Raw genomic sequence first — 55,994 nt, forward strand, 5'->3', positions numbered from 1 at the left:
GAGCGTAGACATCGGACGGGTCGGCGAGATCACCGCCATCGACACCGGCGCGATCGAAGCGCTGCTGGCGGACGGCCGGATCCCGGTCATCTCCTCCATCGCGCGCAGCGCTGACGACCACCACGTGTACAACGTGAACGCCGATACGGCCGCCGCGGCGCTCGCCGCCGCGCTCGGCGCCGAGACGCTGATGGTCCTCACCGACGTGGAGGGCCTCTACGCGGACTGGCCCAACAGCGACGAGGTCATCAGCCGGCTCACCGTGAGCCAGCTGGAGAAGCTGCTGCCCGAGCTGTCCAGCGGCATGGTCCCCAAGATGGAGGGCTGCCTGCACGCCGTCCGCAACGGGGTGACCACCGCCAGGGTGATCGACGGGCGGGTCCAGCACTCGATCCTGCTGGAGATCTTCACGGACGAGGGAATCGGCACGATGGTCGTGCTCGACGACCAGGGACTCAACACTCAGGGAGGGGACCCCGCATGACCGGCGACCAGGCCACCGGCAACCAGCACTTCGCCGCCCGCTGGCAGGGCGCGCTGACCAACAACTACGGCACCCCCGCGCTGGCGCTCGTACGCGGCGAGGGCGCGCAGGTCTGGGACGCGGACGGCAAGCAGTACACCGACTTCGTCGGCGGTATCGCGGTCAACGCCCTCGGCCACGCGCACCCGGCCATCGTCACCGCCGTGACCGAGCAGATCTCCACCCTGGGCCACGTCTCCAACCTCTACGCCTCCGAGCCGGTCCTCGCGCTCGGCGAGCGGCTGCTCCAGCTCTTCGGCCGCCCCGGCAAGGTCTTCTTCTGCAACTCCGGCGCCGAGGCCGTCGAGGCCGCCTTCAAGATCGGCCGGCTGACCGGGCGGACCCACATGGTCGCCACCGACGGCGGCTTCCACGGCCGCACCATGGGCGCCCTGGCGCTCACCGGCCAGCCCAAGAAGCAGGCTCCGTTCCTGCCGCTGCCCGGAGACGTCACCCACGTTCCGTACGGCGATGTGGAGGCCCTGCGGGCCGCCGTCACCGAAGAGACCGCGCTCGTGATCATCGAGCCGATCCAGGGCGAGAACGGCGTGGTCGTCCCGCCGGCCGGCTACCTGACGGCCGCCCGTGAGATCACCCGGGCCACCGGCACCCTGCTGGTCCTCGACGAGGTGCAGACCGGCATCGGCCGCTGCGGCCAGTGGTTCGAGCACCAGGCGCACGAGGGCGTCGAGCCCGACGTCGTCACCCTCGCGAAGGGCCTCGGCGGCGGCCTGCCGATCGGCGCCGTCGCGGCCTTCGGACCCGTGGCCGACCTGCTCCAGCCCGGTCAGCACGGCACCACCTTCGGCGGCAACCCGATCGCGTGCGCCGCCGGCCTCGCCGTGATCGACACCATCGCCGCCGACGGGCTCCTCGACCAGGTCAAGGAGCGCGGCGAGCGTCTGCGGGGCGGAATCGAGGGATTCGCACACCCGCTCGTCTCGCACGTCCGCGGTGCGGGCCTTCTGCTGGGTATCGTGCTGACCGAGCCGCTCGCACCGCAGGTGCAGCGCGCGGCTCAGGACGCCGGCTTCCTGGTCAACGCGCCCGCCCCCGACGTCGTACGGCTCATGCCTCCGTACGTGCTGTCCGAGGCCGAGGTGGACGCGTTCCTCCAGGCCCTGCCCGGCGTGCTGGACGCGGCGAAGTCCGCCGCGGACGTGGACGGATGATCAATCGGGGAATGGGACGACGATGAGTCAGGCGCAGGAACACGAGTCGAACGGCCAGTCCGTTCCGCAGACCCGCACCGCGCGCCACCGGCGGATCGTGGACATCCTCAACCGGCAGCCGGTCCGCTCCCAGAGCCAACTGGCCAAGCTGCTCGCCGACGACGGGCTGAGCGTCACCCAGGCGACGCTCAGCCGCGACCTCGACGAGCTCGGCGCGGTGAAGATCCGCAACACCGGCGGCGAGCTGATCTACGCGGTCCCCAGCGAGGGCGGCTTCCGCACCCCGCAGGCGCCGCTCGGCGAGTCGGCGAAGGAGGAGCGCATGCGGCGCCTCTCCGGCGAACTGCTGATCTCCGCGGAGGCCTCCGCGAACCTCGTGGTCCTGCGCACCCCGCCGGGTGCGGCCCAGTTCCTCGCCTCGGCGATCGACCAGGCCGAACTCCAGGCCATCCTCGGCACGATCGCGGGTGACGACACCCTGATGCTGATCAGCCGCGACCCGGCGGGCGGCCAGGCCCTCGCCGACCACCTGCTGAGGCTGGCCCAGAAGGAAGGCTGACCCGGATGGTGGGCTGACCCGGAAGGCAGGCTGACGCCGCCTCAGTACCGGGTGACGGCCAGCTCGCCGGACTCCGTGCCGATCACGATGTGCGGCTGCCTGTGCGGGTCCGCCCAGCGCAGCACCGCGCGCATCGCGCCCTCGGGGACCGATACGCAGCCGGCCGTCGCGCCCTTGCCGTTCACGTGCAGGAAGATGCCCGCGCCCCGGCCCCGTACCGGATGCTCGTAGTTGAAGTCGATGACCAGGGCGTGCGCGTACTGCTTCGCGTACGCGGTCAGGTGCTCCGCCTCGCCGGGCGCACAGTCCGCGGGCAGCGGCTCCACCCAGCGGTTGTAGCTCGCCGAGGCATTGTCCTGGCACCACCAGGAGTCGCTGGTCACCCGTCGGTAGCGGTACGCCGTACCGGCCGGCGCGTGCGCGATGCCGAAGGCGTAGGGGAGCGCGTAGAGCCCCGCCGGGGTGGTGTTCGTGCCCTGGGTCCGGGTCGCCCCCTCGGTCAGCCCGTTCGCGCCGAACCGGGCGGGCGCGCTGCCCGCCGCGTACCAGCGCCCCGCCCGCCGGTCCCACCAGGTCAGGCGCCCGGTCGTGGAGCCGGGGGCCGGAGCCACGGCGGTGATCAGCTGGCTGCCGCCGCCGGTGTCGGCGAGCCGGGCGGGCAGCGGGGGGTCACCGTGGGGGCCCTGTGGCAGCAGGCTGGTGACGATCAGTGAGGTGGCGAGGAGCGCGGTACGCAGCACATGTCAGACGGTACGGGGCGGAAGGGGCAGCGGCAGCGCAGGCAGGCCGTCGACGCTCACCCCGATGAACTCCTTCTTCTCGCAGTAGGCGTTGAACTCCTCGTCCGTCTTGCGGCCGAAGTACTCCGCGTGGAGCGTGCGCTCGCCCTGGTACTCCATGAAGGGGATGGCGTACCCGCACACGTCCGCGATCCGGCGGGCCGTGACCAGGATGACCGCGCGCGCCGCGGGCCCGTCGGCATCGCCGAACAGCTCGACGAGCCCGTCCCAGCGCGGGTCGTCGCGGAAGACCGCCTCGCCGTCGCCGTGGATGCGCACGATGTTCGGCGGCCCGCTGAAGGCGCACCACATCAGCGTGATGCGGCCGTTCTCGCGGACGTGCGCGATGGTCTCGGCGCCGCTGCCGCCGAAGTCCAGGTAGGCGAGGGTCGTCTCGTCGATGACGACGAGCGTCCCGGCGCGGCCCTTGGGGGAGAGGTTGATGTGGCCGTCGCCGGACAGCGGGGCGGTGGCCGTGAAGAAGATCGGCTGTTCTTCGATGAAGGTGCGGAGCCTGCCGTCAATACGATCGTAGAGCTTTCCCATGGCCGGATTATCTCCCCCGACTTCCGGGCCCTGTCACGGAATTTCAGTCGGTGAGACCGAGCCGGGAGCGGCGCAGTCCCAGCTCGTACGCGTCGAAGAGGTGCGCGGACCGCCCGAGCAACGCGGCCAGCTCGGCCCGGTCCGCTTCTGCGAAGTGGAGGGTGACATGCCATTTCCAGCCGCGTACGAGCGCCCGCGCCTGTGTACGCAGCCCCGGGTCGGGGTCGGCCGTCAGGGCCACCGCGGCCCGCAGCTCGTGGATCCCGCCCCGCGCGCGGAGCAGCCGGAAGGCGGCCCGGCGGACGTGCGCGGGCCGCTCGGGCCCGATCCGTTCGGTCAGGTGGGCGTGGTCCAGCCTGCCGGCCACCGGGAGCAGGCTGAGCGCGGCCTCCCGGGCGACGCCGGGCCACGGGTCGTCCAGCAGCGGGATCAGGAACGCGTCCTCGGGGGAGGCCTCCAGCCGGCGCAGCCCGGCCACGGCGGCGGCCCGCACCGCCCCGTCGGGGTGGCCGAGCAGGCTCCGCAGCAGCGGTGCGTCCGCCCGCTTCGCGCACTCGGAGAAGCCGGTCACCGCGTACGGGGAGAGCTGCCCGGGAGCCGTGACCAGGGCGAGGCAGGACGCGTAGGGGTCGCCGCCGTCCTGCGCGAGGAGCCAGCGCGCGCAGGCCCGTACGAGCCCGGAGCGGTCGGTGAGGTGCCGCGCGGCCTCGGCCGCCCGGCCGGCCCCGCGCAGGGCGGTGACCCCGGCGGCCCGGACCGTCGGGAGGCGGCCGCCCAACAGGGCGTCGACCGCCGCGTCGTCCGGCCCGCCGGTGGCCAGGGCGAGCAGCGCGGCGTCGGTCCACAGCCGAGCCGTGGCCGGATCCGGTTCGCGGGCGGCCCGCCGCGCGAGGTCCCGTACGCGGGTCTCCCCGGCGGCGACGGTCAGCCGGGCGGCGAACCGCCGGGTCGGCGGGTCGGCCCGGTCGGCCAGGCGGGCGAGGGCCTCGGCGCACTGTTCCCCGGTCAGGGCCTTCCAGCTCCACGCGGCCGGGGGCCGGCCGGGGTGCCATCCCGCGGTGACGGGGGAGCGCCGGCCGCTCAGGGCGGTCTCCAGCTGCTCCACCGCCCAGGCGCCGTGTTCGCGCCGGCCCAGCCGCACGATGAGCGGGCTGAGATCGACCAGGGCGGCGACCGGGTCGCGGGCCACGACCCCGGCGAGCACCCGCCGGGCGCGCTCGCGCACTTGCGGGGCCCAGTCGGCGCACCTGATCAGGACGAGCTGCGGCGAGAGGTCCCGTTCTTCGCACAGCGCGGCCTCGCGGACCCGCCCGTCGCGGTCGCAGAGCCGGGCTTCGATCCGGCTGCCTCGGGGCGGCCGCCAGGAGAACGCGGTGAGGTCGCGCACCTCCTCGTCGAAGGCGGTCCAGGCCTCCGGCCCGGTACCGGCGAGCCGGGCGGAGACCGGGATCCCGGCCCCGGCCAGGAGCGCCGCCGCGGCGGCGCGCCCCCGCTCCGCGTCCTGCCGCGCCCTGGTTCCCATGGGTCCTCCCCTTGTCGTCCACCGATGGTAGGCGGGGCTCAGGGAACGGGCCTCTCTTATATGCGCAGGTCAGTGGAGGTGGCCCCGGACTCGATTGACGAAACATGCAGAGCAGTGCATAGTTATGCCTACCGCTGTTGGACGTGACGGCGGATGCACCGTGTAAGGAGAACCCCGTGGCCGAGCGCGTCGTACTCGCCTATTCAGGCGGTCTGGACACGTCCGTCGCCATCGGCTGGATCGCCGAGGAGACGGGCGCCGAGGTCATCGCCGTCGCGGTGGACGTCGGCCAGGGCGGCGAGGACCTGGACGTCATCCGCAAGCGGGCGCTCGCCTGCGGTGCGGTCGAGGCCGAGGTGGCCGACGCCCGGGACGAGTTCGCCGACGAGTACTGCCTCCCGGCGATCAAGGCGAACGCCCTCTACATGGACCGCTACCCGCTGGTCTCCGCCCTCTCGCGGCCGGCCATCGTCAAGCACCTCGTGGCCGCCGCCCGCAAGCACGGCGCCACCACCGTCGCCCACGGCTGCACCGGCAAGGGCAACGACCAGGTCCGCTTCGAGGCCGGCATCGCCGCCCTGGGCCCCGACCTCAGGTGCATCGCCCCGGTCCGCGACTACGCGATGACCCGCGACAAGGCCATCGCCTTCGCCGAGAAGGCGGACCTGCCGATCGCGACCACCAAGAAGTCCCCGTACTCCATCGACCAGAACGTCTTCGGACGCGCCGTCGAGACGGGCTTCCTGGAGGACATCTGGAACGCGCCGATCGAGGACATCTACGAGTACACCGCCGACCCGGCCCTGACGCGCGAGGCCGACGAGGTCGTCATCTCCTTCAAGGAGGGCGTCCCGGTCGCCATCGACGGCAAGCCCGTCACCGTGCTCCAGGCCATCCAGCAGCTCAACGAGCGCGCCGGGGCCCAGGGCATCGGCCGGATCGACATCGTCGAGGACCGGCTCGTGGGCATCAAGTCCCGCGAGGTGTACGAGGCGCCGGGCGCGATCGCGCTGATCACCGCGCACCAGGAGCTGGAGAACGTCACCGTCGAACGCGAGCTCGCCCGCTACAAGCGGCAGGTCGAGCAGCGCTGGGGCGAGATGGTCTACGACGGCCTGTGGTTCTCCCCGCTGAAGCGGGCGCTGGACGGTTTCGTCAACGAGGCCAACCAGCACGTCAGCGGCGACATCCGGATGACCCTGCACGGCGGCCGCGCCGTCGTCACCGGCCGGAAGTCGGACGAGTCGCTGTACGACTTCAACCTCGCGACCTACGACTCGGGCGACACCTTCGACCAGTCGAAGGCCCAGGGCTTCATCGAGATCTTCGGCCTCTCCTCGAAGATCGCGGCCCGCCGCGACCTCGCCTGATCCACACCGTTCGTACCCTCGTTACCCGGGTACCCGCAGTACGAACCGCTTCCCCGTTACCTCCGCGGCGGGGAGGCGGTTGCACATCCGAAGCCATGCACGTTCTTGAGGAGCAGTAGCTGTGAGCAGCAACAACGGTGGTGACGTCCGGCTCTGGGGCGCCCGGTTCGCCGACGGTCCCGCCGAGGCCCTCGCGAAGCTGTCCGCGTCGGTCCACTTCGACTGGCGCCTGGCCCCGTACGACATCGCGGGCTCCAAGGCCCACGCCCGCGTGCTCGCCAAGGCGGGCCTGCTCACGGCCGACGAGCTCGGCCGCATGCTCGACGGCCTGGACCAGCTCGCGGTCGACGTCCAGAGCGGCTCCTTCACCGGCACCATCGCCGACGAGGACGTCCACACCGCACTGGAGCGGGGCCTGCTGGAGCGGCTCGGCGCCGACCTCGGCGGCAAGCTGCGCGCCGGCCGGTCGCGCAACGACCAGATCGCCACGCTCTTCCGCATGTACCTGCGCGACCACGCCCGGATCATCGGCGGCCTCGTCGCCGACCTCCAGGACGCGCTGATCGGCCTCGCCGAGGCGCACGCCGACGTGGCCATGCCGGGCCGGACCCACCTGCAGCACGCGCAGCCGGTGCTCTTCGCCCACCACGTACTGGCCCACGTGCAGGCCCTGACGCGAGACGCGGAGCGGCTGCGCCAGTGGGACACCCGGACCGCGGTGTCCCCGTACGGCTCGGGCGCCCTGGCGGGCTCCTCGCTCGGCCTGGACCCGGAGGCGGTCGCCGCCGACCTGGGCTTCGAGCGCGGCTCGGTCGGCAACTCCATCGACGGCACGGCCTCGCGCGACTTCGTCGCCGAGTTCGCCTTCGTCACCGCGATGATCGGCATCAACCTGTCGCGGATCGCCGAGGAGATCATCATCTGGAACACGAAGGAGTTCTCCTTCGTGACCCTGCACGACGCCTTCTCCACCGGCTCCTCGATCATGCCGCAGAAGAAGAACCCGGACATCGCGGAGCTGGCGCGCGGCAAGTCGGGCCGCCTCATCGGCAACCTGACGGGCCTGCTCGCCACCCTGAAGGCCCTTCCCCTGGCCTACAACCGGGACCTCCAGGAGGACAAGGAGCCGGTCTTCGACTCCTGCGACACCCTCGAAGTCCTGCTGCCCGCCTTCACCGGCATGATGGCCACCCTCACGGTCAACCGGGAGCGGATGGAGGAGCTGGCCCCGGCCGGCTTCTCGCTCGCCACCGACATCGCGGAGTGGCTGGTCAAGCAGGGCGTGCCGTTCCGGGTGGCGCACGAGGTGGCCGGCGGGTGCGTCAAGGAGTGCGAGGGCCTCGGCATCGAGCTCGACGAGCTCACCGACGAGCAGTTCGCGAAGATCTCGGAGCACCTGACGCCGGAGGTCCGTACGGTCCTCAACGTCAAGGGCGCGCTGGCCTCCCGCGACGGCCGCGGCGGCACCGCCCCGTCGGCGGTCGCGATCCAGCTCACGGAGCTGAAGGCCGACCTGGTCATCCAGCACGCCTGGGCCACGCACAAGAACTGACCGCAGCAAGAGATCGCCGTACCCGCAGGGGCGGCCGGAGCCTGGTCCAAGGCTCCGGCCGCCCCTGCGGCGTTACGCCGCCCACTGGGCCAGCGCGTCGAAGTCGGCCCGGACCAGCCCGATCCGCTCGTCGATCCGCAGCAGCAGCGCGTGCGCGGGGTGGCGCTGCTCCACGTAGTCGCGGTCCAGGCCGGTGATGTCGTCGTCGATCCAGGCGAAGGGCCGCCCGCCCGCGTACTCCAGGATGTACTGGGTCTTCCAGAAGGTGCCGCGCGGTGCGCGCCCGTGCATCTGGGGCCAGTCGATCCAGGGGAGCTCCGGCAGCCCCAGGTGCGGGCCTATCCACTCGTTCGCCTCGCCCTTCCAGGTGGTCGCCCAGACGAGCTCGTACGCCTCCGCGAGCGCGAGCAGCTCCTCGCCGTGGGCGGGATTCAGCCAGACCCGCAGCGGCTTCGCGCTCTCCGTCCGCGACCAGCCGGTCGGCCGCACGCGGTGCGTGGCGTACCCCTCGGGGCGGCGCTGGGGCTTGGCCGCGTACGGGTTCAGCGGGCCGTCCACGTCGATCAGCAGCAGGGGCTTCGGGTTCATCTCGGCATGCTTCCTTCCGGCGCCCGAGGGGGCACCTCATTTTTTGGGTGAACAAGGCTCGATGAGACACTGACGTCTCATTCGGGTTATGGTTGTCTCATGGCCATGGATCGTGATCAGGTGCTCCGCGCCGCCGCCGCCCTGCTCTCCCGCAAATCGACCGCCACGATGGACGAGGTCGCGAGGGCCGCCGGCATCGGCCGCGCGACCCTCCACCGGCACTTCGCGGGGCGTGACGCCCTCGTACGGGCACTCGAAGAGCTCGGCATCCGGGAGTTCGAGGTGTCCTTCGACAACGCCCGCCTCGACGAGGGCACGGCGATCGACGCGCTCCGCAGGCTCGTCGCCGAGGCGGAGCCCAACGCCGAGCTGCTGGCCTTCCTCGTCACCGAGAACCAGCTCTTCGAGGGGGACCAGGTCAACGAGGGCTGGGCCCGCCTCGACGCCCGCGTCGGCGACCTCTTCCGGCGCGGCCAGCACGAGGGCGACATCCGGATCGACCTGAGCCCCGCCTGGCTCACCGAGGCCCTCTACGGGCTCATCGGCACCTGCGCCTGGGCCGTCATGGACGGCCGGGTCGCTGCCAAGGACTTTCAGTACATGATCATCGAGTTGCTGCTCGGTGGCGCACGACGGAGTGTGGAGAAATGAGCCGTACCGAACAGCTGACCCGGACCCAGGGGGCACAGGGCCGTCGCCGCGGGCGCTGGCTCGCGCTCTCCGTGCTCGTACTGGCCGTCCTGCTGGTCGCCGTCGACGCCACCGTACTCGGTCTCGCCACGCCCGCCCTCAGCGAGGACCTGAAGCCTTCGGGCACCCAGCTCCTGTGGATCGGCGACATCTACTCCTTCGTCATCGCCGGCCTGCTCGTCTCCATGGGCTCCCTCGGCGACCGGATAGGCCGAAAGAAGCTCCTCCTCGTCGGCGCGACCGCCTTCGGCGCCGTCTCGGTCCTCAACGCCTACGCCACCAGCCCCGAGATGATGATCATCGCCCGGGCCCTGCTCGGCGTGGCCGGCGCGACCCTGATGCCCTCCACCCTCGCGCTGATCCGCAACATCTTCCACGACCCCAAGGAGCGCAGCCTCGCCATCGGCATCTGGGGCGCCACCGCCTCGGCCGGCGCGGCCGTCGGCCCGGTGGTCGGCGGAGCCCTGCTCCAGCACTTCTGGTGGGGCTCGGTCTTCCTCATCAACCTCCCCGTGATGGTCGTCCTGGTCATCGTCGGCATCAAGCTGCTGCCCGAGTCCAAGAACCCGGTCGCCGGCCCCTGGGACCTCTTCAGCGTCGGCCTCTCCCTCGTCGGCATCATCGGCGTGGTCTACGCCGTCAAGCAGGTCGCCACCCACGGCATGGGCTGGCAGGTCTGGGTGGCCGCCGCCATCGGAGCGGGCGCGCTCTACACCTTCGTACGCCGCCAGTTCACGCTGCCGGCCCCGCTCCTCGACATGCGCCTGTTCAAGCACCGCGGGTTCTCCGGCGCGGTCCTCGCCGACCTGCTCACCGTCTTCGGGCTGTCCGGACTGGTCTTCTTCCTCTCCCAGTTCCTCCAGCTCGTCCAGGGCCGCGATCCGCTCGAAGCGGGCCTCGCCGAACTGCCCGCCGCCGTCGGCGCCGTGGTCACCGGCCTGGTCGCGGGCAGGTACGCCCGCAGGTACGGGGTACGGGTCATCGTGACCGGAGGCCTCGCCGCCATCGGCATCGCGCTGGCCGCGCTGACCGTGATCCACAAGGAGACCGGCTACCCGCTGCTCGGCGCGGCCCTGCTCATCGTCGGCCTCGGCGCCGGCTTCTCCTTCACGGTCACCGCCGACGTGATCCTCTCCAGCGTCCCCAAGGAGCAGGCCGGTTCCGCCTCGGCCGTCTCGGAGACCGCCTACGAACTGGGCGCCGCCCTCGGCATCGCCCTGCTCGGCTCGGTCGTCACCGGCGTCTACCAGGGCTTCACCGCCCCGGCCTCCGTCACCGGACCCGTCGCCGACGCCGCCCACGAATCACTCGGCGGCGCCGTCGAAGCGGCCCGGTCGCTGGACCCGCAGACCGCCCAGCAGATGGTCGGCGCCGCTCAGGAAGCCTTCGTGGACGGCCTGCGGCTGGCCTCCGGCGTCGGCGCGGCCGTCCTGCTGGCCACCGCGGTGGCGGCCTGGTTCCTCCTCAAGGGGCAGGAGCTCCAGGACGGCATCGAGCACTGACACTGCGCCAGAGGGCGGTGTCCCGCGCGGAGTTGACAGTCCGTCGACGCGCGGGACACCATCCCGGCGATGGAGATCAACGACTTGACCCCGGCGGAGCGCCGCATATGGGACGCCTTCCCCCGCGGGGAGCGCGTCGATTTCCTCGAACAACCCGGGGAAACCGGCTCCGGCGGCGCCGACTGGGGGCCGGAACGGACCGTGCGCGCCGAGGTCCTCACCGCGCTCCTGCTGGGTGGCCCCACCGCCGAAGGGCAGGTCGCCGGACTGAACGTCCGGGGTGCGCGGATCACCGGCAAGCTGAACCTCAAGTACGCCGTCGTGGAGCACCCGATCCGGCTGCGGGCCTGCTGGTTCGAACGCAAACCCCTGCTCTACGGAGCCCAGTTGCGGGTCTTCGTGGCCAACGACTCCACTCTGCCCGGCCTCACCGCGAACACCGTCCGCGTCGATCTCGCGCTCCGGCTGTCGTGCTGCCGGATCACGGGGCCGGTACGCCTCGCCGGTGCCCGGATAGCCGGCGGACTCTTCCTCCGCAAGGCGGTCATCGGCATCGCGGGCCCGGCCGAGGAGGGCCAGGAGGCGACCCTCCAGTTCAACCACGCCGACATCGGGACCGACGTCATCGCCATGGAGCTCACCGTCCACGGCCAGACCCGCATCAACGGCGCAACCGTCGGCGGCCAGATCAACTTCGACGACGCCCGGCTCCTTGCCCCCGGCGGGACCGCTCTGCACGCCGAGATCCTCAACGTCGGCACCGACCTGCGCGCCATGCGGCTGGAGGCCCGCGGCCGGGTCAACCTCACCGGCTCCCGAATACCGGGCCAGCTCAACCTCGCCTACGCCCGCCTCATCAACCCCGGCGGGGTCGCCCTGCGCGCCTCCAGCTGTGTCGCCGGCGAGGTGTGGCTGCGCAATTGCCCGACCATCCAGGGCGGCGTGAACCTGCGCCGCTCCCAGTTCGACATGCTCCACATCGCGCCCGAGACCTGGCCGGGGGAGATCCGCATCGCGGGACTCGCCTACCGCGCCCTCAGCCCGCACGTTCCCGCCGAGCAGCGACTGCCCGTTCTCGAGCGCGAGGAGTCGGGCTACGTCCCGTACGCCTACGAGCAGCTCGCCACGGCCTACCGTACGGCGGGCGACGAGGCGGCGGCGCGGACCGTCCTGCTCGCCAAACTGCGGCGCCACCGCCGCACCCTGCCCCGGATCGCCAGGTTCTGGGGGCTGCTCCAGGACGGCACCGTGGGCTACGGGTTCCGGCCGCTGCGCGCCGCGGGCTGGCTGCTGGCGCTGCTGATCACTGGGAGCCTCGCGTACGGGCTCCACCCGCCGCGGGAGCTGAAGCAGGGGGAGGCGCCGGAATTCAACCCGGTCTTCTACACGCTCGACCTGATGGTGCCGATCATCAGCTTCGGCCAGGAGGCGCCCTACGCACCGGACGGCTGGTACCAGTGGCTGTCGTACCTGCTGATCGTGACCGGCTGGATCCTCGCCACGACGACCGCGGCGGGCGTCAGCCGGTCACTGCAACGGCAGTAGCGGGGGTCAGGCCGCCTTGGCCTTGGTCGCGTACATGTCCACGTACTCCTGGCCGGAGAGCCGCATGACCTCGGCCATCACCGAGTCGGTGACGGCGCGCAGCACGTAGCGGTCGCGGTCCATGCCCTCGTACCGGGAGAACTCCATCGGCTCGCCGAACCGGACGGTGACCCGGCCCGGGCGCGGCATGCCGGCGCCGCCGGGCTGCAGCTTGTCGGTGCCGATCATCGCGAAGGGGACGACGGGCGCGCCGGTCATCAGGGTCAGGCGGGCGATTCCGGTGCGGCCCCGGTAGAGGCGGCCGTCGGGGGAGCGGGTGCCTTCGGGGTAGATCCCGAAGATCTTGCCCTCTTCGAGGATCCGGCGGCCCGTCATCAGGGCGGCGACGCCGCCGTTGGCCCCGTCGCGGTCCACCGGGATCATGCCGGCGCCGGTGAAGAACCAGGCCATGGCCCGGCCCTTGATGCCCTTGCCGGTCACGTACTCGTCCTTGCCGATGAAGTGGACCGTGCGGTCGCACACCAGCGGCAGGATCATCGAGTCGATGAAGGTGAGGTGGTTGCCCGCGAGGATCACCGGGCCGCTGCCCGGAATGTTCTCGATGCCCTCGACGCGGGTGCGGAACATCAGGCGCATGACGGGTCCGACAGTGGCTTTGATCAGGCGCGTACGGAACAACGTGGGCCCTCCGGCATCGAAAAGCTAAGGTTCTCGCACCCACCACGCGGCGGTAGTGCAGGTGAGGACGATACTCGCGGGTCCGCACTGATCGCACATCGGGTTCACGAGGTGGATACGCAGTGTTGACGCACGTTTCCGCCGTGTTCCGCCCGCGCACCCCCGCCCGCCACCGGAGCTTGCCTACCATCGGCACGCGGATTCGGGCCGTCAGGCCCCGGAGATCCCGGGACGCCCGGCCCTTGTCCGAGGGGGAGAGCACTCATGACGCAGGGTGGGGCAGCGCGGCGCACGGTACTGGGCGCGGCCGTCGTCGCGGCGGGCGGAGCCTTCGGCTCACTCGCGGCGGGCGGCGGTTCGGCCGCGGCGGCGGAGGGCGGCCAGGGGGGCGGCCCCGGAGGCTCGGGAGGCGGGCAGGGCGGCGGCTACCGCGACCTGCCGGTGCCGACGGTCATCGGACACCGCGGAGCCAGCGGCTACCGGCCCGAGCACACGCTCGGGTCCTACCAGCTCGCGCTCGACCTCGGCGCCGACGTCGTCGAGCAGGACCTCGTGCCCACCAAGGACGGCCACCTGGTGTGCCGCCACGAGAACGAGATCGGCGGCACCACGGACGTCGCCGACCACCCCGGCTTCGCCTCCCGCAAGACCACCAAGACGGTCGACGGGATCGCGGTCACGGGCTGGTTCACCGAGGACTTCACCCTCGCCGAACTGAAGACCCTGCGGGCCAAGGAACGCATCCCCGCTCTCCGGCAGCGCAACACCCTCTACGACGGCCGCTGGGACGTCCCCACCTTCGAAGAGGTGCTCCGCTGGGCCGACCGCGAGGGCCGGCGGCGCGGGAAGCGCGTGTGGCTGCACGTGGAGACCAAGCACCCCAGCTACTTCCGCGGCCTGGGCCTCGGTCTGGAGGAGCCCCTCGCCAAGCTGCTGCGCCGCTACGGGCGCGACGGCCGCGGAGCCCCGCTCTTCCTGCAGTCCTTCGAACCCTCCAGCATCCAGCGGCTCTCCCGGCTGGTCTCCGCCCCGCGCGTGGTGCTCCTGTCCGCGGCGGGCACCCGCCCGTGGGACTTCGAGCTGGCCAAGGACCCGCGGACGGTCGCCGATCTGGTCAAGCCCGAGGGGCTGCGGTGGATCGCCGGCTTCGCCCAGGGCATCGGGCCGACCATGGACCTGATCCTGCCGCGCGACGCCGCCGGCAAGCTCGGCGCCCCGACGACCCTGGTCGCGGACGCCCACGCGCGGGGGCTGATCCTGCACCCCTACACCGCGCGCAACGAGAACAACTTCCTGCCGGCGGACTTCCGCAAGGGCGCCGACCCGACGGCGTACGGGGACGCCTTCGGCGCCTTCAAGGCCTACTTCGAGCAGGGCATCGACGGCATCTTCACCGACCAGCCCGACACCGGCCTGCTCGCGGCGGAGGCCTTCCGCCCGGGCCGCGGCGACCAGGGCTAGGCGTTGACGCCCGACCGTCAAGGCCAGGCCGTCAACGCCTGACCGGAGCTTCTCGTACGAGTGGGCCGTGCCCGGCGGGGAAACCGCCCGGCACGGCCTTCGCGTCCCGCCCGGCATGGACCTGCTGAAGGCTGATCTCCCCGACCTGTTCGAAACGCTCCGCCCGCTGCTCTCGGCCGAAGCCGCCGCCGAGACCGCCGGCACCGGGGTGGACGCCGACGACGTGGAACAAGCCGTCTGGGTCAGACTGCTGGAGCACCGCCGCATCCCCGCCGAACCCGCCGACTGGCTGCGCCGGGCGGTGCGCGGGGAGGCCCGAAGGGCGCGGCGCCGGGCCCGGCGCGAGGTCCCGTACGACCGCCCGTCGGTGCACGGCGGGCCCGGCGCGGGGACCCGTACCAGCACGGGCGCGGAACCGGAAGACGCCCTCCTGCACGGCGAGGCGAACCGGGCCCTCCGATCGGCGGTCGCCCGATTGCCCGGAAGGTGTCCGGAGCTCATGAGGGCACTTATGTCGCCCAGGGACCTCACCTACCGTGAAATCGCAGGAGAGTTGGGTATCTCACAAGGAAGTTTGGGGCCCGTCCGTTCCCGATGCCTGGGATGTCTGCGCAGAATGCTGGCCGTAGAGGTTGCGGCTCCCGCCCCGCGGGGAATGGAGCGGTAGACCAGAAGGCCACCAGGTGAGCGGGAGGCATGCGCACATGGGCATGAGCGTGACCATTTCGGCGGCAGCTGCCGAGGATGCCGAGCAGATCATCAAACTGCAGTATCTGGCGTTCCAGAGCGAGGCCGAGCTGTACGGCAACTACCGAATCCAGCCGCTCACCCAGTCCCTGGACTCCCTCAAGGCCGAGCTGGCCACGGACACCGTGCTGGTGGCCCGGCTGGGCGAGGAGATCGTCGGAGCCGTGCGCGGCACCGTCGACGAGGAGGGCACCGGCAAGATCGCCAAGCTCTGCGTGCACCCCCGGCTCCAGGGCCACGGCCTCGGCGCCCGGCTGCTGGGCGCGGTCGAGGCGGCCCTGTCCGGCAGCGACGCGACCGCCCGGTTCCGGCTGCTCACCGGCCACAAGAGCGAGTCGAACCTGCGGCTCTACCGCAAGGCCGGCTACACCCAGGTCGGCGGGCGCACCGCGTCCGACGGCGTACGCCTGGTGATCCTGGAGAAGGAGGCCAAGGAGGCCACCGACTTCGCGGTCAGCGCCTAGCAGCCGGGCGGCAGCCGGGTTCTAGCGCTTCGCGCGAAGCCAGAGCATCCCGGTGATCGGCAGGATCACCGGGATGAACAGGTAGCCCATCCCGAAGTCCGACCACACGGTCGCGTCGGGGAAGGCCTCGGGCCGCGCCAGGGTCCAGGTGCCCACGACGAGGACGCCGGCCAGCTCGGCGGCGCAGCAGATCCGCGCCGCCTTGCGGGCCGTCTCCCCGCCGCGCACCAGCGAGTACGTGATGAAGGCGTAGACGAACGCGGCCACGGCGGACAGCGAGTACGCGAGCGGAGCCCGGTCGAACTCCGTGGAGATCTGGTAGATCGAGCGCGAGACCGCGCCGACGGTGATCACTCCGTAGAACCAGACCAGCAGCACGCCGGGCCCGGTCACCAGTCGCTTGCGTCCGGTCGGCGGAGTGGCGGCGGTGGCGTCCGTGTCGGTATCAGGCACCGGTGTTTCCCCAGATGTCGTAGAGCCGTACTTCGAGCACGGCGAGGACGACCGCTCCCGCCGCCACTGTCACCGAACCCCATTTGGTCCGTTCGCCCAGCGAGAGCAGGCCCGCGGCCGGGATGGTCGCGAAGGCGCCCACCAGGTAGGCCAGGAAGAGCACCGTGCCCTGGCCGGGCTTCTCGCCGCGTGCGAGCTGGACCAGGCCGATCACCAGCTGGGCCAGGACCAGTACGGTCACCACGGCCATGCCGATGAGGTGCCAGTCCTTGGTCGGCTGGTTCCGCGCGGCGGCGAAACCGCACCAGGCGGCGAGAGCGAGTGCGGCCACGCCGATGGCGACCGTAAGGGCGTCAAGCATGCAGCGAGGGTATTACGGGCCGAAAGACCCGATGCGCTCACCCCTGCCCCGGGGCTTTCCTGGAAGGTATGAACCTGCTGCACGGGAAGCTCGGCCCGCAATTCGACGCGCTGCTGTTCGACAACGACGGCATGCTCGTCTCCTCGATGGAGTCGGTGCACCGCTGCTGGACCCGCTGGGCCCGGGAGTACGGGATCACCGAGGAGGCCTTCGCCGCGGTGGAGCTCCACGGCCGCCCGGCCGCGGAGATCATCGCCGACCTGCTGCCCGAGGACGTACGGGCCGGGGCGCTGGCCCGCATCGAGGTGCTGGAGACCGAGGACGTGGCGGGCGGCGTGGTCCTGCTTCCCGGCACCAAGGAGCTGCTCTCCGCCCTTCCCGCCGGCCGGTGGGCCGTGGTCACCTCCGCCACCCGGCCGCTGGCCGAGGCCCGGCTGCGGGAGGTGGGCATCGACTTCTCGGAGATGGTGGCCGCCGACGACATCACCCGCGGCAAGCCCGACCCGGAGCCCTTCCTGCTGGCCGCCGCCCGCCTCGGCGTGGACCCGGCCCGCTGCGCGGTCTTCGAGGACGCCCCCGCGGGCCTGGCCGCGGGCCGCGCCGCCGGGATGACCACCGTGGCCTTGACCACAACCCACCCGGCCGCCGGGCTCGACGCGGACGTGGTCGTACGGGACCTCTCGGCCGTGTCCGTGCTGGTCGGAGCCGATGGCGTGACGATTGAGACGGACGATCGGCCCTGACCGGTGTTGTCCGGTATGCGGCCGAAATTCGTCCGCTATTCGGACACCTTTGATCGGTCACGGGGAACGTCTGGTTTACTGGGCCCATGACCACGACGAGCAGCCGCACCCTTGCGACCGAGGCGACGATGACGCCCGGTGCTCGTTGTATGTGTCGAATGCGCGCCTTCTGAGGGCCCCTGCCCCAGGTCTCACGCCCCGAAGCGAGACCGGCCGAGCAGCTCCCGGCACCCCCGTGTGAACCCGGAACGCTCCTGCCCCGCGCATGCGCCGAAGCCGTCGATTTCCGATGCTTCGCCCCGTATCGCGTCCCCAGATGTATGCCCCGTGCCCGGCACCCGCTGCGCCGCGCACTCGACAGCGACGGAAATCCTGTGATCACCACATCGGGCCTCACGAAGGTCTACCAGTCCCGTGGCCGCGAGGTCACCGCCCTGGACGGCGTCGACCTGCACGTCCGCCAGGGCGAGGTCTACGGAGTCATCGGCCAGAGCGGCGCCGGAAAGTCCTCCCTGATCCGCTGCGTGAACCTGCTGGAGCGCCCCACCACCGGCACGGTGTCCGTGGACGGCGTCGACCTCACGGCCCTCGCCGGCCGCGGCCGGCGCGCCGGCAAGGAGCTCCGCGAGGCCCGCAGCCGCATCGGCATGGTCTTCCAGCACTTCAACCTGCTGTCCTCGCGCACCGTCCAGGGCAACATCGAGCTGCCCCTGGAGATCCTCGGGGTCTCCGGCCGCGAGCGCTCCCGCAAGGCCGCCGAACTGCTCGACCTCGTCGGCCTCGCCGACAAGGCCAAGTCCTACCCCGGTCAGCTCTCCGGCGGCCAGAAGCAGCGCGTCGGCATCGCGCGCGCCCTGGCCGGCGACCCCAAGGTGCTGCTCTCCGACGAGGCCACCAGCGCCCTGGACCCGGAGACCACCCGCCAGATCCTCCAGCTGCTGCGCGACCTCAACCGCCAGCTGGGCCTGACCGTCCTGCTCATCACGCACGAGATGGACGTGGTCAAGTCGGTCTGCGACTCGGCCGCCCTCATGCGCCAGGGCAGGATCGTCGAGGCCGGCAAGGTCACCGAACTGCTGGCCACCCCCGGCTCCGAGCTCGCCCACGAACTGTTCCCGCTGACCGGCTCCGCGACCACCGCGGAGCACACGGTCATCGACGTCACCTTCCACGGCGAGACCGCGACCCAGCCGGTCATCTCCCAGCTGGCCCGCACCTACAACATCGACATATCGATCCTCGGCGCCGCGATGGACACCGTCGCCGGCCGTCAGATCGGCCGCATGCGCATCGAGCTGCCCGGCCGCTACGAGGACAACGTCGTACCCGTGGGCTTCCTGCGCGAGCAGGGCCTCCAGGTGGACGTCGTAGAGGCGGACGTGGACGGGGACGTAGGCGGGGACGTCGACGGCGAACTGGCCGAGCTGGTCAAGGATGGTGCGAAGTGACCTGGTCCGAAATGCAGCCGCTGCTCACGCAGGGCACCTTCGACACCCTCTACATGGTGTTGTGGTCCGCCCTCGTGACCATCCTGGGCGGACTGCCCATCGGCATCCTGCTCGTCCTGACCGACAAGGGCGGCCTGCTCCAGAACCGCGCGGTCAACAAGATCCTCGGCGTGATCGTGAACATGGGCCGCTCGCTGCCCTTCATCATCCTGCTGATCTTCCTGATCCCGGTCACCACGGCGATCGTCGGCACCTTCATCGGCCCCACCGCGATGATCGTCCCGCTCGCCATCGGCGCCATCCCCTTCTTCGCCCGGCTCGTCGAGACCGCGGTCCGCGAGGTGGACCACGGCCTGGTCGAAGCCGTCGAGTCCATGGGCGGCGGCATCCCGACCCTGGTCGGCAAGGTGCTCCTCCCGCAGGCGCTGCCCTCGCTGATCGCCGCCGTCACCACCACCGTGATCACCCTGATCGGCTACTCGGCCATGGCCGGCGCGGTCGGCGGCGAGGGCCTCGGCTCCAAGGCCATCACGTACGGCTTCCAGCGCTTCGAGACCGGCTTCATGATCGCGACCGTCGTGGTGCTGATCGTGCTCGTCACGGTGATCCAGCTCATCGGCGACGGCGTGGTACGCCTCCTCGCGCGGCGCGGTCGGACAGCCTGATCCGGGCCTGAGCCGGACATAGACCAACTTTTCCCAAGAAAGCCCGCACTTGTCGTGCTTGGGCCGTCATCCATAAAGCAAGACGCAAGAAAGGCACTCTTCGTGCGCAAGAACATCAAGCTCACCGCCCTCGCCGCCACCGTCTCGGCGCTCGCCCTCGGACTCACCGCCTGCGGCAGCTCCTCGGACCCGTCCTCCACCAAGGCCGACGGCGGCAAGACCGACGAGAGCAAGCCCCTGGTCGTAGCGGCGTCCCCGTCCCCGCACGCCGACATCCTGAAGTTCGTCCAGGACAACCTGGCGGCCAAGGAGGGCCTCAAGCTGGAGGTGAAGGAGTTCACGGACTACGTCCTGCCGAACACCGCCACCCAGCAGGGTCAGGTCGACGCCAACTACTTCCAGCACGTGCCGTACCTCGACGACTTCAACAAGAAGAACGGCACCGACATCGTGCCCGTCGTGAACGTGCACCTGGAGCCCCTGGGCCTGTACTCCAAGAAGGACAAGGCCCTCACCGACATCAAGGCCGGCCAGACCATCGCCGTCCCCAACGACCCCACCAACGAGGGCCGCGCGCTCCAGCTGCTCGCCGCGAACAACCTCATCACCCTCAAGGAGGGTGTCGGCACGGCCGCCAAGCTGTCCGACATCACCGACAAGAAGGGCCTCGAGTTCAAGGAGCTGGAGGCCGCCACGGTCCCGCGCGCCCTGAACGACGTGGACGCCGCCGTCATCAACGGCAACTACGCCATCGAGGCCAAGCTCGTCCCGGCCAAGGACGCGCTCGTCCTGGAGAAGGCCGAGGGCAACCCGTACGCCAACATCCTGGCGGTCAAGAAGGGCAACGAGAACGACCCGCGGATCCAGAAGCTCGCCAAGCTCCTGAACTCCCCCGAGGTCAAGAAGTTCATCGACGACAAGTACGAGGGCTCGGTCATCCCGGCCTTCGGCAAGCCCGTCGCCTGATCCGTGCCCCCGCACCCGGCCGGTCCGATCCGGCCGGGCCCGGCAACCGGCCCCGTACGCCCCACCGGTGTACGGGGCCGGGCGCTGCCCGCTTCCGGGCAGCCCGGCCCTGCACATCACCAGGCCGATGCTGCATGCTGTGGCCTACGACCCGCACCAAGGTCGCCTCGCATCACGGTCGCACCACGGTCTCAGGCTTGGAGCTGCGCATGACTACCACCTTCCCGGACGTCACCATCAGCACGGACCGGCTGGTGCTGCGCCCCTTCGAGGAAGAGGACGTCACCGCGCTCGCCGAGATGATGAACGACGAACACGTCACCGCCTGGACCTCCGTCCCGCACCCCTACACCTACGCCGACGCGGTCACCTGGGCCACGAAGACCGCCCACACCGAGCGCACCGAGGGCCGCGGCATCGTCTTCGCCGTCACGGAGTTCCTCACCCAGCGGCTCGTCGGCATCGTGCACCTGCAGGACACCGACTGGCGGACCCGCACCACCGAGGTCGGCTACGTCACCGCCCCCTGGGCCCGCGGCGAGGGCTACGCCAGCGAGTCCGTCCGCGCCGTGGCCCGCTGGCTCTTCACCGACCAGCGCTTCGAACGCCTCGAACTGCGCACCGCCGCCGACAACACGGCCTCCCAGCAAGTGGCCCAGAAGACCGGTTGCATCAGTGAAGGCGTCCTGCGCAACGCCTGCATAGTGCGCACCCAGAATTCCGACGGCTCCTGGGCCGACACCCGCAGCGACCTCATCGTCTGGGGCCTGGTCCCCGAAGACCTCGACGAGGACGACGACGGCTACTCCGGCTACTCCGACGAGTACTCCGGTGACTACGCGGACGGCTACGCGGACGGCTACTCCGTGGGCTACGCGGACCCCCGCGACGAAGCACGCGACGGCGCGCGCGCCGACGCACGCGAGGGCGCGCGCGAGGGGCACCGGATCCACCCCGTCCACGTGAACGACGCGAGCGGCTACGCCCTCTTCTCGGACCGGAACTGACCGGACGACCGGGTAGTCTCACCAAGCCCGACCCCCTCGACGAAGCTTCGCCCCGCCCCGGCCACCGCCGGGCGGGGCCCGCTCCCACACCAGGAGACTGACGACGATGGCCGACCGGGTCACGGTGATCGGCTGGGACGGCTCCCCCCTGACCGCGGCAGCCCGGTCCGCGCTCTCCGCCGCCACCCTGGTGGCCGGCGCCGGCCACCACCTCGCACTCCCCGAAATCCCGCCCACCGCCGAACGCGTGCGCCTGGGCAGCCTGTCCCTCGCCGCCCGCCGGATCGCCGGCCACCGCGGCACCGCCGTCGTCCTCGCCGACGGGGACCCCGGCTTCTTCGGCGTCGTACGGGCCCTGCGCGCCCCGGAACACGGCCTGGAGGTGGAGGTCGTACCGGCCGTCTCCGCCGTCGCCGCCGCCTTCGCCCGCGCCGGGATGCCCTGGGACGACGCCCAGGTCGTCGTCGCCCACAGCCGTACCCTGCGCCGCGCCGTCAACGTCTGCCGGGCCCACTCCAAGGTCGCCGTCATCACCTCGCCCGGCGCCGGCCCCGCCGAACTCGCCCTGCTGCTCGAAGGCGTCCACCGCACCTTCGTCATCTGCGAGGAACTCGGCACCGACAAGGAACAGGTCACGGTCCTCACCTCCGACAAGGCCGCCGACCACAGCTGGCGCGACCCCAACGTGGTCATCGTCATCGGCGGTACGGGACCGGCCGGGGCCGCCGCCGAACCGGCCTGGCTGCTGGGCCGCAGCGCGACCCCGACCGCCGGACGGGGCTGGGCCCGCCCCCAGATCGACGTGGGAGAAGGGGAGTCCACGCAGCTGCGCGCCGCCCAGCTCGCCCGGCTCGGCCCGCGCACCGGGGACCTCGTCTGGGACATCGGCTCCGGCTCCGGAGCCCTCGCCGTGGACGCCGCCGCCCTCGGCGCCGCCGTCATCGCCGTCGACGCCGACCGGCTCGCTTGCGAACGCACAACCGCCGCCGCCCGCGCCCGCGGTGTGCAGCTCCAGGTCGTCAACGGCCGCGCCCCGCACGTACTCGAAACCCTGCCCGAACCCGACGTCGTCCGCGTCGGCGGCGGCGGAGCACAGGTGGTCGCCGCCGTCGCCGACCGGCGCCCCGAACGGATCGTCAGCCACGCCTCCACGCGCGACGAGGCCGAGGCCATCGGCCGGGTCCTGACCGAGGGCGGGTACACCGTCGAGTGCGCGCTGCTCCAGTCCGTGGCGCTGGACACCCGTACCTGGGCCGAAGAACGACGCTCCGTGGTGTTCCTGCTGGCCGCCGAACGCCCCGTTAACCGCCCGGACCGACCCTAGCCACGAGCCCGGGGTAGGCTGGCCGATCGTCACACCGCCCGGACGTTTCGGGCACGCGGTTCCGGCCGGACGCGCGACGTGGCGCAGTCCACAGAGGACCGTGCCGGTTATGGCCGCCACGGTGGCGAACGGGCAGGACAATACTTACTGGTTGTCGTGCGGTCGTACGTGAGGCCTCGTGGACGACCGGGCAGTCGAAGAGGCAACACCGATGGGCGAGGGGTACGCATGACTGACACCGGCCAGGTTCCGGGCGAGGGTTTCCCGGACAGCACGGGCATGGTGGATCAGCAGGGCGTCCCCGCCCCGGTTCCGCCCTCCTCCCCGGCGACCGGGAGCTACGCCTTCCAGGACCTCGTGGACCACCCGGCCGAGCCGGAGGACGAGGAACTGCTGCTGATGCCGAGCAGCCAGGGCGCGTGGAGCGACCCCCAGGTCGTCCCGCCGGTGCCCGCCTTCCCCGAGTTCCCCGAGCCGTCCGCGTACGCGGACGCCCCGTACCCGGAGGCCCCGTACGCGGACGGCCCCTACGCCGATTTCGCGGGTGCCCCGGAGTACCAGCAGCCCCAGCAGCCCCACCCGGCCCAGCTCCCGGTTCCCGAGGCATCCCTCGGCTACGAGAGCGCCGGCTACCCGCAGCAGTCCTTCGAGGGGCAGTCGTTCGCGGAGCAGCCGGCCTTCGCCGACGCCTCCTACGCGGACGCCTCCTACGGCGCCGGCGCGCACGAGGCCGGGGGCCGGGACACCGGTGCGCTGGACCTCGGCGGCCTGGCCGCCCCGCAGCAGCCGCTGTCCGCCTCCCAGCCCCAGTCCCCGGTGGCTTCCGTGGCCGCGGCCCCGATGCGGCGGCCGCTGCACATGGGCCCGCCCGTGCCCGAGGCCACCGGCGGAGTCGTACGGTCCCTCGCGGACCGGGGTCCGGCAGCGACGCCGGCGCCCGCGCAGGCCCCGGTTCCGCCGGCGCCCGGCGCGGTCCCGGTCGACGCCGCGCCCGCCCCGCTCCCTTCCCCCGCCGCCTCCGAGCCCGTGGCCCCGGCCCCGGCCCCGGCCCCGGCCCCGGCCCTGAGCACCCCGGCGATGCCCGTCCCGGTGCGGCAGTCCGGCCCGCCGACCACGGGTCCCGAGTACCTGGACTTCACGCAGGCCGCCGGCGAGGCCGTGGCCGTGGCCGAGCACGTGCCGGCGCAGCAGCAGCCGGTCGAGATCCCGGTGCAGGCCGGGACCCCGTGGACCGTGGAGCCGGCCGCCGAGGCCGCGCACGCCCCGGAGGAACCCGTCGCCGAGGCCCCGGCCGAGCCGGTGGCCGCCCCCGAGCCCGCGGGCGAGCCCGTCGCCGAGCCGGTGCTCGTGGAGCCCGTCGTCTTCGCCGAGCCCGCGCCGGTCCTCGCGCCGGAGCCCGTGGCCGTGGCCGTCGCCGAGGCGGTGCTCGTGGAGCCCGCGCCGGAGGCCGTCGCCGAGCCCGCCGAGCCCGAGGTACCCGTCGTGGCGGCACCCGAGCCCGTCCTGGTTGCCGAGGCGGCCGTGGCTCCCGAGGCCGAGGCCGTCGTCGAGCCCGTGGCCGTCTTCGCCGTCGAGCCCGCGCCCGAGCCGCAGCCCGCAGAAACGGTGGCTCAGGCCGAGCAGCCGGAGCCCCTGTCCGAGCCCGCCGTCGCCGCCGTCGTCGTACCCGACTCCGAGCCGGTCGCCGTGGCGCAGCCCGACGCACCGCTGGAGGCCGGGCAGGCCCCCGAGGCCGCAACCGAGCAGCGGCCCGGGCCGGAAGCCGGGCCGGAAGCCGAGCCCGAGGCCCCCGTCACCGAGGCGGCCCCCGGATACGCCGACGCCGAGCGCGAGGCCGTCCTGCGCGTCATGCGCGAGCGCCGCGACATCCGCAAGGGCTTCCGCCGCGACCCCATCCCGCACGAGGTGCTGCTGCGCGTCCTGGAGGCGGCCCACACCGCGCCCAGCGTCGGCCACTCGCAGCCCTGGGACTTCGTCGTCATCAAGTCCGCGGAGACCCGCCGGACGATGCACGAGCTCGCCGAGCGACAGCGCGAGGCCTACGCGAAGTCGCTGCCCAAGGGCCGCGCCAAGCAGTTCAAGGAACTCAAGATCGAGGCCATCCTCGACACCCCGGTGAACATCGTGGTCACCGCCGACCCGACCCGTGGCGGCCGCCACACCCTGGGCCGGCACACCCAGCCGCAGATGGCCCCGTACTCCTCGGCCCTCGCCGTGGAGAACCTCTGGCTCGCGGCGCGCGCCGAGGGCCTCGGGGTCGGCTGGGTCAGCTTCTTCGACGAGCGCGAGATGGTCCGCGAGCTGGGCCTCCCGGAGCACCTGGAGGTCGTCGCCTACCTGTGCGTCGGGTACGTGGACGAGTTCCCCGACGAGCCCGAGCTCGCCCAGGCCGGCTGGTCGCAGCGGCGGCCCCTCTCCTGGGTCGTGCACGAGGAGACGTACGGGCGCCGCGCGCTGCCCGGCGAGGAGCCGCACGACCTGCTCTCCGAGACGGTCGCCAGCATCCGCCCGCTCGACGCGAAGGCGCTCGGCGAGGCGTGGGAGCGGCAGAAGCGCATGACCAAGCCCGCAGGGGCCCTCGGCATGCTCGAAATCATCTCGGCCCAGCTGTCCGGCCTCTCGCGGGTCTGCCCGCCGCCGATCCCGGAGCCCGCCGCGGTCGCGATCTTCGCGGGTGACCACGGCGTGCACGCCCAGGGGGTCACCCCGTGGCCGCAGGAGGTCACCATGCAGATGGTGGCCAACTTCCTGGGCGGCGGCGCGGTGTGCAACGCGTTCGCCAACCAGGTGGGCGCCGAGGTCTGCGTGATCGACGTCGGCGTCGCCGGCGACCTCCCGGCCACGCCGGGCCTGCTGCCGCGCAAGGTCCGCCCGGGCACGGCCGACCTGTCGGTCGGCCCCGCGATGACCCGCGAGGAGGCCGTCGCGGCCATCGAGGTGGGCATCGAGACGGCCCGCGACCTGGTCGCGGCGGGCAACAAGGCCCTCCTGACGGGCGAGATGGGCATCGCCAACACCACGGTGTCGGCTGCCCTGATCTCCGTCTTCACCGGGGTGGACCCGGGCGAGGTCACCGGGCGGGGCACGGGCATCAACGACGAGACGCACGCCCGCAAGGTCGAGGTCGTGCGGCGCGCCCTGGAACTCCACCAGCCGGACCCGGCGGACCCGATCGGCGTCCTGGCGGCGATCGGCGGCCTGGAGCACGCGGCGATCGTGGGCCTCCTCCTCGGTGGAGCCTCCCTGCGGACCCCGGTGATCCTGGACGGCGTCAGCGCCGGCGCGGCCGCGCTGGTGGCCCGGGCGATCGCCCCGGAGTCGCTGTCGGCGTGCATCGCCGGACACCGCAGCGCGGAGCCGGGCCACGTGGCCGCCCTGAACAAGCTCGGCCTGCGCCCGCTGGTCGACCTGGACCTGCGCCTCGGCGAGGGTACGGGGGCGCTGCTGGCGCTGCCGCTGGTGCAGAGCGCCGCGCGGGCGATGCACGAGGTGGCCACGTTCGACTCGGCCGGTGTCACGGAGAAGTAGCCGGGCTGCGGGGCCGGCGCCGGGGACGACACCCCACCCCGTCCCCGACACCTAATCCAGCCCCTCCGGCCACATTCAGCCCCTCCGGCGTTTGAGGAGCGGGGGCCCGGGGGCGGAGCCCCCGGTTTCGGGAAGGGGCGGGGTGGGGAAAGCCCCGCAGGGCCCGGCCGTACCGCGTCGGCCTCGCAGCCACTCCCGGCGGGAGCCCGCGTCCGGCCGGGTGATCATGGGGCGGCAGCCCCGTGGCCTGGGGCGGAGCCGGTGCTCCGCAGGGCCGGGGGATCGGCCCCCGGGGCGACCACCGCGCAGGTGGGTCGTATCGTGGACCCCGGACGGGCCACCGCACGTCACCGCCCGATCAGCCGCTCCAGCGACGCAGCGGCCCGCCGTCACCGCCGCATCAGGAGCCGCAACCGCCATGGGACACCCGGCACACCCCGCCTACCCCGTCGGACTCCGCCTCACGGGCCGCCGCGTCGTCGTGATCGGCGGTGGCCAGGTCGCCCAGCGCCGGCTGCCCGCGCTCATCGCGGCCGGCGCCGACATCGTCCTGATCTCCCCCTCCGCGACCCCCTCCGTGGACGCCATGGCGGAGACCGGCGAGATCCGCTGGGAGCGCCGCCGCTACGCGGACGGTGACCTGGCCGGCGCCTGGTACGCCCTGGTCGCCACCCGGGACCGTGCCGCCAACGACACCGCCTCCGCCGAGGCCGAGCGCGAGCGCGTCTGGTGCGTTCGCGCCGACGACGCCGAGGCCGCGAGCGCCTGGACCCCGGCCACCGGCCGGGTGGAGGGCGTCACCGTCGCCGTACTGAGCGGCAACGACCCCCGCCGCTCCGCCGCCGTCCGCGACGCGGTCGTCGAGGGGCTGCGGGACGGCTCCCTGACCGCCGCCCGCCCGCACACCCCCGGCGTGTCCCTCGTCGGCGGCGGTCCCGGGGACCCGGACCTGATCACGGTCCGCGGCCGCCGCCTCCTGGCCGAGGCCGACGTGGTCATCGCCGACCGGCTCGGCCCCCGCGACCTCCTCGACGAGCTCCCGCCGCACGTCGAGGTCATCGACGCGGCGAAGATCCCGTACGGCCGTTTCATGGCCCAGGAGGCCATCAACGAAGCGCTCATCACGCACGCCAAGGCCGGCAAGGCCGTGGTGCGGCTCAAGGGCGGGGACCCGTACGTCTTCGGCCGCGGCATGGAGGAGCTCCAGGCCCTCGCCGAGGCGGGCATCCCCTGCACCGTCGTGCCCGGCATCTCCAGCTCCATCTCGGTGCCCGGCGCGGCCGGCATTCCGGTCACCCACCGGGGCGTGGCCCACGAGTTCACCGTGGTGAGCGGGCACGTCGGTCCCGACGACCCGCGCTCGCTGGTGGACTGGGCCTCGCTGGCCAAGCTCACCGGCACCCTGGTCATCCTGATGGGCGTCGACAAGATCGGGCTGATCGCCGAGGCGCTGGTCCGCCACGGCCGTCCCGCCGACACCGCCGTCGCCGTCATCCAGGAGGGCACCACCGCCTCCCAGCGCCGCGTGGACGCCACCCTGGCGACCGTCGGCGAGACCGTGAAGGCCCAGGAGGTCCGGCCGCCCGCCGTCATCGTGATCGGCGACGTGGTGAAGGTCCACCGGCCCGAGGCCGACTGACAGCCCCGCAATCCCGCAACCCGGCAGAGCCGTTGGCACCGCACCCAGGACAAGGCAGTATCACCCTGTGGCTGATCTCATCACCGTCGAGGACCCCGACGACCCGCGCCTGCGCGACTACACGGGCCTGACCGACGTAGAACTCCGGCGCCGGCGCGAGCCCGCGGAAGGTCTCTTCATCGCCGAAGGCGAGAAGGTGATCAGACGCGCCAAGGACGCCGGGTACGAGATGCGCTCGATGCTGCTCTCCGCCAAGTGGGTCGACGTCATGCGCGACGTCATCGACGAGCTCCCGGCCCCGGTCTACGCCGTCAGCCCGGAGCTCGCCGAGCGCGTCACCGGCTACCACGTGCACCGCGGCGCCCTCGCCTCCATGCAGCGCAAGCCGCTGCCGACGGCCGAGGACCTGCTCGCCACGACCCGGCGCGTGGTCATCATGGAAGCGGTGAACGACCACACCAACATCGGCGCCATCTTCCGCAGCGCGGCCGCCCTCGGCATGGACGCGGTCCTGCTCTCGCCCGACTGCGCGGACCCGCTGTACCGGCGCTCCGTCAAGGTCTCCATGGGCGCGGTGTTCTCCGTCCCGTACGCCCGGCTGGAGGCCTGGCCCAAGGGCCTGGACTCGGTCCGCGAGGCGGGCTTCAAGCTGCTCGCCCTCACCCCGCACCAGAAGGCCTCGCCGATCGACGTGGCGGCTCCTCAGGACCTGGAGCGGGTCGCGCTCATGCTCGGCGCGGAGGGGGACGGGCTGTCGACGCAGGCACTGGTCGCGGCCGACGAGTGGGTACGGATTCCGATGGCGCACGGGGTGGACTCGCTGAACGTGGGCGCGGCCGCGGCCGTCGCCTTCTACGCGGTGGCCGGCGGCCGCTCGTAGGGCTCCTCGAACACCTGGGCCCCGCCGCCCGGCATCTGCCGGATGGCGGGGCCCAGGTGCTGCCGGACGCCCCTAGGGCCTGTCGTCAAACTCCCGTCGTCGCGCGTCGCGCGGCCGCGCGGCGTCCGGTGCGTGCTCTCGGCGTGTCGGGCGGAAGGCCGCGTACTGGACGTACCCGGCCTTCCGCCCGGTGCGGCGAGAGCGCGTGCCGGGCGTCGCGCGGCAGGCGGGAGTTCGACGACAGGCCCTAGAGCTTCTGGGCCAGTGCGATGCCCAGCGCCACGAGCAGGGTCACCACGACGAAGACGATCAGGCGCTGGCGCATCAGCTTGGGGTCGGGCCGTACCGGCCGCCGCCCCGTGCCCGTCGTACGGGGAGCCGGGCGGCCGCCCGTACGTCCGGCGGTGGAGCCGGGTCCCCGTGAGCCGGTGCCCCGGGGGGACGAGGGCCGCGAGTCCGGGCCGCCGCGCTGTCCCTGTCCCTTGGGCTGCGCCCGGCCCTGGCCCGCTCCGGTTCCGCTGCCCGGACGTCCCGGGACGGGAGTGCCGGCGGTACGGCGCTCCGTGCGCTGCTCGGCGTACCCCTCGTGGTCCTCGACGTAGCCCTCGGGCAGCCGGCCGGTCGGCCGTTCGGCCGCGCGCGCCCGCTGCGCCGGCGGGCGGCTGTCGCCCATCCCGTGGGCCTCGCGGGCCGCGATCTCCTTGAGCCGCATCGACAGCTGGAGCGTGGTCGGCCGCTCGTCGGGATCCTTCGCCAGGCAGGCCCGTACGAGGGGTGCGAGCGCGTCCGGAACACCCTGGAGATGGGGCTCCTCGTGCACCACGCGGTAGAGCATGACCTCGGAACTGCCGTGTCCGAAGGGGGAGTCGGCGGTGGCCGCGTAGGCGAGGGTGGCGCCGAGGGAGAAGACGTCGGTGGCGGGGGTGACGGCGGCGCCGCGCACCTGCTCGGGCGCCAGGAAGCCGGGGGAGCCGACGGCCGTGCCCACATGGGTCAGGGTGCTGGCGCCGGTGGCCCAGGCGATCCCGAAGTCGATGATGCGCGGGCCCTTGGGCGACAGCAGGATGTTCGAGGGCTTGAGGTCGCGGTGGACCACCCCGGCCTCGTGCACGGCGACCAGGCCCTCGGAGAGCGCGGCGCCGATCGCGGCGATGGCCGAGGCCGTCAGGGGACCTTCCTCGGCGACCTTGTCGTGCAGGGAGGGGCCGGGTACGTACTGCGTGGCGAACCAGGGACGCTCGGCCTCCAGGTCCGCGGCGACCAGGCGCGCGGTGCACCCGCCGCGGATCCGCCGGGCGGCGGAGACCTCGCGGGCGAAGCGCGAGCGGAACTCCTGGTCCTCGGCCAGGTCCGGCCGGATCACCTTGAGCGCGACGCGCTGTCCGCGCCGGTCGGAGCCCAGATAGACGACGCCCATGCCACCGGCGCCGAGGCGCCGGTGCAGTCTGAACGAGCCGACGACACGCGGGTCCTCGCGCCGGAGCCGCATCATCGCCATGTCCACCCCGCTGACCGGTCGTCCTGTTGACGTGGCACAGCTTACGGACCATCCGGCATGCGCGCTCAGAGGCCGCGCCCTCGCCGGGGGATTCGATTGTCAGTACGGGGCGGTCCACTTGGGGATTCACCGAACCACCGGTAGGACGCATGTGCGGAGCGGGGTGGCCCCGTCAAGCCGGGCCGTTACCAAGGGAATTGGGGTTCGGGGCGGGACGGCGGGGGAGGGATGGCCGGGAGGGCGGCCGACTCCGCCCGGTTGATCTTGGGACCGCCTGGTCGGCGGCCGAACGTGTGCGGTGAGTGACGGAAGTGAGCGAAGTCACCACGCTCTGGTCATCCCCTCCGGGAAGACCCTCAGAGCGCGCGGGGGATCTCCACCCAGGGGAGTACGCGATAGGGGGACCCCTCATCCTCCTGGAGGCCAGGCAATGGGTACGAAGGCATGAGGCCAGGAGCCCTCGCCGCGCCTAGTGTTGAAGCAAGCGGCGGGTGGAGAACACTCGTCCCCCGAGGTCACAAACCCGCCGCTGCCAAACGACAGGGAGAGGACCATGGCGGACATCGCACGGCAGGGACGCAAGGCATTCGCGTTCAACGGCCATGAGTCCGGTCGTCGCCACCCACTGGTGGCCGCGGCCATGGTGCTCCCCCTGGCCGCCCTCCTGCTCTTCGTCTTCGGAGGCTTCGACCAGGTGGTGGCACAGGCGTCGTCCGTGAGCGTGATGCTGGGGCGCTGAGCGGCGCCCCGGGCCCAGGAGAGCGGCCTGGGCCGGGACTGTCACCGGCCGAACCCCGTGGGGACGGGGGAGCGGTCGACGGACGGCAGGTGAAGGGTGCTGCGCGCACGGCTGGGGAGCCGGACGCGCAGCACCCTTCTTCATGCCCTCCCCTTCTTCACGCGGTCCTCGCACCGCTCAGCGCTGGCGCGCTTCCCGGGCGTCGGGCCGCTGCGCCGGACTCCGTCCGGCTGGTGTCCGGTGGCGTCCGTCTCCGTGGCGTCCGTCCGGCGGTACCGCCCCTGCCGCGCGCGTCCGCCCTGCGTACGCTCGTCCCGAGGAGCACCCGCCCGGGGTGCGGAGCGCGGGGAGAGCCGAGGCGTGGTTCCGCTGGAGCGAGTGAGCGCGGCCGAACTCGCCGCGTACGCCGGTGCGGCGCGGTACGTGCTCCTCGCGGACCGCGACGACGGCACCGTGGTCCGCTGCGGGGACGTGGTGGCCAAGGCCCACGCGGGCGACAGCGATCCCGACGCCCTGGCCGTACGGATCCGCGTGGCCGGCGACCCGGCGCTGGCCGGGGTGCTGCTGCCCCCGCTGCGCACCGGCCTGGGCCTGGTCGGCTCCCGGCCCGTCTCCCTGTGGCCCTACGGTGCTCCGGTCGCTCCGGACCGCCCCGAGGAGGCTCCCTGGGAGCAGGCCGCCGAACTCCTGGCCGCCCTCCACCGGACGCCGCTCCACCACCTCCCGTACCCGGTCCCGCCGATGCGCGGCCCGGCCAAGCTCGCCCGGGCCCTGCGCCGCCTCGACGCGGCGCACCCGCCCGAGGCCCCGGTCCTGATGGGGCACGCCGTGCCGGGACGGCCCGCGCCCTCGGGCCCGGAAGCCGGCGACCCGAGCGGCGGGCGGCGGGTGGGCCCGGCCGGGGAACGCGCCCCCGGCCACGGCCGGGACGCCGACCGTGGCTCCGGGGACGGGCCGACCCGGACCGGGGCGGCCGCCGCGCTCCCCGCCGGGCCGTCCTCCGGCCGGGCCGACCGAGCCCGTCGCGCCGTTCTGTCCATCCCCAACGGGCAGGCGGTACCGGCCGGGCAGGACGCCGACGCCGCGGAGCTGGCGCGGCTCGTACGGGCCGCCGCGGCCACGCTCCCCGGGTGGGCCCGGGGGGAGGGGCCGCCGCCGTCCGGCGGGGCGCTGTGCCACGGCGACCTGCACCTCGGGCAGCTGGTCCGGAGCCCCGCCGGGGGCTGGCGGCTGATCGACGTGGACGACCTGGGCCTGGGCACGCCCGCCTGGGACCTCGCCCGCCCCGCCGCCTGGTACGCGGCCGGGCTGCTGGACACCGGGACCTGGCTGCGCTTCCTCGACGCCTACCGGGCCGCCGGCGGCCCCGCGGCCGGTGCGCCCGGAAGCGACCCCTGGCCGGAACTCGATCTCGCGGCCCGCGCGCTCACCGTGCAGACGGCCGCCCTGGCGCTCGCCAAGGCCGCCCACGAAAGGCGCCGACTCGACGACGTGGAGCGGCTGATGGTGGAGGCCTGTGCCCGAATTGCGTCCCTCCCGCCCGACTTGGAGCCGACGGCTCCGTCGTAGGGTGAGCCTCACGCCACCGGGTACGCATCCGGTGGCGACGCGAACGGCGAGGAGTTGATCCGGTCATGCAGTGTCCGAAGTGTCACGCGATGATGCACACGTACAACCGCAACGGTGTCCAGATAGAGCAGTGCAGCGGTTGCCGCGGCATCTTCCTGGACTACGGCGAGCTGGAGGCGCTGACCCGCCTGGAGTCCCAGTACACCTCCCAGTACGGCCAGGTCCCGCCCCCCGCCGCCCCTCCGGCCCCGGCCCCCGCCGCGTACCCGCAGCAGCACGCCGCCCCCGCGCCCGCCTGGGGCGCCCCGCAGCACGGCGGCTACGGCCACGGCCACGGGCACGGCCACCGCAAGGGCGGCTTCGGCCGGATGCTCTTCTCCTCCTGAGCCCGAACACGCGAAAGCCCCGGCCGTGGGAACGGCCGGGGCTTCCGGACTGCTGGTGCGCGATACTGGGATTGAACCAGTGACCTCTTCCGTGTCAGGGAAGCGCTCTCCCGCTGAGCTAATCGCGCGAGACCACGTTCACGGTGCGAACACCGCAGGTGGTAGGTGTGAAGCATACTGCGTGCGCGATACTGGGATTGAACCAGTGACCTCTTCCGTGTCAGGGAAGCGCTCTCCCGCTGAGCTAATCGCGCGGGGATCCTTGCGGACCAGTGGACGATACTGGGATTGAACCAGTGACCTCTTCCGTGTCAGGGAAGCGCTCTCCCGCTGAGCTAATCGTCCTTGGAGGTGGAGACGGGATTTGAACCCGTGTAGACGGCTTTGCAGGCCGTTGCCTCGCCTCTCGGCCACTCCACCATGGAGCAAGAGCAGGGGGTCCTCGGGAAGATGATCCCCCACTTCAGAGCGGACGACGAGACTCGAACTCGCGACATCCACCTTGGCAAGGTGGTGCTCTACCAACTGAGCTACGTCCGCAGGTCACCGTGTTCGCTCCGGGGTCTTGCCCCTTCGCTCCCTGGCGACGAGTTGAACTCTAGCGGATTCCCGGGCCAGCTCAAAAACGCGTTTCCGCAGCGTGCTGCCGCCTGATCACCGCCGGTCACCCGGCGGACGCCTCACCGGCGCCGAGGCGTCACCGGTCATAGACTCGCAGCCGTGCACGACCTGCCTCCCCTCGCCCGCTTCGGCGGCCTTCTCGCGACCGATCTCCGAGATGTCACCAGTGATCCCGCCGCCCTGGAGTCCACCGGCTTCTGGGCGGTGACGGCCGATTTCGAAGGCCGCCTCGTCTGCGCGCGCTTCGGGGACATACGTCCCGATGCGGTGCCGGCGCCCGTCCCCGGGGCCTGGCGCGGCCCCGACGCCGACGAGTGGACCTCCTCCCTCGACCGCGCCGCGTACACCGCGGGCGTACGAAGCATCCGCGCGCACATCGAGGCGGGGGAGGTCTACCAGGCCAACCTCTGCCGCGTGATGTCCGCGCCGCTTCCCGATCCGGCGGGCGCCGATGTGGACGCCCTGACGGCGCTGCTCGCGCGCGGCAACCCGGCCCCCTATGCAGGAACGATTCGGCTGCCGGCCCACGGCGTCGAGATCGCCACCGCGTCCCCCGAGCTCTACCTGCGCCGCTCCGGCCGCCGCGTCGAGTCGGGCCCGATCAAGGGCACCGGCCGCACCGCCGCCGATCTGCTGCCCAAGGACCACGCCGAGAACGTGATGATCGTGGACCTCGTACGCAACGACCTCGGCCGGGTCTGCGCCACCGGCTCCGTGACCGTCCCCGAGCTGTGCGCGCTCGAAGAGCACCCGGGCCTCGTCCACCTGGTCTCCACCGTCGCCGGGGAACTGGCCGAGGGCGCCGGCTGGCCGGAGCTGCTCGCCGCGACCTTCCCGCCCGGCTCCGTCACCGGAGCCCCCAAATCCTCGGCCCTGCGGATCATCCGGGCCCTGGAGACGGCCCCGCGCGGCCCCTACTGCGGAGGCATCGGGTGGGTCGACGCCGACCGCGGCACGGCCGAGCTGGCCGTGGGCATCCGGACCTTCTGGATCGACCGCACGGCCCCCGGCGGACCCCGGCTACTGTTCGGCACCGGCGCCGGTATCACCTGGGGGTCCGACCCCGACCGCGAGTGGGCGGAGACCGAGCTGAAGGCCGCCCGGCTGCTGCGGGTAGCGTCGGGAGCCGTCGAAGCGAACGTGACCGGCGCGAAGGGTGCGACGGGCACGACGGGCACGACAGAAACACAGACGGACGAAAGCGGGAGGACCGTACGGTGAGGATCTGGCTCGACGGAGCACTGCGGGATGCCGACGAAGCGAAGGTGTCCGTGTTCGACCACGGCCTCACCGTCGGCGACGGGGTCTTCGAGACGCTCAAGGCGGAGCGCGGGACGGCCTTCGCGCTCACCCGGCACCTGGAGCGGCTGACCCGCTCCGCCCGGGGGCTCGGCCTGCCGGACCCGGACCTGGACGAGGTGCGCCGCGCCTGCGCCGCCGTACTGGAGGCCAACCCGCTGCCGCTCGGCCGGCTGCGGGTCACCTACACCGGGGGCGTCTCCCCGCTCGGCTCCGACCGGGGAGACGCCGGCCCGACGCTGATCGTCGCGCTGGCCGACACCACCCGCCGCCCCGACACCACCGCCGTGGTCACCGTGCCGTGGGTGCGCAACGAGCGTTCCGCCGTGGTGGGCCTGAAGACCACCTCGTACGCCGAGAACGTGGTCGCGCTCGCCGCCGCCCACCGGGCCGGCGCCTCCGAGGCCCTCCTCGCCAACACCGTCGGGCGGCTCTGCGAGGGCACCGGCTCCAACGTGTTCGTGGTCCTCGACGGACAGCTGCACACCCCGCCGGTGGCCTCCGGCTGCCTCGCGGGCATCACCCGGGCCCTCGTCGCCGAATGGTGCGGGGCCAAGGAGACCGACCTGCCCTTCGAAGCGCTGGAGCAGGCGGAGGAGGTCTTCCTGACCTCCTCCCTGCGCGACGTCCAGGCCGTCCTGCGGATCGACGGGCGCGAGCTGGGTTCGGCCCCCGGTCCCGTCACGGCCGAGGCCATGCGGATCTTCGACGCCCGCTCCGCCGAGGACGCCGACCCCCGTTCCTGACCGGGACCGGACAATTCCGCTGTGCTTCGGGCCGCGGGGCGGGTAGAACTCGACTGATGACCACCACCCTGCGGCCGAGCGGGCCGCTTCAGCAGAGCACCGGCGGGGCGCGCTCGCGCCCGTACGAGATCCGTGTCAACAGCAGGCGCGTCGGCGCCCTGCTGCTCGCGACGGACACCCCCTTCGGGCCGACGGTCGCCGAGATCCGCGAACTCGCCGTCGAGGAGCCCGACCGCCGGCGCGGCCGGGCCACGGTCGCCGCGCTCGCCGCCGAGGAAGTACTGCGGAGCTGGGGCTGCCGGCGGGTCCGCGTCTCGGTCCCGGCCGGCTCGGCCGGTGGCCTGCGGCTGGCCGCCGCCCTCGGGTACGCCGAGTACAGCCGCAACATGGCCAAGGACCTCCCGGCCGAGCCGCCCGCCCTGTCCGAGGGGGTGGCGGGCCGCCCGATGACGGAGGCGGAGTTCGAGTCCTGGCACACCGAGGCGCTGGAGAGCTACGCGCAGAGCTGGGTCAGCCGCGGCATGCCGGCCGAAGCCGCGCGGACGAAGTCGGCGAACGACCACGCCTCCATGCTGCCCCTGGGCCTGGCCACCCCGGGCGTCAGCTTCTCCGTGCTGGAGGCGGCCGGCGTCCCCGTGGGCACCGTGTGGGTCGCGCCGAGCGGCGGGAACTCGTACGTCTTCGACGTCGCGGTCGCCGAGGAGCACCGCGGCCGCGGCCACGGCCGGGACCTGATGCTCCTCGCGGAACGCACCGCCCTCGCGGCCGGCCACCGGGTGCTCGCGCTGCACGTCTTCACCGACAACGTCCCGGCCCTGCGCCTCTACGAGTCCCTCGGCTACCGGACGACCGACTTCAACTACGCCAAGGACCTGATCTAGGCGTCCGGCTCAGGCGTCCGCGGCGAGCAGCCGGTCGGCGATCTCCTCGATGCGCTCGCGCAGGCCGTCCTGGCTCTTGCCGCCGTCGAGGCGCTCTCCGTCGATCACGTACGTCGGGGTGCCGGTCACGCCGATCGCCTTGCCCTCGGCCTGGTCGGCGTCCACGATCAGGATGTGCCGGCCGTCGATGAGGGCGGTGTCGAACTCCTCGGCGTCCAGGCCCAGTTCACGCGCGACCTCGACGAGGACCGGTTCGCCGGCCTTGCCGAGTTCCGCGGTGCGGGCGAGGACGGCCTCCACGTAGGGCCAGGCCTGCCCCTGCTCGGCGGCTTCTTCGGCGGCCTGTGCCGCGGCGAAGGAGTGCTTGTGCTTCTCCAGCGGGAAGTGGCGCAGCCGGATGTCCAGCCGGTCGCCGTAGCGGGCCCGCAGGGCGCGCACGTCGTCCAGAGCGCTGTGGCAGTCCGGGCACTGAAGTTCGCACCAGACGTCGAGGATCACGGAATCGGTCATACGGACAGTCTCCCAGCCCCCGGGTACGCGCACGGACCGGGACCTCGGGAGGAGACGCGACCCGGAGATGTCCCGGAGATCCGCCCGCGGAGGGCTCCGGCCGTGGCCAGGGCGAGGGTCACCGGTGCAGGATGGATGGGGACAGAACGCCCGGCCCGCCGGCCGGGTCGAACCGACCGAACCGCCCCTGGAGGCCCCGCATGCTCGCCGAGACCATTTGCTCCGCGGTGTCCGCGGCGGGCCTGGGCATCGCCGCGCTGACCGCCTACCGCAAGCGATTCCTCGCGGCCACCCGGATCGCCGCGTACTCGCTGGTACCCGTCGGCCTGGTGATGACGGGCGTCGTGGCGTGGGCGACCGGGATCGTCTTCAAGCCGACCGTCTGGGCCGGCTTCGCCGTGCTGGGGCTGGCCTGGCTGCTCTTCGTGACCACCCGCGCGATAGAGCGCCGCGCGGCCGGCGCCGTCGGCGCGGGGGAGGGGAAGCAGAAGCGGCCGAAGGCAGCCAAGGGGCGCCCGGCCCAGGAGGCCGTCGCCCCGGCCGCCTCCGCGCCCTCGCTGGGTGACGGTGCCCGCCCGCGCCCGGCCCGGGCGGCCGCTCCCGCCGAGGACTTCTCCGACATCGAGGCGATCCTCAAGAAGCACGGCATATGACGGGATCCGGTGAACTCGCGGGTTCGTCTGGCGTGTTGAGCGGCGTGTGCGGGCCCGCTGGGCCATCATCGCCCCGACATGCTCGACACATCACCGGGTGAGCCCGCCGTTCCCGCGCCGGCCACCGTTCCCGTCGCCGAGGAGCCCAGAGGCTGCCTCTTCGCGCTCTCCCAGCCGCCCCTGATGATCTTCCTAGCCGTGATCGGCGGTCTGCTGCTCCTCGCCGCCGTGCACGACCTCTTCCTGCTCTGAGCCGGGCTCCGTCCCCAGTTCCGATTTGCGCCGGGCCCGGTACGCCGCCACGTGCAGCCGGTTCCCGCAGGTACGGCTGTCGCAGTAGCGCCGGGAGCGGTTGCGGGACAGGTCGACGAAGGCGCGCCGGCAGTCCGGGGCCTCGCAGCGCCGCAGCCGCTCCTGCTCGCCGGAGACCACGATGAAGGCCAGCGCCATGCCGCCGTCGGCCGCCAGGTGGTCGCCCACCGAGGCGCCCGGGGCGAAGTAGTGCACGTGCCAGTCGTAGCCGTCGTGGTTGGTCAGCTGCGGGGTGGTGCCGGCCGTCGCGACCAGCTCGTTGATCAGCACGGAGGCGATGCGGGAGTTCGGCGCCGCGAAGACCTGGGCGAATTTTCCGCGCACCGTGCGCACGCCGGCGAGGTCGCGGGCGCTGAGCTCGCCTACGTCGCTGATCGCGTACTCGTGGACGAAGGCGCGCAGCGCGTTCACGTCCGCCAGCGCGTCGGGCTGCTCCGTCTCGGCCGAGGTGTTCACCAGCGCGACGACGACGTCGAGCGCGCGACGGGTGTCGTGGGGGATCTGCACGGGGTCTCCCTGAAGGGCCGGGCCTGCGGTGACGGTCTGCTGCCGCCGCTGGCCGACTCTAGCGGGTCCCCCAAAGCGCACCGGCGCCGTCCACGCGGGTGGCTTCCGCGTGAACAGCGCCGGCACTTCCGTATGTGGTTGTCCGCCGTGCACCGTCGCCCCGAGTCGGACGGTGTCGTACGGCCCCCGGACTCAGCCGGGGGAGGGTTCCCTCTGTAGGCCTGGCTCAGGATTCGGCCAGGATGTGGGAGAGCTCCTTGTCGAGGTCGAAGTGCCGGTGTTCGGTTCCGGGTGGAACCGCGGCGTCCGTCCGCTTGAGGAACGACTCCAGTGCTCGGGCGGGTGCTTCGAGCAGCGCTTCTCCCTCCGGTGAGCTCAGGGCGATGCAGACGACCCCCTGACCGTGACTGCGGGACGGCCAGACACGGACGTCGCCGGTACCGGTGGGCCGGTGAAGACCCTCGGCGAGGAGGTCGCGGGCGAATACCCATTCGACCGTCTCCTCGGCGCCGGTGTGGAAGGTGGCGTGCACGGCGTAGGGATCGGCCGTGTCATACCGCAGGCCCGCGGGAACAGGCAGTGAGGACTCGCTCGACACAACGAGGCGCAGGTGCAGCTCGCAGCTGACCGTGGTGTTCATAAGCGCCAGGGCCTTTCGCTCAGTGTGCGCTCGGGGATTCGCACGTCGGCGAAATCGACATGCCACCTACGGTGCCGTTGTAAACCCCTCTGACCGTTTTGCGGACCTCTGGGTCCCTCGAACGGCGGATCCAAACGACCATTCACGTGTGCTGGGACCTCCGGTAGATTCGACCCCATGAACACGGGGAGTGACCGCGAGACCAACGAGTCCGCAGCCGAATCCGCAGCCGAATCCGCAGCAGTCGAGGCCGCGGCCGAGTCCGCAGCCGAACCCACCGCCGAGGAGGCGCCGCACGTCTCCAAGGCACCGGCCTTCATCAAGGCCCGCCGGGGTCTGCACCTGAGCTGGCAGGTCGGCGTCTTCATCGTCGGCCTCGCCGTCATCGGCGCCGGCGTCGCCATGCTCGTCCTGCCCGGCCCGGGCTGGGTGGCGATCTTCGCGGGCCTCGCGATCTGGGCCACCGAATTCGCCTGGGCCCACTTCGCGCTGCGCTGGACCAAGCGCAAGGTCAGCGAGGCCACGCAGAAGGCGCTGGACCCGAAGGTCCGCCGCCGCAACATCATCCTGACCAGCGTCGGGCTCGCGGTCGCGGGCATCGCGATCGGCGTCTACCTGTGGACGCACGGGCTCTCGCTGCCCTGGAACGCCAAGGAGTAGCGACCCCGCCCGCCCATGGCGGAGAGCACCGCTGACATGCGGTAATGTTTGCGGTGCGTCCGGGCGATTAGCTCAGTGGGAGAGCACTTCGTTCACACCGAAGGGGTCACTGGTTCGAACCCAGTATCGCCCACCCGGACCAGAGGCCCGGAGACTTTCACAGTCTCCGGGCCTCTGGCGTTTTCCCCCGTACGGCCCACGGCCGGCACCCGTCCGGCCCTGGCGCCGGGGTACGGACGCCAGGGCCGGTGGGCGGGGTCGGAGGGCGGGGCCGGGGGCCGGGCTACTTCAGCCGTCCGATCGCATCCCGCAGCCGGCGGGCGTCGCGCAGCCGCTTCTCGTAGGTCGCCCCCACCACCAGCAGCAGCACCCCCGCCAGGGCCGGCGGCAGCCAGCGCGGCAGCGCGTCCACCACCTGGACGACGTACGGGGTCAGCTCGTGCAGCGCCACCGCCGTCAGCGTCGCCCCGCCCAGCAGCAGCGGCGCCCGGAGCCGGCCGCGGGCGCCGGCCAGGGTCACCCCGAGCGCGGCCGTCCCCAGCAGCAGCGGCCGCAGCCAGTGCGGATCGCCCCACACCGCGAGGGTGCTCGGCAGCAGGGTCGCCGCCAGCCCCGGACCGTACGCCGTCCAGGACCCGGCCAGCGGGTCGCGCCGCCGCCGCAGGAACCCCACGGCCAGCGCCGCCGCCGTCACCGGCAGGGTGTACGCCTCGGGCACCGTCACCTCCGAAGCCGCGAGCCGTACCCAGGTCGCCGCCAGGAACAGCGCCCCGGCCGGCCAGCCCGCCGCCGTCCGGCGCTCGGGCCGTACCGCCGCCGCCGCGCACACCACCCCGGCCAGGGCCAGGACCAGCGCGAGCACCGGAGCGTCCCCGGTGGCCAGGGCGAGGGCGAGGAGACCCGCAGCGGCCGCCGCGACCTCAGCCGGGACCCGTACGGGGCCCAGCCGCGGCCCGAGCGCCGCCACGGCCGCCGGGACCACCAGCACCGCCGGCGCCCACCAGGCCACCGGCCACTCCAGCAGCGCGCCCAGGGCCACCGCGAGCAGCGCCGCGTACCCGACCGCGAGGGCCGCCGCGCCCGCGCGGGCCCACACCGGGGCGGGCCGGTACGCCGCTCCCGCCGCGCACGCGGCCCCCAGCAGGCCGAACACCGCGAAGGTGGCCAGCCGGCCGTCCAGGGCCGCCACGGAGACGCTCAGGGCCCCCGCGAGGGCGCAGGCGCCCGCCGCGATCCCCGCGGGGCCGCGGAGGGCGGGCGCCGGGACCGCGGCGACGGCCGCGGCCGCCGTGGGTCCGGAGCCCGCGGGGACGCCGTCGCCGGCGGGCGCGGCCCCGGCCGGGCCGCCGGCGGCCGCCTTCGCCGCTGCGCCGGCCCCCGCCGCGGACCGCAGCGCGAGCGCCCCCGCCGCCAGCGTCACCGCGAGCTGGGCCGCGAAGACCGCGCCCGGGGCGGCGTCGAGCACCACGGGGGCCGTGAACAGCGCCGCCCAGCCCAGGACCACCGCGGCCGGCCCCGGCTCCGTGCGTTCCGGGAGCACCCGGACCAGCCACCACGCCGCCCCGGCCGTCAGCAGCAGGACCACCAGCGGAGCGAGCCCCGAGCCGTCGGCCGCCGGGGCGGGTGTGGTCACCGACCAGACCTCCTCCAGCACCCGCAGCCGGCCCAGCAGCACCGTCGCAACCCACGCCGCGGTCAGCGCCGCCTGTACGACGGCGACCCCCGCACCGGTCAGGGCGAGGCCGCGCCGGACGGGCTCCGGGAGCGCGGAGACCCGTAGGGCGCCCAGCAGGGGCAGGGCGAGGGCGAGGTACACGACCGCCGCCCAGGACGGGCTCAGCTCCGGCCGGAACGGCCCGCCCAGCGCGGCCACCGCCGCGAAGGCGCCGGCCGCCGCGAAGGCGGCCCGCAAGCCCGGGGCGCGCCACGCCACCGCCAGAGCGAGCACGGCCACCGCGGCCAGCCGCACCGAGGGAGCCACGGCCGAGCCCGTCGACCCGGCGTCCAGGGACTGCGCCAGGGCCGTCAGCAGCGCGGTCCCGCCCACCACCGAGCCGGCCGCCCCCGCCCAGCGGGACCAGCGCCCGGGCCGCGGCAGCGCGAGGCCGGCGTCCAGCGCCGCGGTGCCCAGCAGGGCCCAGGCCATGTCCGGCCCGTCCGCCCCGGCGGCCAGCGCCGCCAGCGGCAGCGGGAGCTGCGCCGTCAGCAGCGCCGCCGGGACCGGGATCCGCAGCGCGGGCAGGCAGCGCCCGTACCCCGCCCACACCGCCGCCAGCACCGCGGCCGCGCCCGCCGCGTACGCCACTCCGTCCACCTCCGGCATGCCGACGGCGTACAGCGCGTACGCGTCGAGCACCGTCAGCAGCAGACCCACCGCGGCCACCGCCTCGGCCGTCGAGCGCAGCCCCCGGCGCAGCAGCGCCACCGGGGCGCCCAGCGCCGCCGCCGTCACCACGCCGAGCACCGCACTGCGCCCGGCGATCCCCAGGGAGCCCCAGCTGACCAGCGTGAACGCCAGGGCCGCCACCGCCAGCAGCACCGCGCCCAGGACCAGCAGCACGTTCTGCGCACCGGGACCCGAGGCCTCCGCGCCCTGCGCGGGCGCGGCCGGCCGGACCGTCGCCCCCCACGCGTGGGGGGCCTGGGCGCCCAGCAGCCAGGCACGGCGGTTCAGCAGGAAGTGGCGCCGGGCGTCGAGTTGGATCAGTTCGCGGTCGATGAGCACGAGCTCCTCGGCCGGTGGCAGGGGGTTTTCCATGGTTCGGAGTGTGGCGCCCGTCACCCCGTCAGGACATGGGTGCGCGTACTCATCTCCGGATGAGTTCCGGCTGAGTACCCGGTGCGCACGGCCGCCGCGCGCAAGACTGGAGACATGGACCGAAGCAGCCATGGCGCCGCGTCCGGCGGCGCCCCTGACGTGAGCCCCGGCGACCGGGCCGCCCCCGCCAACCCCGGTGGCCGGTGGACCCGTTACCGCTTCCGCAGCGTGTGGGACCTCGACGCCGCGCCCGCCCGCGTCTACGCCGCCCTGGAAACCCCCGAGTCCTACCCCCTGTGGTGGCCCCAGATCCGCGCCGTGGCCCCCGCCGGCGACGGGAGCGGCGGTACCGCCGCCATCCGCTCCGTCCTCCCGTACACCCTGCACGTGGGCGCGGCCGAACTCCTGCGGGACCCCGTGGGCGGCGTCCTGGAGGTCGCGCTGCTCGGCGATCTGGAGGGCTGGGCGCGGTGGACCGTACGGGCGCGGGCCGGCGGCACGCGGGCGCTGTACGAGCAGGAGGTCGAGGTGCGCCGCCCCCTGATGCGTCTGCTCGCGTTCCCCGGGCGGCCGGTGTTCCGGCTCAACCACACGCTGATGATGCGGGCCGGACGGCGCGGGCTCGCCGCACATTTGGCGGCCCGGCCGGAAGCGGTTTGAACCAGCCCCGGGCCTTCTGTATTGTTCACACCGTTCCCGGGCGATTAGCTCAGCGGGAGAGCACTTCGTTCACACCGAAGGGGTCACTGGTTCGATCCCAGTATCGCCCACCGGGACAGGCCGGTCCGTCTGATGACGGACCGGCCTTCCGCATGTACGGGCCCTTGTGGCACGGACCCTTGCCGTACGGACTCGTGCCGTACGGGCCCCCTCACGCCGCCGCGGGCAGCTCCGGCCGCAGCGGCCAGTGCGGATCCACCGACTCCGGTGTGCCCTGCCGCGCGAACCACGCCTGGAGCCCCCGCGCCTGCGCCGCGTGCCACACCTGCTGGAGCGTGTGCAGCTCCGCCGGCGACAGCCGCTCCAGACGGGCCGCGAACCGGCGGCCCACGGCCCGTACGAGCTCCAGGGACGCCAGCGCGTCCGCGCCCGCGTCATGGGCACCCTCCAGCTCTATCCCGTAGTGCGCGCACAGGTCCGTGAGCGTCCGGCGCCCCTTGCGGTAGCGGTCCAGATGCTTGTCGAGCACGCGCGGATCCAGCACCGTCAGCGGCCGGTTGTCCAGGTACCGGGCCAGCGAGGACGCCCGGTGGCGGCGCAACTCCCGGTCCAGCAGGGTCAGATCGAACGGCGCGTTCATCACCACCACCGGCCTCCCCGCCACCTGCTGCTCCCCGAGCGCGCGGGCTATCTCCTCCACCACCGGCGCCGGCCACCGGCCGTTGCGCTGGAGGTGGTCATCGGTCAGACCGTGCACTTCCGTGGCCCCCGGGGGTACCGGGATGCCGGGATTGACCAGCCATCGCGTCGAGCGGATCCGGCCGCCCGCGCACTCCTGGACGATGAGCGCGGCGGACACGATCCGATCGCGCTCCACGTCCACCCCGGTCGTCTCCGTGTCGAATGCGGCCAGCGGGCCCTCGTACCAGCGTGTCATGGCGAACTCCTCGTCACCCGTCGGCAGATGGCCCCACCCGGGCACCGCGCCCCGGGCCCGCCACCCTTGCCCGAAACGGTGATACCCGGGCTCTTTGCCCCGTACGCCGTTTGCGGGACGCCGACTGCGGAGACAACTCAACTGGGGGACCGCACACATGACCGGTCGTCAACCCCGACACCCTGACACGCACCTGACGCGGCCCCACGCGGCCGCTTCCACGGGGACAGCCCGGAAGGCATGGGGAGCCGGCCATGGCGCTCGCGCAGCCCGAACCGGGCGGGGTGCTCGCGGGGCAGATCGATCCGCGGACCGACCCGCGGAGCGGACCGCTGCGCGGCACGCTCGCCACCACCGCCTGCATGGAAACCCTCCAGGTGGGATATCTGCACGCCGTCGTCGCCGCGGCGGGCTGCTCGCTGTCCCAGCCCTTTCCCGACAACGGCATCGACTGGCACGTCAGCCACGGCGCCCCCGAGCACGTCATCGACGACGAGGTGACCATCAAGGTCCAGCTCAAGGCGACCTACCAGATACCGCCCAGGCCGGCCGGGCCCACCTTCGGCTTCACCCTCGACAACGAGCACCTGGTGAAGCTGGCCCGCAGTCCGGTCGCCGTGCACAAGATCCTCGTCGTGATGCTCGTCCCGCGGGAACGCGACCAATGGCTGAGCGCCGGACACGACCGGCTCGACCTGCGGCACTGCTGCTACTGGACCAATCTCGCCGGACACCCCGTGACCGGCCGGCGCCGGACCACCGTACGGATCCCGACCACGCGGATCTTCGACGACCGGGCGCTCTGCGAGATCATGACCCGGGTCGGGTCGGGAGGGACACCTTGATGAACTGGCAGTCACCGCACCTGGAGCCGCTCCCCTCACCGGAGTTCGCGGCGGGCGCCCCCGATCCCGCGCACGTCGATCCGCTCGTGCTCGGCGCCCTGCTGCACCGGCACGGCTGGCTGCGCCGCGGCGGCGCCGCCGGACGGTACGGGCGCTGGACGCCGCCCGCCCCGTACGGCACGGGCAGCGGCGGCACCAGCCTCCTCGTCCCCGAGAGCCGGGCCTTCCCCGACTGCGCCGACCTGCTCGAAGAGGCGCTCACGGCGCTCTCGCGCAGCGGGCTGCCGTCGGCGCGCGAGGTGCTCTACGGGCTCAGCGTGCCGAGCGACGAGATCCGCTGGGAACGCGAGATCCCGCGCGGGGCGTACGGACTCCACGGCGAGGCCGACTGGACCGTCCAGGAACAGCTCCGCTCGGCCGCCCGCCAGCTGCTCCTCGCCGGGGCGCTGGCCGACCGGGCACGGGCCGGGTACTACGGAGCCCGCCACCGCGGCCAGGCGGAGCGGGCGCTGGACGGGGTCCTGGTGGGCCCGGCTCCGGGCGGCCGGCGGCTGACCGCGTACGTCCCCGTCGACGGGGGCCGGGGGACGGTGATCCGGCTCCACCACGCGCTGCACGCCGCCCGCGAGGCCGTGGACTACCGGCGGGCCACCGGCGGCATGGAAGCCTTCGACGCGGCGGTCGAGGCCGGGGTCAGCCGGGAGCTCGCCGAGGCGCTGATCTCGCTGGTCCACGGCTCGGAGGGGGCCCGGGTGGCCCTCGCGTGGGCCCCGGCGGCCGGGGTCCCGGCAGGATGCGCGGCCCGGCCCGAGCCGGTGGAGTTCTCACCCGGCGACCTGCCGGTGCTCCGGGAGGCGGCCGCGCGGTACACGAGGGACGAGCCGGCGGTGGCGGTCCGGGTGGCGGGAGCGGTGGTCCGGATGCGGAGGTCCGCCCCGGGCGGCGGGGGCACGGTCCGGCTGCGGGTCCTCGCCGGGGCGGAGATCCCGTACGTCCGGGTCGTGCTCGACGAGGAGTCGTACCGGGTGGCGGGCCACGCGCACCTGGTGGGACTGCCGATCCGGGTCAGCGGGCGCTTGCAGCGGCGGGGCGGCTTCCGGCGGCTCACGGACGCCTCGGACGTCCGCCCGGTCCCGCTGGACGAGGTCGAGCGGGACCGGCTGATGAAGTCCCTGGACGAGTCCCTCGACGCGGGGGACGCACTGCCGTCGGACGACTAGGAGCCCGGCCCCGGGGGAGGCAGGCCTCCAGAGAAGCCCGCCTCCAGGGAAGCGCGCCTAGACGTGCAGCTCGGGGGGAAAGCCGGTCCAGCACAGCTCGGGCGGCAGGTGCCGCATGTCGTTGAGGACGAGGACGGAGGCGGGCCGCCCGGGCGCGTACCGGATGACCGTGAGGGCGGCGTTGGCGTGGTTGAGGCCGAGCCAGCGCCACCGCGGCGCGTCCATGGCGTCCCGGACGAGCCACGCGACCAGGAAGGCGTGGGTGACGACCAGCTCGTGCCGGTCCTCTCCGCCGTCCACGGGTCCGGTGAACAGGTCCAGGGCCCGCCGGGCCAGAGCCGGTCCCCGCTCCCGCTCCTCGTCGGAGGCACTGTCGAGGAAGCGGAGGAAGAGGTCCGCGGAGTCCGCCGGAAGCTCCTCCCGCGGTGGTACGTAGGGGACGTAGTCGCCGGCGGCGTCCGAGACGTGCAGGGGGACGTCCTTCAGCTGCTCGCCGATCAGGTGTGCGGTCTGCTCCGCCCGGGGCAGCGGGCCGTGGTGAACGGCCGCGAGAGGTATGTCGCGCAGGCGCCGGCCGAGCAGCACGGCCTGCCTGCGGCCGCCTTCCGTCAGACCGCTCTCCTCCGAGGCCGCCTCGCCGTGCCGCACCAGGTAGAGGTAACGGGTAGCCGTACCGGTCATCACATGCTCCTCCGCACTCACTGACGATCTTGTGCATCCAGGGACGAGGCCGTCGAGGGCGGCGGTTCCCACCGGCCCGGGCGGTAACCGTTTAGCGGCTCGGCCCATCCGCTCGGTACGATTCAGACGCGCAGTGATCCGCTCGCGCACCCCCTGAGTCAGGAGCAGACCGGTGTCAGACGTCCGTGTGATCATCCAACGCGATTCCGAGCGGGACGAGCGCGTGGTGGCCACGGGCACTACGGCGGCTGAGCTCTTCGCCGGCGAGCGCACCATCGTCGCCGCGCGCATCGCGGGCGAGCTGAAGGACCTCGCGTACGAGGTGAAGGACGGCGAGACCGTCGAGCCCGTGGAGATCTCCTCTCCCGACGGCCTCGACATCCTGCGCCACTCCACCGCGCACGTCATGGCGCAGGCCGTGCAGGAGCTGTTCCCCGAGGCCAAGCTGGGCATCGGCCCGCCGGTCCGCGACGGCTTCTACTACGACTTCGACGTCGCGAAGCCCTTCACCCCCGATGACCTCAAGGCCATCGAGAAGAAGATGCAGGAGATCCAGAAGCGCGGCCAGCGCTTCGCCCGCCGCGTCGTCACCGACGAGGCGGCCCGCGAGGAGCTCGGACACGAGCCGTACAAGCTGGAGCTCATCGGCATCAAGGGTTCCGCTTCGACCGACGACGGCGCGAACGTCGAGGTGGGCGGCGGCGAGCTGACCATCTACGACAACTTCGACGCCAAGACCGGCGACCTGTGCTGGAAGGACCTCTGCCGCGGTCCCCACCTGCCGACCACCCGCAACATCCCGGCGTTCAAGCTGATGCGCAACGCCGCCGCCTACTGGCGCGGCAGCGAGAAGAACCCGATGCTCCAGCGCATCTACGGCACCGCGTGGCCGTCGAAGGAGGAGCTGAAGGCCCACCTCGACTTCCTCGTGGAGGCCGAGAAGCGCGACCACCGCAAGCTCGGCACCGAGCTCGACCTGTTCTCCGTACAGGACGAGATCGGCTCCGGCCTGGCCGTCTTCCACCCGCGCGGCGGTGTCATCCGCCGCACCATGGAGGACTACTCGCGCAAGCGGCACGAGGAAGAGGGCTACGAGTTCGTCTACACCCCGCACGCCACCAAGGGCACCCTCTTCGAGAAGAGCGGCCACCTGGACTGGTACGCGGAGGGCATGTACCCCCCCATGCAGCTCGACGGTGGTACGGACTACTACCTCAAGCCCATGAACTGCCCGATGCACAACCTGATCTTCGACGCGCGCGGCCGCTCCTACCGTGAACTGCCGCTGCGCCTCTTCGAGTTCGGCACCGTGTACCGGTACGAGAAGTCCGGTGTCGTGCACGGCCTGACCCGCTCGCGCGGTTTCACCCAGGACGACGCGCACATCTACTGCACCAAGGAGCAGATGGCGGAGGAGCTCGACCGCACGCTGACCTTCGTGCTGAACCTGCTCCGCGACTACGGTCTGACCGACTTCTACCTGGAGCTCTCCACCAAGGACCCGGAGAAGTTCGTCGGCTCGGACGAGATCTGGGAGGAGGCCACCGCCACCCTCCAGCAGGTCGCCGAGAAGCAGGGCCTGCCCCTGGTCCCGGACCCGGGCGGCGCCGCGTTCTACGGCCCGAAGATCTCCGTGCAGTGCCGTGACGCCATCGGCCGCACCTGGCAGATGTCGACCGTGCAGCTCGACTTCAACCTGCCGGAGCGCTTCAACCTGGAGTACACCGGCCCCGACGGCACCAAGCAGCGGCCGGTCATGATCCACCGTGCGCTGTTCGGTTCCATCGAGCGGTTCTTCGCCGTGCTGCTGGAGCACTACGCGGGCGTCATGCCGCCGTGGCTCGCCCCCGTCCAGGCGGTCGGCATCCCGATCGGCGACTCGCACATCGAGTACCTGCAGGAGTTCGCCGCCGAGGCGAAGAAGAAGGGCCTGCGCGTCGAGGTGGACGCCTCCTCCGACCGGATGCAGAAGAAGATCCGCAACCAGCAGAAGCTGAAGGTCCCCTTCATGATCATCGTCGGTGACGAGGACATGGCCGCGGGCACCGTCTCCTTCCGCTACCGCGACGGTTCGCAGGAGAACGGCGTCCCGCGCGACCAGGCGCTGGCGAAGCTCGTGGACGTCGTGGAGCGCCGCGTCCAGGTGTGACGGATGTGGCTGCCGTGACGGCTGAGTGATGGCTGCGTGATGGCCCGGAGCCCCCGGGGACCTCAGGTCCCCGGGGGCTCCGCCTCGTCCTGGCGGCGGAACACCTGGAGCATCCAGGAGGAGAAGGAGCCCGTCACCGCGCCCAGCAGCGCCAGGCCGCCCGCCATCAGGAACGCCGCGATGATCCGGCCCACCGGGGTGACCGGGGCCATGTCCCCGTAGCCCACCGTGGTCAGCGTCTCGCACACCCACCACACCGCGTCCCCGAAGGTGTGGATCGTGCCGTTCGGGGCCCGGCGCTCGAAGTGGTAGACCCCGAGCGCGCCGGCGAACCCCATCAGCCCGGCCGACAGGCCGGCGTACGACATCACCCGCGCGTACAGCCCCTGGCGCGGGCGCTTCTGCCGGGCCTGGATCGCGTTGTGGACCTTGACCATGCGCAGCGGCCGCAGCAGCGGCAGCAGCACGATCAGGGTGTCCAGCCAGTGCACGCGGACGAAGCGCAGCGGCCGCATGCCGCTCAGGTGCAGCCGGACCAGGTAGTCCACGATGAAGCAGACCCAGGTCAGTGCGACCACGACGAGGCTGATGTCCCGCCACAGGGGGTGGGCCCGGTAGGCCAGCACGGAGATCGCGTAGGAGCCCAGGAAGATCAGGGAGGCGTAGAACAGCGGCAGCTCGGTCCGGCGTTCCCAGGCCTGGTCACCGGACTCGGGTGCATGGTTCATGGGCCCAGCATCGCTTCCCGCACACCGGTGTTCGCCCCGGCGACACGCCGCTCGGGGCCAAGGTCATATGCTGCATCCCATGACGATTGAGCCGGAGCAGCAGATCGGTGTGGGCACGCAGGACGCGTTCCAGCGTCTGTGGACGCCCCACCGGATGGCCTACATCCAGGGGGAGAACAAGCCGACCGGGCCGGAGGCCGGGGACGGCTGTCCCTTCTGCGGGATTCCGGAGATGTCCGACCAGGACGGGCTGGTCGTGGCCCGGGGCCGGCACGTCTACGCCGTGCTCAACCTCTACCCGTACAACGGCGGCCACCTGATGGTCGTGCCGTACCGGCACGTCGCCGACTACACGGACCTGGACGCCGCCGAGACCCTGGAACTCGCCGACCTCACGAAGCGGGCGATGGTCGCGCTGCGCAAGGCCTCCGGTGCGCACGGGTTCAACATCGGCATGAACCAGGGCCAGGCCGCCGGCGCCGGCATCGCCGCGCACCTGCACCAGCACATCGTGCCCCGCTGGGGCGGGGACACGAACTTCATGCCGGTCGTGGGCCACACCAAGGTCCTGCCCCAACTCCTCGCGGACACCCGCCAGATGCTCGCGGACGCCTGGCCCTCCGACTAGGGACGGCCGGGGCGTCGTGCCGGGCGGATGTCCGCGCGACCTCACGCGTCGTAGACGTCCGCCTTGCGCGGTGCGGCGTCCTGGATCAGACCGCTGACGATGCTTGACCGGTTGGTGAAGCGGTCGGTGTCGACCCCGTTCTCCTCCAGGACCCGCATCGCGGCGGTGTGCACCGCCCGCAGGACCGGGGTCGCGGCGCGCATCGCGTCGTCCGCCATGAAGCGGTGGCGCCACGGCTGGCCCGCCCAGACGTGGCGGACGCCGAAGGGCTCCGGGAGGACGAGCTTGCCGCCCAGGAAGTCCAGGAGCGGCGGGTACCAGGTGAAGGGCGCCCGCACGGCGAGGCGTACGACCTCGTTCGTGTCGACCACCGGCCGCTTGAGCTCGACGGTTTCCCAGAAGCGCACGGATTTGGCGACCTCGTCCACCGGCGCCGCCGATTTGGTGGTGAACAGGCCGTGCACCGGGCCGAGCGCGTGCCCGGTGACCTCCACGCGCAGGGTCTTGTAGAGCACGGTGACCGTGACCAGCATGGTGATCACGAGCTGGCCGTCCCAGAGCGGGTACTGGATGCCGAGGTAGTGCCGGTTGCCGGCACTGAACTGCTGCTCGTTGCAGATCCGGGTGATCTCGTGCGGCTTGACCAGGAAGGTGTCCACGTCCGCTCCGCTGGGGCGGGTCACTTCCTTGGCGCCCTCGCCGACCGGTGTGACGATCCAGTGCGTGATCGACGCGGGCGGGAGGCCGCCGGTGTGCAGGGGGCCGCGCTCCAGCTTGCGCAGCTGGGTGTCGATCGCGCGTATGACGTCCCAGCTGCGGAACGGGTGGATCTCGGAGCCCTCGTTCCTGGGGGCGAGTTCCTCGGCCATCTGCCAGCTGCCCCAGCGCGTGCCCATGCCGAGTATGCCCTTGGGGCCCGCGTAGAAGACGGCGTTGCTGCGGTCCTCCGCCGTGAGCTTGGCCAGGGAGTGGCGCAGGTCCTCGCGGGCCTTCTCGTCGGGGTTGCCGGGGACGGCCTCCGGGATCTTGGCGGCCACCCCGCCGCCGCCCGCGAGGAGCCCGTCCCAACGGGAGCGCAGGTCCTCGGCGGTGGCCTGGCAGAGCCGGCGGGCGAGGAACCAGCCGGCGACCGGGGCGATGACCATGGCGCGGACGTAGAGGCCCAGGAAGCCGGTCGCCGGGAGCCGGAACATGAGGACGGCGACCACCAGGCCCACGCCGACGAGGAGCGCCGTGCCCATCCACGAGGCCCGCTTGGCCGTGGAGCCCGCCAGGGCCTTGCGGGCCCAGAACAGGCCGAGCCACAGCAGCAGGCCGGGGAGGAACACGACCCCGCAGGCGAGCATGATCAGGCGGAGCTTGCGGTCCCGCTCCTTGCGGATGCGGGAGGCCGCCAGGCAGTGCTCGACGACGGTCTGCGGGTCGGCGCCGAAGGACTGGATCAGCGGCTTGCGGGTGGGCGGGATGGTGCGGGCCTCGACCGCGCGGCAGAAGGCCTCGCCGAGGTTGGGGGCGAGCAGGGACACCTTGGCGGGTTTGACCACGGACTCGTGGTACTCGTTGTTGGCCTTGAGTATCTCCTCCAGCTTGGTGTCGCGTCCGCCGTCCCGGTAGGCGGCGGAGGCGAGGGCGTTGGTCGCGGCGGTCTGGCCGCCGCCGCCCTGGAGCGGGATCTGTGCCCCGGGCCTGAAGTCGAATCCGTCGTCCGCCACCGTTGCCCCCATCGCTGTGCGTCGTACTCGTGTACCTCGTGTGCGGGCCCGCCCGCGCTGCCGCCCGCCCGGTCCACCCGCTTGGTCCACCCGCTTGGTCCACCTGCTCGGTCTACCCGTTCGGTCGGCCCGGCTCACGCGCGGACGAGCCTATCGGCCGATTCCTCCCCATGGTGATGGGACAGGTAAATGCCGCCCACCGCAAGCGGGTTGGATGGGCGGCGGCAGTGACGCTATGTCAGTTGGCTTCCCTTCTCTGGCTGTTCGCGCAGCTTGTCCGCTATCTGTGGTGGCATCGGCTCGTGCCGCGCGTACGTACGGCTGAACAGCCCCGTGCCGTGCGATACGGAACGCAGCTCGACGGCGTACCGGCCGATCTCGATCTCGGGGATCTCGGCGAGGACCCGGGTGCGCCCGGTGCCCGCCGCGTCGGTGCCCACGACGCGGCCCCGGCGGCCGGCGAGGTCGCTCATGACGGGGCCGACGTACTCGTCGGGAACGAGGACGGCGAGCTCGGCGACCGGTTCGAGGAGCTGGACGCGGGCTCCGGAGGCGGCTTCGCGCAGGGCTAGGGCGCCCGCGGTCTGGAAGGCGGCGTCGGAGGAGTCCACCGAGTGGGCCTTGCCGTCGAGCAGGGTGATGCGTACGTCCACCAGCGGGTGGCCGGCCGAGAGCCCCCGGGCGGCCTGCGCCCGGACGCCCTTCTCGACGGACGGGATGAACTGGCGCGGAACCGCTCCGCCGACGACCTTGTCGACGAACTCGATGCCGCTGCCCGGCGGCAGCGGTTCGACCTCGATCTCGCAGATGGCGAACTGGCCGTGCCCGCCGGACTGTTTCACGTGTCGCCCCCGGCCGCCGGCCTTGGCGCCGAAGGTCTCGCGGAGGCTGACCTTGTGGGGGACCGGGTCCACCTGGACCCCGTACCGGGTGCGCAGCCGCTCGAGGGCGAGGTCCTGGTGGGCCTCGCCGAGGCACCACAGGACGAGCTGGCGGGTGTGCGGGTTCTGTTCGAGCCGCATGGTCGGATCCTCGGCGACCAGCCGGGCCAGCCCCTGGGAGAGCTTGTCCTCGTCGGCCTTGCTGTGGGCCTCGATGGCGAGCGGGAGCAGCGGGTCGGGCATCGACCAGGGCTCCATCAGGAGGGGGGCGTCCTTGGCGGAGAGGGTGTCTCCGGTCTCGGCGCGGGTGAGTTTGGCCACGCAGGCCAGATCGCCGGCGACGCAGTGGGTGAGGGTGCGCTGCTGTTTGCCGAAGGGGGAGGTCAGGGCGCCGACGCGCTCATCGACGTCATGGTCCTCGTGCCCCCGGTCCGTGAGCCCGTGCCCGCTCACGTGGACCGTCTCGTCGGGGCGCAGGGTGCCGGAGAAGACGCGGACGAGCGAGACGCGGCCGACGTAGGGGTCGGAGGAGGTCTTCACCACCTCGGCGACGAGCGGTCCGCCGGGATCGCAGGTGACCGCGGGGCGGGCCGCGCCGTTGGGGGCGGTGACGCCGACGGGCGCGCGCTCCAGCGGGGTGGGGAAGCCGCCGGTGATCAGTTCGAGGAGTTCTACGGTGCCCAGGCCCTTGCGGGCGCCGTCGGTGGCGGGGGCGGCCATCAGGACGGGGTGGAAGGTGCCGCGGGCGACGGCCCGCTCCAGGTCGTCGACCAGGGTCTTGAGGTCGATGTCCTCGCCGCCCAGGTAGCGGTCCATGAGGGTCTCGTCCTCGCTCTCGGCGATGATCCCCTCGATCAGCCGGGCACGGGCCTCGGTGATGAGGGCGAGCTCGCCGGGGTCCGGGTCGCGTTCGACGCGGTCGCCGGAGGTGTAGTCGTAGACGCGCTGGGAGAGCAGCCCGAGCAGGCCGGCCACCGGGGCGTGGCCGTCGGGGGCGGTGGGGCCGTGCAGGGGCAGGTAGAGCGGGCGCACGGCATCGGGGTCGTCCGCCCCGAAGGCGTCGCCGCACACCGTGGTCATCTGCGTGTAGTCGGCGCGGGCGGCTTCCAGGTGGGTCACGACGATGGCGCGGGGCATGCCGACGGCGGCGCATTCGTCCCAGACCATCCGGGTGGCCCCGGAGAGCCCGTCGCCGTCCTCGGCGGCCGAGACCACGAACAGGGCCGCGTCGGCGGCGCGCAGCCCGGCCCGGAGCTCTCCGACGAAGTCGGCGTAACCGGGGGTGTCCAGGATGTTGATCTTGATTCCGGCCCACTCCACGGGGACCAGGGAGAGCTGGATCGAGCGCTGGCGGCGGTGCTCGATCTCGTCGTAGTCGGAGACGGTGGCGCCGTCCTCGACGCGCCCGGCCCGGTTCACGGCGCCGGCGGTCAGGGCCAGGGCCTCGACCAGGGTGGTCTTGCCGGATCCGCTGTGGCCGACCAGCACGACGTTCCGTACGGAGGCCGGGTGGTCGGCCGTCGGTGCTCTTCCGGCGGCTCCGGATTGGTGTGATGAGGCTCCCACGATGCTCGTGCCTCCCGATTGGAGGGGATGGAGGGGGAAAATCCTCCTTCGAGCTTTGCACTGCCGTCACACGGCGTCCATACGTCGTACGAGAGGCGCCGAGGGAGGGGCGCGGGAGGGGCGGGAGAGGCGCGGGGGCGCGCCGCGGGAGGCGCGCGGGAGGCGTTCGGGGGTGGCGCCGAGGAGAAGGTGTCCGGAAACGTGCCCGGAAACATGCGCGGGCAGGGCGCCCGGAACGTGGCGAACGGCCCGAGAACGGCCCGCGTCGTGTGAACCGGTGGGTGCGCGGCGCCGATGGCCCGGGGCCCTGGCTACGATGGGCCAGCCGGTGGCCGTGGTGGCCGTGCGGCCCAGCGACCCTCCGGGAAGGCCATGCTGAACAAGTACGCGCGTGCATTCTTCACGCGTGTTCTCACGCCATTCGCCGCTCTTCTGCTCCGGATGGGAGTGAGTCCCGACGCGGTCACCCTCATCGGCACGGCCGGAGTGGTGGCCGGAGCCCTGGTCTTCTTCCCCATGGGCGAGTTCTTCTGGGGCACGATCACCATCACGCTCTTCGTGTTCTCCGACCTGGTGGACGGGAACATGGCCCGTCAGGCCGGCGTCTCCAGCCGGTGGGGCGCGTTCCTCGACTCCACCCTCGACCGGGTGGCGGACGCGGCGATCTTCGGCGGACTCGCGCTCTGGTACGCGGGTTCCGGGAACAACAACGCGCTCTGCGCCGTCGCCATCTTCTGCCTGGCCAGCGGCCAGGTGGTCTCGTACACCAAGGCCCGCGGCGAGTCGATCGGGCTGCCGGTGGCCGTCAACGGGCTCATCGAACGCGCCGAACGCCTGGTGATCACCCTGGTCGCGGCCGGTCTGTCCGGGCTGGAGACCTTCGGCGTCCCCTCGTGGATCGGCCTGCTGCTCCCGATCGCGCTCTGGGTGGTCGCGGCGGGCTCGCTCGTGACCCTGATCCAGCGCGTGGTGACCGTGCGGCGCGAATCGGCGGAGGCCGATGCCGCCGCCGCTGCCGCCGCGGGAGCCCCCTCCGAAGGCGGTACGCCCTGATGGGCAAGGCACAGGACAAGCTGGTCGACGGGCTGTACGGGCTCGGCTGGGCCGGGGTCAAGAAGCTCCCCGAGCCGGCCGCGGGAGCCCTCGGCCGGCGGATCGCGGACTTCGTCTGGAAGCGGCGCGGCAAGAGCGTGCTGCGCCTGGAGTCGAACCTGGCCCGGGTGGTGCCGGACGCCACGCCCGAGCGGCTGCGCGAGCTGTCGCACGCGGGCATGCGCTCCTACATGCGGTACTGGATGGAGTCCTTCCGGCTGCCGACCATGGCCAAGGAACGATTCAGCACCGACGTCGAGATGAAGGACGACCACATCCTGCGCGAGGCCCTGGCCTCCGGGCGCGGCGTGGTCGTCGCGCTCCCGCACCTGGCCAACTGGGACCTCGCCGGCGCCTGGGTCGTCACCCACATCGGAGTTCCCTTCACCACCGTCGCCGAACGG

Annotated in this window: 52 protein-coding genes, 7 tRNA genes and 1 pseudogene (2 of these 60 only partly in view); 38 read left to right on the forward strand and 22 right to left on the reverse strand. The window is 72.7% G+C overall.

Annotation, left to right across the window (positions count from 1 at the left end; genetic code table 11):
* The 3 genes in view from argB to OG730_RS32860 are tightly spaced (at most 22 nt apart) and all read left to right on the forward strand, a layout consistent with a single transcriptional unit that may run on beyond the window.
* Positions 1-484: the 3' portion of an acetylglutamate kinase gene (argB, locus tag OG730_RS32850; protein ID WP_327307629.1), read on the forward strand. The gene continues 455 nt to the left of window position 1, outside the view; 484 of the gene's 939 nt are visible here — the last part of the coding sequence; its start codon lies off the left edge, out of view; the stop codon is at positions 482-484.
* Complete coding sequence (locus tag OG730_RS32855) at positions 481-1,695, forward strand: acetylornithine transaminase (protein WP_327307630.1); 1,215 nt, start codon at positions 481-483, stop codon at positions 1,693-1,695. Before argB ends, OG730_RS32855 begins: the two co-directional genes overlap by 4 nt.
* Before the next feature lie 22 nt (positions 1,696-1,717).
* Entirely contained in the window at positions 1,718-2,254 is a 537-nt protein-coding gene (locus tag OG730_RS32860; RefSeq protein ID WP_327307631.1) for an arginine repressor, read from the forward strand.
* A gap of 41 nt (positions 2,255-2,295) precedes the next feature.
* Here OG730_RS32860 and OG730_RS32865 read toward each other — a convergent pair whose 3' ends face one another.
* Genes OG730_RS32865 through OG730_RS32875 form a run of 3 tightly spaced genes read right to left on the reverse strand, consistent with a single transcriptional unit; the run spans position 2,296 to position 5,101 of the window.
* A complete protein-coding gene (locus tag OG730_RS32865) occupies positions 2,296-2,964 on the reverse strand; it encodes a L,D-transpeptidase family protein (RefSeq protein ID WP_327309526.1) in 669 nt (222 codons plus the stop codon).
* A gap of 33 nt (positions 2,965-2,997) precedes the next feature.
* Positions 2,998-3,579, reverse strand: coding sequence for a pyridoxamine 5'-phosphate oxidase family protein (locus OG730_RS32870; protein WP_327307632.1), 582 nt, complete (start codon positions 3,577-3,579; stop codon positions 2,998-3,000).
* 43 nt (positions 3,580-3,622) lie between these two features.
* Positions 3,623-5,101, reverse strand: coding sequence for a hypothetical protein (locus OG730_RS32875; protein ID WP_327307633.1), 1,479 nt, complete (start codon positions 5,099-5,101; stop codon positions 3,623-3,625).
* 176 nt (positions 5,102-5,277) lie between these two features.
* Between OG730_RS32875 and OG730_RS32880 the strand changes: the two genes are divergently transcribed.
* Together OG730_RS32880 and argH are read left to right on the forward strand one after the other, a co-directional pair.
* Positions 5,278-6,471 (forward strand): argininosuccinate synthase, encoded by a 1,194-nt coding sequence (locus OG730_RS32880; RefSeq protein ID WP_327307634.1) that lies wholly within the window; start codon positions 5,278-5,280, stop codon positions 6,469-6,471.
* 121 nt (positions 6,472-6,592) lie between these two features.
* Complete coding sequence (argH, locus tag OG730_RS32885) at positions 6,593-8,023, forward strand: argininosuccinate lyase (RefSeq protein ID WP_327307635.1); 1,431 nt, start codon at positions 6,593-6,595, stop codon at positions 8,021-8,023.
* Positions 8,024-8,095: 72 nt separating this feature from the next.
* Here argH and OG730_RS32890 read toward each other — a convergent pair whose 3' ends face one another.
* Positions 8,096-8,611: an HAD domain-containing protein gene (locus OG730_RS32890; protein ID WP_327307636.1), complete on the reverse strand. Its 516-nt coding sequence runs from the start codon at positions 8,609-8,611 to the stop codon at positions 8,096-8,098.
* 99 nt (positions 8,612-8,710) lie between these two features.
* Here OG730_RS32890 and OG730_RS32895 point away from each other — a divergent pair, with 99 nt between their 5' ends.
* From OG730_RS32895 to OG730_RS32905, 3 genes are all read left to right on the forward strand, one after another.
* Positions 8,711-9,262, forward strand: coding sequence for a TetR/AcrR family transcriptional regulator (locus OG730_RS32895; RefSeq protein WP_327307637.1), 552 nt, complete (start codon positions 8,711-8,713; stop codon positions 9,260-9,262).
* Entirely contained in the window at positions 9,259-10,803 is a 1,545-nt protein-coding gene (locus tag OG730_RS32900; protein WP_327307638.1) for an MFS transporter, read from the forward strand. Before OG730_RS32895 ends, OG730_RS32900 begins: the two co-directional genes overlap by 4 nt.
* A 69-nt stretch (positions 10,804-10,872) precedes the next feature.
* Positions 10,873-12,348 (forward strand): membrane-associated oxidoreductase, encoded by a 1,476-nt coding sequence (locus tag OG730_RS32905; protein ID WP_327307639.1) that lies wholly within the window; start codon positions 10,873-10,875, stop codon positions 12,346-12,348.
* A gap of 6 nt (positions 12,349-12,354) precedes the next feature.
* Here OG730_RS32905 and OG730_RS32910 read toward each other — a convergent pair whose 3' ends face one another.
* On the reverse strand, positions 12,355-12,984 hold the full coding sequence (locus OG730_RS32910) for a lysophospholipid acyltransferase family protein (protein WP_327307640.1): 630 nt from the start codon (positions 12,982-12,984) through the stop codon (positions 12,355-12,357).
* A 306-nt stretch (positions 12,985-13,290) separates the two neighbouring features.
* Here OG730_RS32910 and OG730_RS32915 point away from each other — a divergent pair, with 306 nt between their 5' ends.
* From OG730_RS32915 to OG730_RS32925, 3 genes are all read left to right on the forward strand, one after another.
* A complete protein-coding gene (locus OG730_RS32915; protein ID WP_327307641.1) occupies positions 13,291-14,487 on the forward strand; it encodes a glycerophosphodiester phosphodiesterase in 1,197 nt (398 codons plus the stop codon).
* A gap of 115 nt (positions 14,488-14,602) precedes the next feature.
* Positions 14,603-15,154 carry an RNA polymerase sigma factor gene (locus OG730_RS32920; RefSeq protein ID WP_327309527.1) on the forward strand — a complete coding sequence of 184 codons (552 nt, stop codon included), beginning with the start codon at positions 14,603-14,605 and terminating at the stop codon, positions 15,152-15,154.
* Positions 15,155-15,191: 37 nt separating this feature from the next.
* A complete protein-coding gene (locus OG730_RS32925) occupies positions 15,192-15,698 on the forward strand; it encodes a GNAT family N-acetyltransferase (RefSeq protein WP_327307642.1) in 507 nt (168 codons plus the stop codon).
* Positions 15,699-15,719: 21 nt separating this feature from the next.
* Here the strand turns inward: OG730_RS32925 and OG730_RS32930 are convergent, their stop codons facing one another.
* Together OG730_RS32930 and OG730_RS32935 are read right to left on the reverse strand one after the other, a co-directional pair.
* Positions 15,720-16,151 carry a hypothetical protein gene (locus OG730_RS32930; protein WP_327307643.1) on the reverse strand — a complete coding sequence of 144 codons (432 nt, stop codon included), beginning with the start codon at positions 16,149-16,151 and terminating at the stop codon, positions 15,720-15,722.
* Entirely contained in the window at positions 16,144-16,512 is a 369-nt protein-coding gene (locus tag OG730_RS32935; RefSeq protein ID WP_327307644.1) for a hypothetical protein, read from the reverse strand. The genes OG730_RS32930 and OG730_RS32935 overlap by 8 nt, the downstream gene beginning before the upstream one ends.
* A 68-nt stretch (positions 16,513-16,580) precedes the next feature.
* Here OG730_RS32935 and OG730_RS32940 point away from each other — a divergent pair, with 68 nt between their 5' ends.
* The 9 genes and pseudogenes from OG730_RS32940 (at position 16,581) to OG730_RS32980 (ending at position 28,712) form a co-directional block, all read left to right on the forward strand.
* Positions 16,581-17,255, forward strand: a complete 675-nt coding sequence (locus OG730_RS32940) for an HAD-IA family hydrolase (protein ID WP_327307645.1) — start codon at positions 16,581-16,583, stop codon at positions 17,253-17,255.
* 374 nt (positions 17,256-17,629) lie between these two features.
* Positions 17,630-18,703 (forward strand): methionine ABC transporter ATP-binding protein, encoded by a 1,074-nt coding sequence (locus tag OG730_RS32945; RefSeq protein WP_327307646.1) that lies wholly within the window; start codon positions 17,630-17,632, stop codon positions 18,701-18,703.
* On the forward strand, positions 18,700-19,368 hold the full coding sequence (locus tag OG730_RS32950) for a methionine ABC transporter permease (protein WP_266910281.1): 669 nt from the start codon (positions 18,700-18,702) through the stop codon (positions 19,366-19,368). Before OG730_RS32945 ends, OG730_RS32950 begins: the two co-directional genes overlap by 4 nt.
* Before the next feature lie 102 nt (positions 19,369-19,470).
* Complete coding sequence (locus OG730_RS32955; RefSeq protein ID WP_327307647.1) at positions 19,471-20,334, forward strand: MetQ/NlpA family ABC transporter substrate-binding protein; 864 nt, start codon at positions 19,471-19,473, stop codon at positions 20,332-20,334.
* Between the two features lie 209 nt (positions 20,335-20,543).
* Positions 20,544-21,155 (forward strand): annotated as a pseudogene (locus OG730_RS32960) (GNAT family N-acetyltransferase); the annotation flags it as partial.
* A gap of 292 nt (positions 21,156-21,447) precedes the next feature.
* On the forward strand, positions 21,448-22,665 hold the full coding sequence (gene cbiE / locus OG730_RS32965) for a precorrin-6y C5,15-methyltransferase (decarboxylating) subunit CbiE (RefSeq protein WP_327307648.1): 1,218 nt from the start codon (positions 21,448-21,450) through the stop codon (positions 22,663-22,665).
* Positions 22,666-22,893: 228 nt separating this feature from the next.
* Positions 22,894-26,193 (forward strand): nicotinate-nucleotide--dimethylbenzimidazole phosphoribosyltransferase, encoded by a 3,300-nt coding sequence (cobT, locus tag OG730_RS32970; protein ID WP_327307649.1) that lies wholly within the window; start codon positions 22,894-22,896, stop codon positions 26,191-26,193.
* A gap of 418 nt (positions 26,194-26,611) precedes the next feature.
* The gene (gene cobA, locus OG730_RS32975; RefSeq protein WP_327307650.1) at positions 26,612-27,832 is read left to right on the forward strand and encodes a uroporphyrinogen-III C-methyltransferase; all 1,221 of its coding nucleotides are present in this window, start codon (positions 26,612-26,614) and stop codon (positions 27,830-27,832) included.
* Positions 27,833-27,899: 67 nt separating this feature from the next.
* A complete protein-coding gene (locus OG730_RS32980; RefSeq protein WP_327307651.1) occupies positions 27,900-28,712 on the forward strand; it encodes a TrmH family RNA methyltransferase in 813 nt (270 codons plus the stop codon).
* 247 nt (positions 28,713-28,959) lie between these two features.
* Here the strand turns inward: OG730_RS32980 and OG730_RS32985 are convergent, their stop codons facing one another.
* Complete coding sequence (locus OG730_RS32985; protein ID WP_442815091.1) at positions 28,960-30,216, reverse strand: serine/threonine-protein kinase; 1,257 nt, start codon at positions 30,214-30,216, stop codon at positions 28,960-28,962.
* A gap of 547 nt (positions 30,217-30,763) precedes the next feature.
* Between OG730_RS32985 and OG730_RS32990 the strand changes: the two genes are divergently transcribed.
* The 3 genes from OG730_RS32990 to OG730_RS33000 all read left to right on the forward strand — a co-directional run bounded on the left by OG730_RS32990 (position 30,764) and on the right by OG730_RS33000 (position 32,904).
* Positions 30,764-30,949: a hypothetical protein gene (locus OG730_RS32990; protein ID WP_327307653.1), complete on the forward strand. Its 186-nt coding sequence runs from the start codon at positions 30,764-30,766 to the stop codon at positions 30,947-30,949.
* Between the two features lie 378 nt (positions 30,950-31,327).
* Positions 31,328-32,518 (forward strand): phosphotransferase, encoded by a 1,191-nt coding sequence (locus tag OG730_RS32995; RefSeq protein WP_327307654.1) that lies wholly within the window; start codon positions 31,328-31,330, stop codon positions 32,516-32,518.
* A gap of 65 nt (positions 32,519-32,583) precedes the next feature.
* Positions 32,584-32,904 carry a TFIIB-type zinc ribbon-containing protein gene (locus OG730_RS33000; RefSeq protein ID WP_250744689.1) on the forward strand — a complete coding sequence of 107 codons (321 nt, stop codon included), beginning with the start codon at positions 32,584-32,586 and terminating at the stop codon, positions 32,902-32,904.
* A gap of 53 nt (positions 32,905-32,957) precedes the next feature.
* Here the strand turns inward: OG730_RS33000 and OG730_RS33005 are convergent.
* The 5 genes from OG730_RS33005 to OG730_RS33025 all read right to left on the reverse strand — a co-directional run bounded on the left by OG730_RS33005 (position 32,958) and on the right by OG730_RS33025 (position 33,444).
* Positions 32,958-33,032: transfer RNA gene (locus OG730_RS33005), tRNA-Val, on the reverse strand.
* Between the two features lie 54 nt (positions 33,033-33,086).
* Positions 33,087-33,158 (reverse strand) — tRNA-Val (locus tag OG730_RS33010).
* Positions 33,159-33,177: 19 nt separating this feature from the next.
* Positions 33,178-33,249 (reverse strand) — tRNA-Val (locus OG730_RS33015).
* 1 nt (position 33,250) lies between these two features.
* Positions 33,251-33,324 (reverse strand) — tRNA-Cys (locus OG730_RS33020).
* A gap of 47 nt (positions 33,325-33,371) precedes the next feature.
* Positions 33,372-33,444, reverse strand: a tRNA-Gly gene (locus OG730_RS33025).
* A gap of 180 nt (positions 33,445-33,624) precedes the next feature.
* Here OG730_RS33025 and OG730_RS33030 point away from each other — a divergent pair.
* From OG730_RS33030 to OG730_RS33040, 3 genes are read left to right on the forward strand one after another with little or no spacing between them, the layout of a single operon-like run.
* Complete coding sequence (locus tag OG730_RS33030; RefSeq protein ID WP_327307655.1) at positions 33,625-34,746, forward strand: chorismate-binding protein; 1,122 nt, start codon at positions 33,625-33,627, stop codon at positions 34,744-34,746.
* Positions 34,743-35,570: an aminotransferase class IV gene (locus OG730_RS33035; protein ID WP_327307656.1), complete on the forward strand. Its 828-nt coding sequence runs from the start codon at positions 34,743-34,745 to the stop codon at positions 35,568-35,570. Before OG730_RS33030 ends, OG730_RS33035 begins: the two co-directional genes overlap by 4 nt.
* 56 nt (positions 35,571-35,626) lie before the next feature.
* Positions 35,627-36,451: a GNAT family N-acetyltransferase gene (locus OG730_RS33040; RefSeq protein WP_327307657.1), complete on the forward strand. Its 825-nt coding sequence runs from the start codon at positions 35,627-35,629 to the stop codon at positions 36,449-36,451.
* Between the two features lie 9 nt (positions 36,452-36,460).
* On the opposite strand, the gene OG730_RS33045 is transcribed toward OG730_RS33040, so the two are convergent.
* On the reverse strand, positions 36,461-36,961 hold the full coding sequence (locus OG730_RS33045; RefSeq protein WP_327307658.1) for a DsbA family protein: 501 nt from the start codon (positions 36,959-36,961) through the stop codon (positions 36,461-36,463).
* A 200-nt stretch (positions 36,962-37,161) separates the two neighbouring features.
* Here OG730_RS33045 and OG730_RS33050 point away from each other — a divergent pair, with 200 nt between their 5' ends.
* Both OG730_RS33050 and OG730_RS33055 read left to right on the forward strand, forming a co-directional pair.
* Positions 37,162-37,614, forward strand: a complete 453-nt coding sequence (locus OG730_RS33050; protein WP_327307659.1) for a hypothetical protein — start codon at positions 37,162-37,164, stop codon at positions 37,612-37,614.
* A gap of 78 nt (positions 37,615-37,692) precedes the next feature.
* Positions 37,693-37,866, forward strand: a complete 174-nt coding sequence (locus OG730_RS33055) for a hypothetical protein (RefSeq protein ID WP_266876559.1) — start codon at positions 37,693-37,695, stop codon at positions 37,864-37,866.
* Here the strand turns inward: OG730_RS33055 and OG730_RS33060 are convergent.
* Both OG730_RS33060 and OG730_RS33065 read right to left on the reverse strand, forming a co-directional pair.
* On the reverse strand, positions 37,807-38,433 hold the full coding sequence (locus OG730_RS33060) for a CGNR zinc finger domain-containing protein (RefSeq protein WP_327307660.1): 627 nt from the start codon (positions 38,431-38,433) through the stop codon (positions 37,807-37,809). The two genes, OG730_RS33055 and OG730_RS33060, sit on opposite strands and share 60 nt — an antisense overlap.
* Positions 38,434-38,659: 226 nt before the next feature.
* On the reverse strand, positions 38,660-39,073 hold the full coding sequence (locus OG730_RS33065; protein ID WP_030011909.1) for an SsgA family sporulation/cell division regulator: 414 nt from the start codon (positions 39,071-39,073) through the stop codon (positions 38,660-38,662).
* 177 nt (positions 39,074-39,250) lie between these two features.
* Between OG730_RS33065 and OG730_RS33070 the strand changes: the two genes are divergently transcribed.
* Positions 39,251-39,733 carry a TIGR02611 family protein gene (locus OG730_RS33070; protein WP_327307661.1) on the forward strand — a complete coding sequence of 161 codons (483 nt, stop codon included), beginning with the start codon at positions 39,251-39,253 and terminating at the stop codon, positions 39,731-39,733.
* 61 nt (positions 39,734-39,794) lie between these two features.
* Positions 39,795-39,866 (forward strand) — tRNA-Val (locus OG730_RS33075).
* A 150-nt stretch (positions 39,867-40,016) separates the two neighbouring features.
* Here OG730_RS33075 and OG730_RS33080 read toward each other — a convergent pair.
* Positions 40,017-42,491 carry an SCO7613 C-terminal domain-containing membrane protein gene (locus OG730_RS33080; protein WP_327307662.1) on the reverse strand — a complete coding sequence of 825 codons (2,475 nt, stop codon included), beginning with the start codon at positions 42,489-42,491 and terminating at the stop codon, positions 40,017-40,019.
* A 114-nt stretch (positions 42,492-42,605) separates the two neighbouring features.
* Between OG730_RS33080 and OG730_RS33085 the strand changes: the two genes are divergently transcribed.
* Entirely contained in the window at positions 42,606-43,151 is a 546-nt protein-coding gene (locus OG730_RS33085) for an SRPBCC family protein (protein ID WP_327307663.1), read from the forward strand.
* 38 nt (positions 43,152-43,189) lie between these two features.
* A tRNA-Val gene (locus tag OG730_RS33090) sits at positions 43,190-43,261 on the forward strand.
* 101 nt (positions 43,262-43,362) lie between these two features.
* On the opposite strand, the gene OG730_RS33095 is transcribed toward OG730_RS33090, so the two are convergent.
* On the reverse strand, positions 43,363-44,088 hold the full coding sequence (locus OG730_RS33095; protein ID WP_327307664.1) for a 3'-5' exonuclease: 726 nt from the start codon (positions 44,086-44,088) through the stop codon (positions 43,363-43,365).
* Positions 44,089-44,342: 254 nt separating this feature from the next.
* On the opposite strand from OG730_RS33095, the gene OG730_RS33100 reads away from it, so the two are divergent.
* Positions 44,343-44,933: a DUF4365 domain-containing protein gene (locus OG730_RS33100; protein ID WP_266876553.1), complete on the forward strand. Its 591-nt coding sequence runs from the start codon at positions 44,343-44,345 to the stop codon at positions 44,931-44,933.
* Positions 44,933-46,153, forward strand: a complete 1,221-nt coding sequence (locus OG730_RS33105) for a hypothetical protein (RefSeq protein ID WP_327307665.1) — start codon at positions 44,933-44,935, stop codon at positions 46,151-46,153. The genes OG730_RS33100 and OG730_RS33105 overlap by 1 nt, the downstream gene beginning before the upstream one ends.
* Before the next feature lie 57 nt (positions 46,154-46,210).
* On the opposite strand, the gene OG730_RS33110 is transcribed toward OG730_RS33105, so the two are convergent.
* Positions 46,211-46,834: a histidine phosphatase family protein gene (locus tag OG730_RS33110; RefSeq protein ID WP_327307666.1), complete on the reverse strand. Its 624-nt coding sequence runs from the start codon at positions 46,832-46,834 to the stop codon at positions 46,211-46,213.
* A 172-nt stretch (positions 46,835-47,006) separates the two neighbouring features.
* Here OG730_RS33110 and thrS point away from each other — a divergent pair, with 172 nt between their 5' ends.
* Complete coding sequence (thrS, locus tag OG730_RS33115) at positions 47,007-48,983, forward strand: threonine--tRNA ligase (RefSeq protein ID WP_327307667.1); 1,977 nt, start codon at positions 47,007-47,009, stop codon at positions 48,981-48,983.
* 62 nt (positions 48,984-49,045) lie between these two features.
* On the opposite strand, the gene OG730_RS33120 is transcribed toward thrS, so the two are convergent.
* Positions 49,046-49,711: a potassium channel family protein gene (locus OG730_RS33120; RefSeq protein WP_327307668.1), complete on the reverse strand. Its 666-nt coding sequence runs from the start codon at positions 49,709-49,711 to the stop codon at positions 49,046-49,048.
* Positions 49,712-49,778: 67 nt separating this feature from the next.
* Here OG730_RS33120 and OG730_RS33125 point away from each other — a divergent pair, with 67 nt between their 5' ends.
* Positions 49,779-50,339, forward strand: a complete 561-nt coding sequence (locus OG730_RS33125; protein ID WP_327307669.1) for an HIT family protein — start codon at positions 49,779-49,781, stop codon at positions 50,337-50,339.
* A gap of 41 nt (positions 50,340-50,380) precedes the next feature.
* On the opposite strand, the gene OG730_RS33130 is transcribed toward OG730_RS33125, so the two are convergent.
* Positions 50,381-52,051, reverse strand: a complete 1,671-nt coding sequence (locus OG730_RS33130) for an AbeC-like domain-containing protein (protein ID WP_327307670.1) — start codon at positions 52,049-52,051, stop codon at positions 50,381-50,383.
* A gap of 233 nt (positions 52,052-52,284) precedes the next feature.
* Positions 52,285-54,498, reverse strand: a complete 2,214-nt coding sequence (locus OG730_RS33135; protein ID WP_327307671.1) for an elongation factor G-like protein EF-G2 — start codon at positions 54,496-54,498, stop codon at positions 52,285-52,287.
* 372 nt (positions 54,499-54,870) lie between these two features.
* On the opposite strand from OG730_RS33135, the gene pgsA reads away from it, so the two are divergent.
* Together pgsA and OG730_RS33145 are read left to right on the forward strand one after the other, a co-directional pair.
* Positions 54,871-55,551, forward strand: coding sequence for a phosphatidylinositol phosphate synthase (gene pgsA / locus OG730_RS33140; protein WP_327307672.1), 681 nt, complete (start codon positions 54,871-54,873; stop codon positions 55,549-55,551).
* Positions 55,551-55,994: the beginning of a phosphatidylinositol mannoside acyltransferase gene (locus OG730_RS33145; RefSeq protein WP_327307673.1), read on the forward strand. It continues 489 nt past the right edge of the window; the window shows 444 of its 933 coding nt (coding positions 1-444); its start codon is at positions 55,551-55,553; the stop codon falls past the right edge of the window. Before pgsA ends, OG730_RS33145 begins: the two co-directional genes overlap by 1 nt.

It is taken from the genome of Streptomyces sp. NBC_01298, assembly GCF_035978755.1.
In the GTDB taxonomy this organism is placed as follows: domain Bacteria; phylum Actinomycetota; class Actinomycetes; order Streptomycetales; family Streptomycetaceae; genus Streptomyces.

Coding starts and splice junctions, on each gene's coding strand:
- OG730_RS32855 (WP_327307630.1), top strand. CDS start 481: ATGACCGGCGACCAGGCCACCGGCAACCAGCACTTCGCCGCCCGCTGG.
- OG730_RS32860 (WP_327307631.1), top strand. CDS start 1,718: ATGAGTCAGGCGCAGGAACACGAGTCGAACGGCCAGTCCGTTCCGCAG.
- OG730_RS32870 (WP_327307632.1), bottom strand. CDS start 3,579: ATGGGAAAGCTCTACGATCGTATTGACGGCAGGCTCCGCACCTTCATC.
- OG730_RS32875 (WP_327307633.1), bottom strand. CDS start 5,101: ATGGGAACCAGGGCGCGGCAGGACGCGGAGCGGGGGCGCGCCGCCGCG.
- OG730_RS32890 (WP_327307636.1), bottom strand. CDS start 8,611: ATGAACCCGAAGCCCCTGCTGCTGATCGACGTGGACGGCCCGCTGAAC.
- OG730_RS32895 (WP_327307637.1), top strand. CDS start 8,711: ATGGCCATGGATCGTGATCAGGTGCTCCGCGCCGCCGCCGCCCTGCTC.
- OG730_RS32900 (WP_327307638.1), top strand. CDS start 9,259: ATGAGCCGTACCGAACAGCTGACCCGGACCCAGGGGGCACAGGGCCGT.
- OG730_RS32905 (WP_327307639.1), top strand. CDS start 10,873: ATGGAGATCAACGACTTGACCCCGGCGGAGCGCCGCATATGGGACGCC.
- OG730_RS32910 (WP_327307640.1), bottom strand. CDS start 12,984: ATGCGCCTGATGTTCCGCACCCGCGTCGAGGGCATCGAGAACATTCCG.
- OG730_RS32915 (WP_327307641.1), top strand. CDS start 13,291: ATGACGCAGGGTGGGGCAGCGCGGCGCACGGTACTGGGCGCGGCCGTC.
- OG730_RS32920 (WP_327309527.1), top strand. CDS start 14,603: ATGGACCTGCTGAAGGCTGATCTCCCCGACCTGTTCGAAACGCTCCGC.
- OG730_RS32925 (WP_327307642.1), top strand. CDS start 15,192: ATGGGCATGAGCGTGACCATTTCGGCGGCAGCTGCCGAGGATGCCGAG.
- OG730_RS32935 (WP_327307644.1), bottom strand. CDS start 16,512: ATGCTTGACGCCCTTACGGTCGCCATCGGCGTGGCCGCACTCGCTCTC.
- OG730_RS32940 (WP_327307645.1), top strand. CDS start 16,581: ATGAACCTGCTGCACGGGAAGCTCGGCCCGCAATTCGACGCGCTGCTG.
- cbiE (WP_327307648.1), top strand. CDS start 21,448: ATGGCCGACCGGGTCACGGTGATCGGCTGGGACGGCTCCCCCCTGACC.
- cobT (WP_327307649.1), top strand. CDS start 22,894: ATGACTGACACCGGCCAGGTTCCGGGCGAGGGTTTCCCGGACAGCACG.
- cobA (WP_327307650.1), top strand. CDS start 26,612: ATGGGACACCCGGCACACCCCGCCTACCCCGTCGGACTCCGCCTCACG.
- OG730_RS32990 (WP_327307653.1), top strand. CDS start 30,764: ATGGCGGACATCGCACGGCAGGGACGCAAGGCATTCGCGTTCAACGGC.
- OG730_RS33000 (WP_250744689.1), top strand. CDS start 32,584: ATGCAGTGTCCGAAGTGTCACGCGATGATGCACACGTACAACCGCAAC.
- OG730_RS33040 (WP_327307657.1), top strand. CDS start 35,627: ATGACCACCACCCTGCGGCCGAGCGGGCCGCTTCAGCAGAGCACCGGC.
- OG730_RS33045 (WP_327307658.1), bottom strand. CDS start 36,961: ATGACCGATTCCGTGATCCTCGACGTCTGGTGCGAACTTCAGTGCCCG.
- OG730_RS33050 (WP_327307659.1), top strand. CDS start 37,162: ATGCTCGCCGAGACCATTTGCTCCGCGGTGTCCGCGGCGGGCCTGGGC.
- OG730_RS33055 (WP_266876559.1), top strand. CDS start 37,693: ATGCTCGACACATCACCGGGTGAGCCCGCCGTTCCCGCGCCGGCCACC.
- OG730_RS33065 (WP_030011909.1), bottom strand. CDS start 39,073: ATGAACACCACGGTCAGCTGCGAGCTGCACCTGCGCCTCGTTGTGTCG.
- OG730_RS33070 (WP_327307661.1), top strand. CDS start 39,251: ATGAACACGGGGAGTGACCGCGAGACCAACGAGTCCGCAGCCGAATCC.
- OG730_RS33080 (WP_327307662.1), bottom strand. CDS start 42,491: ATGGAAAACCCCCTGCCACCGGCCGAGGAGCTCGTGCTCATCGACCGC.
- OG730_RS33085 (WP_327307663.1), top strand. CDS start 42,606: ATGGACCGAAGCAGCCATGGCGCCGCGTCCGGCGGCGCCCCTGACGTG.
- OG730_RS33095 (WP_327307664.1), bottom strand. CDS start 44,088: ATGACACGCTGGTACGAGGGCCCGCTGGCCGCATTCGACACGGAGACG.
- OG730_RS33100 (WP_266876553.1), top strand. CDS start 44,343: ATGGCGCTCGCGCAGCCCGAACCGGGCGGGGTGCTCGCGGGGCAGATC.
- OG730_RS33105 (WP_327307665.1), top strand. CDS start 44,933: ATGAACTGGCAGTCACCGCACCTGGAGCCGCTCCCCTCACCGGAGTTC.
- OG730_RS33110 (WP_327307666.1), bottom strand. CDS start 46,834: ATGACCGGTACGGCTACCCGTTACCTCTACCTGGTGCGGCACGGCGAG.
- OG730_RS33120 (WP_327307668.1), bottom strand. CDS start 49,711: ATGAACCATGCACCCGAGTCCGGTGACCAGGCCTGGGAACGCCGGACC.
- OG730_RS33125 (WP_327307669.1), top strand. CDS start 49,779: ATGCTGCATCCCATGACGATTGAGCCGGAGCAGCAGATCGGTGTGGGC.
- pgsA (WP_327307672.1), top strand. CDS start 54,871: ATGCTGAACAAGTACGCGCGTGCATTCTTCACGCGTGTTCTCACGCCA.